Source organism: Lysinibacillus sp. RU7, assembly GCF_057837305.1.
In genome coordinates this window covers 1-57,671 of the sequence record NZ_JBYQFK010000012.1, presented here as the reverse complement: position 1 = coordinate 57,671, position 57,671 = coordinate 1, and the positions used below count along the sequence as shown (strand labels likewise).

The window sequence follows — 57,671 nt, the reverse complement described above, 5'->3', positions numbered from 1 at the left end:
GAAGGGGTTATGAGTTTAGCAGAGGTAGAGTATTTGCATGCGAGGTTGTATGTAACAAAGCTGTATGATGACAACATGGCACGAACAACAATTTCTAGAAAGATTTCATCCGTTAGGTCGTTTTTCCGTTACTTGAACCGAGAAGTTGATTTAGATGATGCACCCCTGCGCTCACTTTATCATCCGAAAAAAGAGGAAAGACTTCCGAGCTTTTTTTATGAGGAAGAATTGCAACAGCTATTTCTCGCCTCGAGTGGAGATGATGAAAAATCCATTCGTAATATGGCCATTTTAGAGTTGTTATATGCAACGGGTATTCGTGTTAGTGAGTGTGTATCCATTGAGTTAAATCAACTGGATTTTTACTATTCTATATTACGGGTAATGGGAAAAGGGCGTAAAGAGCGTATCGTACCGTTTGGTCAATATGCACATAATGCTTTACTCCGTTATATCAATGAAGTTCGACCGAAGCTTATGAAAACGAAAGAACATCAACGCTTATTTGTCAATATGCGCGGAGGCGAACTTACTGCGCGGGGCGTACGTCATATTTTAAGTGAGATGATGGAAGAAGCATCCTTGCATTCGAAAATTTATCCACATATGCTACGTCATACATTTGCAACACATTTATTAAATAATGGTGCAGACTTACGTACAGTTCAAGAATTACTTGGGCATGCGCACTTATCTTCTACGCAAGTGTATACGCATGTCACGAAGGAGCATCTTCGCAATACGTATATGAATGCTCATCCGAGAGCATAGTTTAGGAGGAACGTGTATGGGACAAATTCATGCAACTACAATTTTTGCTATTCACCATAATGGCGAGTGTGCTATGGCTGGTGATGGTCAAGTGACACTAGGCAATGCAGTCGTGATGAAGCATACAGCAAGGAAGGTCAGACGTCTGTTTAATGGAAATGTGCTTGCTGGCTTTGCTGGTTCAGTAGCAGATGCATTTACACTATTTGAAATGTTTGAATCAAAACTAAATGAATACAATGGCAATCTTATGCGCGCATCTGTTGAAGTAGCAAAACAATGGCGCGGTGATAAGATGCTTCGTCAACTAGAAGCGATGTTGCTCGTGATGGATAAAAACACGCTCTTATTAGTTTCGGGAACTGGCGAAGTTATTGAACCTGAAGATGGGATTTTAGCGATTGGTTCTGGTGGCAATTATGCATTAGCGGCAGGGCGCGCGCTGAAAATGCATGCAGGTGAGCATTTAAAGGCGAAAGAAATTGCCGAAGCTGCATTGAAAACAGCTGCTGACATTTGTGTATTTACGAACCATAATATTATCGTGGAGGCGCTTTAATGAAAAACTTAAATTTAACGCCAAGACAAATTACGGAAAGTTTAAATCGTCATATTGTAGGACAAAATGAAGCAAAGCGTGCTGTAGCAGTTGCACTTCGTAATCGTTATCGTCGTTCTTTATTATCGGACGAAATGAAAACGGAAATTATTCCTAAAAACATTTTAATGATTGGTCCTACAGGTGTTGGTAAAACGGAAATTGCACGTCGTATTGCGAAATTGACGAATGCACCGTTTATTAAGGTGGAAGCGACGAAATTTACAGAGGTAGGTTATGTTGGTCGAGATGTAGAGTCGATGGTGCGTGATTTAGTAGAAGCATCAAGACGATTAGTAAAAGAAGAAATGATGGAAGGGGTACAAGAACAAGCGGAAAAGCTGGCAAATGAAGCGCTCGTAAAGCTTCTTGTACCTTCGAAATTAAAGTCTAAAATGCCACAAAACCCTTTTGCAATGTTTTTTGGTGGGCAACAGGAAGAACAGACAAAAGAAACACCGACCGAGGAAGCGGAAATTCGTTCTCGTCGTACACAAGTTGCGGAAGATTTAAAAGCTGGTAAATTAGAAGAACAATGGGTCACGATTGAAGTAACGGAACAAGCGCCATCCATGTTCGATATGATGCCGGGGATGGACGTCAATATGGGCATGCAAGATATGTTATCTAACTTAATGCCGAAGAAAACGAAAAAGCGTAAAGTAAAGGTGAAGGATGCGCGCCGCTTGTTGACAATGGAAGAGGCAAATAAGTTAATCGATTCCGATGAACTTGCACAAGAAGCCATTACACGTGCGGAACAAGCAGGCATCATTTTCATTGATGAAATTGATAAAATCGCAAGTAAAGGGACATCTTCTGCGGAAGTTTCGCGTGAAGGTGTACAACGTGATATTTTACCGATTGTAGAAGGGTCGACGGTCACGACGAAATACGGTCCGGTAAAAACAGATTATATGCTGTTTGTTGCTGCCGGGGCATTTCACGTATCAAAACCAAGTGACTTAATTCCTGAGCTACAAGGGCGCTTCCCTATTCGTGTAGAACTTGAAAAATTAACGAAAGAAGATTTTGTGCGCATTTTAAAAGAGCCAGATCAATCGCTTGTTTTACAATATAAAGCACTGTTAGAAACAGAAGGTGTGACGATAGAATTTACGGAGGATGCAATTGAACGTATTGCGGAGATTGCGACAGAAGTAAATCAAGAAACAGATAATATTGGTGCGCGTCGTTTGCATACCATTTTAGAACGTCTACTAGAAGAAGTATCATTCGAAGCTTCGGAAATTGCGCCGGCACATATCGACATTACACCGGCATATGTCGATCAAAAGCTTGGTAATATCGTAAAAAACAAAGATTTGTCACAATTTATCTTGTAAAAAGTCGAATTAGTTTCTTTGAATTGTGAAAACCTTTAGAATATTTAGTGAATTAATCGTTACAGATAATTTAGGAGGAAATATAAAATGAACTTATTAGCTAAAACTCGTAAAATTAATGCAATGCTCCAAGCGTCTGCGGGTAAACCGGTAAACTTCAAGGAAATGGCGGATACTTTAGGGGATATTATTGATTCAAATGTATTTATCGTGAGCCGAAAAGGGAAGCTTTTAGGTTTATCTATTCATCAACAAATTGAAAATGATCGTATTAAAAAAATGTTTGAAGAGCGACAATTCCCAGAAGAATACACACAAAAACTGTTTAACATTACAGAAACGTCACCAAACATTGATATTAACAGTGATTACACGGCATTCCCTATTGAAAATAAAGATTTGTTTGCATCGGGCTTAACGACTATTGTACCAATTATCGGTGGTGGTGAACGCTTAGGAACATTAATCTTAGCTCGCATTAACGCTCCATTTGAAGATGATGACTTAATTCTAGCTGAATACGGTGCGACGGTAGTAGGAATGGAAATCTTACGTGAAAAATCGGAAGAAATCGAAGAAGAAGCACGTTCAAAAGCAGTTGTACAAATGGCGATTAACTCATTATCGTATTCTGAATTAGAAGCAATTGAGCATATTTTTGAGGAATTAGATGGTAATGAAGGTCTATTGGTAGCTTCTAAAATTGCAGATCGTGTAGGGATTACACGTTCTGTTATCGTAAACGCATTACGTAAATTAGAATCTGCGGGTGTGATTGAATCTCGTTCTTTAGGTATGAAAGGAACGTATATTAAAGTGTTAAATGATAAGTTCCTAGTAGCTTTAGCGGAAATTAAAATGAAGTAATAATTTCATTTGAGATATTTCGTTTTGAATGATAAAAGTGTAGGTGAGTTCAATCTGAACTTCATCTACACTTTTTTGGGTTAAAAATAAAGGTGTGTGAATCGTTAAGTGCATATGAAATTTATAGGTTAGTTTTTAAAAGTGAAACGTATCTAATAGGGGGATTCGTTTTGTGTGTATCTTTTGTGACAATTTTCCTTCGTTTTTAGTATAGATTTAAATGTAGGAAAGGTAAATAGTGTAACTAGAATGTGCCTTTTTTAATGCTCTCTTTGGTGGATGTTTAAAATTCAGTGTAAATATACAGCGGAAATGTGCAAAAAAAAAGCGAAAAATATCGTATATTATATTACTTAGTCGAAAAATATCGCGAAAAAAATGGTCTTAATTTCCCAACGAAAAGCGACAAAAGGCAATAGACACTAAGGATTATATTCTTTACAATTATAGTATTGATTGGTTAAGTGTATATAATTGAAATGATTCTATATAAATGAGGTGATTTTTTTGGAATTATTTGGCGGAACTATTAGTAGTTTAGAAAAAGGACTTTCTTATGCAACATTAAAAAATAAAACAATCGCTCAAAATATCGCCAATGTTGACACACCTAATTACAAAGCGCAGGATGTTAGTTTTAAACAAATGCTCACACAAGCGAAACAATTAGGGGTTAATGCTTATCGTACGGATACGAGACACTATGAATTTAAGATGGAGCAATCAACACCAGGTGTATATACCTATGAGAATTTTAGAGCACGTCATAATGGGAATGGTGTTAATATGGATGCAGAGCAAGCAAGTCTGGCGGAAAATCAAATTTACTATAATGCGCTAATTGATCGTGTAAGTGGTAAATTAAGCTCACTAACTAATGTGATTAAAGGTGGGAGATAACCATGACAATTTTTCATAGTATGAATACGACGGCTTCTGCTTTAACTGCTCAGCGACTTCGTATGGACGTTATTTCTTCCAATATTGCAAATGTCGATACGACACGTGCTCGTCAAGTAAATGGAGAATGGGAGCCTTATCGTAAAAAGCAGGTTGTATTAACAGAGCAAGAAGGGAATCGTTTTAGTAATTTCCTAAACGTTGCCATGGGTAAAACGTCCAAGCAAGCGGTTGGAAATGGCGTACGCATAAAAGAGATTAAAGAAGATACAGAAACACAATTTAAACTTACATACGATCCAACACATCCGGATGCGGACGAAGCGGGGTACGTTCGAACATCAAATGTAGATTTATTATCTGAAATGGTAGATTTAATATCGGCTTCTCGTTCATATGAGGCTAATGTTACAATGTTTAATGCGAATAAAGCCATGTTAACGAAAGCTTTAGAAATTGGAAAAGGGTGACACTAAGAGTAGGAGGTAATTAAAAATGGCAATTAATCCGGTATCACTGACAGTACCAACAGTGTCAAACGAATCAACAAAAATCAATGCGGTGGTAACTTCAGCCGAAGCGCAAAAAACGTTTGCCAATACGCTAAAAGAAGCTATTACTAATGTCAATGAAAAGCAAATTCAATCGGATATGATGACAGAAAAATTGATTAATGGTGGAGATGTAGAATTACATGAGGTAATGATTGCTTCCCAAAAAGCGAGCATTACACTTAATGCAACAATGGAAGTTCGCAATAAGGTAATTGAAGCCTACCAAGAAATTATGCGAATGAGTGTATAATAGGGCGGTTAAAGCGAATTGTAAATTGTTAAAGCATTCACTATAACCGGAGGATTCATAATGAATGAACGTTTAACGAGAATAAAAACGGATTCGACTAATTTTTGGACGAGTCGAACACGAAATCAAAAAGGTGCGATAATTGGCACGTTAGTAGCGATTGTTGCATTAGCAGGGATACTTACATATTTTTCAACTAGAACAACGATGGCCCCGTTATTTACTGGATTATCGCCTAGTGAAGCAGGTCAAATTACGGAAGTATTAGGTTCACAAGGAGTAGTGTACGAATTAGCAAATGGAGGCACCACGATTTTAGTACCAGAAGAGCAAGTGGATCCTCTGGCAGTATCACTAGCGTCACAAGGATATCCAGAAACGGGCGCTATTAGTACATCTTTCTTCACAGAAAATGCTGGTTTTGGTATGACAGATAACGAATTCAATGTCATTAAACAAGCAGCAACAGAAACAGAAATCGCGAATTTAATAAAGCGAGTACAAGGTGTAAAAGATGCTAAAGTGCTAATTACTGTACCAGATGAAGGAATCTTTTTTAAAGAATCTACACAGGAAGCAACGGCTTCTGTTATGCTAACAACAGAACCGGGCGTGAAATTTACAGATGATCAAATTAAAACACTGTATAGTTTAGTAGCTAAAAGTGTTCCAAACTTAAGTACTGAAAATATTGAAATTTCCAATCAATATGCGGAATACTTCGATTTGAATTCAGCGCAAATAGGTAGTAATTCAACAACAACACCTGAAGGGCAAATGGGCATTAAGAAGCAAATTGAGCGCGATATTCAACGTCAAGTCCAAAATATGCTTGGGACGATGATGGGACAAGATAAAGTAGTTGTCTCCGTTACAACAGATGTGGATTTTAAGCAAGAAAATCGAGAAGAAAATTTAGTTCAGCCGGTAGACGAAGAAAACAATGAAGGCATTGCCATTAGCGCACAACGTATTACAGAAACCTATTCAGGAACAGGCACAACAGCGTCTGGCGTACCAGAAGCTGAAAATGTAACGGATAACTTTACAGATTACCAAGAAGGCACTACAGGAGATGGAGAATATGAGCGCGTTGAAGAAACAATTAACAATGACGTCAATCGTATTCGTCGTGAAATTGAAGAAAGTCCGTACAAAATTCGTGATTTAGGTATTCAAGTAATGGTAGAGCCGCCAGTTGCGGACGATCCAGCGTCTTTAGATGCGGCAGTGCAAGAAGACATTGAACAAATTTTAGCCACAATCGTACGTACTTCTATTGATAAAGAAGCAGCAGGTGATTTAACAGATGAAGCGATAAGTAATAAAATTGTTGTTTCTGTTCAACCGTTTTACGGAAAAGAAGGAACAGATGCTACGCCAGAATCTGCTATTCCATGGTGGGTTTGGGTAGTAGGCGGCATTTTACTTGCAGCCATTGGACTTCTAGTATTCTTCATTTTACGTTCCCGTAAACGTAAAAAAGAAGAAGAAGAGTTAAATATTATCGAACAACAACAAGAATTAATTGAAGTAGATGATATTTCAGAGGAAAAAGAGACTGAAGCAACCGTACGCCGTAAACAGCTTGAAAAAATGGCAAAGGACAAGCCAGAAGATTTTGCGAAGCTATTACGTAGTTGGATTGCAGAAGATTAATAGGGGGTTCGCCTGTGTCCAAGAAAGATAAAGAGTTATCAGGAAAGCAAAAAGCAGCTTTGCTGTTAATTTCTCTAGGACCGGAAGTTTCGGCTTCTGTGTATAAACACTTAAGCGAAGAAGAAATTGAACGCTTAACACTTGAAATTTCAAGTGTGAAAAAAGTCGAATCTACCGTCAAGGAGAACATTATTGAAGAATTTCATAATATTGCCTTAGCGCAAGATTATATTACACAGGGCGGTATCGGCTATGCGAAAACCGTTTTAGAAAAAGCGCTTGGTACAGATCAAGCACAAGCAATTTTAAATCGTTTAACATCTTCTTTACAAGTGCGTCCATTTGATTTTGCACGTAAAGCAGATCCAGCACAAATTTTTAACTTTATTCAAAATGAACACCCACAAACGATTGCGCTTATTTTATCGTATTTAGATCCAACGCAAGCGGGGATTATTTTATCCTCGCTTCCGCAAGAGGTGCAAGCAGATATTGCGAAGCGTATTGCGGTAATGGATTCGACATCCCCAGAAGTGATTAGTGAAATCGAATCTGTATTAGAACGAAAACTCTCTTCTACTGTAACGCAAGACTACACAGAAACAGGTGGTATCGATGCAGTCGTGGAAGTGTTAAATGGTGTAGATCGTCAAACGGAAAAAACGATTCTCGATGCACTCGAAATTCAAGATCCAGAGCTAGCAGAAGAAATCAAAAAGCGTATGTTTGTATTCGAAGATATTGTTACATTGGATAATCGTTCGATTCAACGTGTTATTCGCGATTGTGAAAATGAAGACTTATTATTATCCATGAAAGTTTCTAGTGATGAAGTAAAAGAAATTATTTTCCGTAATATGTCACAACGAATGGCAGAAACATTCCGTGAAGAAATGGAAATTATGGGACCGGTTCGACTGCGCGATGTGGAAGAAGCACAATCTCGTATTGTAGCGGTTATTCGACGTCTAGAGGATGCAGGAGAGATTATTATCGCGCGTGGTGGAGGAGATGACGTCATTGTCTAGAATCATCCGCAGCATGCAAGCAAAGCAGGTTGAAGAAAAGGAAATACAAATTCAATCATTTCACTTTTTTCAACCTGAACGTGTAGAGGAATTTGAGCATATAGAAGAAGAGCTTGAAGTGACACGTGAACAAATTTTAGCTGAACGCGATCAGTTATTAGCTGATGCGCGTCAGCAACTTGAATTAGAGCAGCAGCAGTTTGAACAGTTTCGTCAAGAGCAGTTGCAGACAATTGAAGAATTAAAGCAAGTGTGGGAAGAGGAAAAACTGATACTGCAACAACAAACATATGAGGAGAGCTTCGCACAAGGATATGAGGAAGGCATTCAAAAAGCAAATGCGGATATGCAACAAGCGTTACAAACGGCAAATGAAACGGTAGCAAACGCACAGGTAAATGCGGATAAATATATTAAATCGCAAGAGGCAGTTATTTTAGAGTTAGGGTTAACGACAGCGGAGCACATTTTAAATACGGTGCTTGAGCGCGATGATGAAGCATTTGTCTCTATTGTAAAGCGTGGTTTAAAAGAAGCGCGTGAAATGAAAGAAATTAAAATTTATGTAGCGCCACACTATCACAGCATTGTCTCGAAAAATCGCGATGAACTTGCTGAAATGTTCCCAACAGATGTGCCGTTTATGATTTTTGTCAATGAGGATTTATCAAGTACAGAGAGCTATATTGAAACAAATCATGGACGTATCGTTGTATCGATTGATACGCAATTAAACGAACTTCGACTAAAGCTTCGAGAAATTTTAGATAGTAAGGAATGATCGCATGCGAGCGGCCCAATTAATCGAACATATTCCCAATATATCGACCTTTAAAAAATTTGGTAAAGTTACCCGCGTTGTTGGCTTGATGATTGAATCACAAGGTCCTGATAGCTCTATTGGCGATGTGTGTAAAATACACGTCAATTCATCAACAAATGGTCATCAAATTATTTTAGCTGAAGTTGTTGGCTTTAAAGATGAGATTGTTGTGCTAATGCCGTATTCGTCTTTGCGAGAAATTTCAATCGGTTGTTTAGTGGAAGGAACAGGGAAGCCTTTAGAAATAAAAGTCGGACCTGAACTAATTGGGAAAGTGTTAGACTCAATGGGCGAGCCATTTGATGGGTATGCATTACCTCGCGGGCTTGTTTCAGTCCCGACTGAAAAAGACCCACCTAATCCAATGACACGCCCGCCTATTACAGCGCAACTAGAGGTCGGCGTCAAAGCGATTGATGGGATGCTGACAGTAGGGAGCGGTCAACGTGTCGGCATATTTGCCGGTTCAGGTGTCGGGAAAAGTACACTTTTAGGTATGATTGCTCGCAATACAAAAGCGGATATTAATGTGATTGCACTTGTTGGAGAGCGTGGACGTGAGGTACGTGAGTTTATCGAGCGCGACCTTGGCCCTGAAGGCTTAAGTCGGTCGATTGTTGTAGCGGCTACGAGTGATCAGCCGGCTTTAATGCGGATTAAAGCAGCCTTTACTGCCACTGCTATTGCTGAATATTTTCGAGATCGAGGCATGAATGTCATGCTAATGATGGACTCTGTAACACGTGTTGCAATGGCCCAACGAGAAATTGGCCTAGCGGTAGGGGAACCACCTGCTACTAGAGGATATACGCCATCTGTATTTGCTATTTTACCAACGCTACTTGAACGCACGGGGACAAACTTAAAAGGAGCTATTACCGCTTTTTATACCGTTCTTGTCGATGGAGACGATATGAATGAACCAATTGCTGACGCTGTACGTGGGATTTTAGATGGGCATATTGTACTCGACCGTACACTCGCAAATAAGGGGCAATACCCAGCGATTAATATCCTCAAGAGCGTTAGTCGACTCATGAATCATATTGCAACGCCTGATCATACAACGGCAGCCGCTCGTTTACGTGAAATGTACTATACATATTCAAAGTCTGAGGACTTAATTAATATTGGTGCATACAAACGTGGAACGTCTAGAGAAATTGATGAAGCAATACAGTATGAACCACTCATTACAAACTTTTTAAAGCAAGGGTTTAAAGATAAAGTTTCATTTGAACAAACAGTCAATGAAATGATTGCATTATCGAATGGTGGTGCGAAATAATGCTACGATATAGTTATCGATTTGAACAAATTTTAACTGTTCGCGAACAAGAAAAAAATGAAACAGAAATTGCTTACAAAGAATCTGTTCGCTCTTTTGAAGAAATTGCAACAAAGCTTTATGAACTATTGAAGAAAAGAGAAGATTTAGTAGCGTTTCAACAAGAGCGCTTGCAAGTCGGCTCTTCCATCGATGAAATTAGTCATTATACACGGTTTATCGATAGCATGGAGAAAACGATTGACGATGTGCAACAAAAGGTCGTGCAAGCACGAGCAAAAATGAATTGGCATGAACAAAAATTATTAGAAAAAAACTTGGAAGTACGTAAATATGAAAAAATGCGTGAAAAAGATTTCGAAGCATTTAGGGAAGAACAAAATCGTTTAGAAACGATCCAATTAGATGAGATGGCCACCCTTACGTACAACAAGAGAGAAATTAGGTGATGGCATGGCGAAGAACGATGTCGAAAAAATAGACGAAGTCGAGGTACAAGAGAAGAACCCGGGTTTTTTTCAAAAGTTATTTTACTTGTTTCTAATTCCGTTAGTGTTTACACTAGCAATTTTCTTAATTATCGCGCATTTTACGAATACAAATGTGTTTCAAATAGTCGATAGCATGAAAGATAAAATTCCGTTTATTTCTTCAAAAGAAGAAATTGTCGAAAATCCGTCATTAAATGAAGAAAAAATTGTGACATTACAAGCAGAAATTCAAGAAAAAGAGGCGGAGATTGTACAGTTGCAATCAGAAATCGAGTCAGCTACAGCAACGAATGAGGAGTTGTTAATTGAACAAGAACGTCTTCTTGCTGAAATTGAACAATTAAAACGTGTGCAAGAAGAAGCAACATTAGAATTTAAAGAAATTTTAAAGACGTATGAGAATATGTCAGCGAAGAAAGCTGCCCCTATTTTAACGCAGATGAGTGAATCTGAAGCATTACGTATTATGTCCAATATGAAGTCGGATACGTTAAGGGCTATTTTTGAAAAAATGGACCCAGCAGACGCTGCTCGTTTTACGGAATTATTATCACAAGAGTAAAAGGAGGTGAAACAAAATAATGGATATCGTACTATTACAAATGGCACAAACGCGTATGAACAATACGAAGCAAGCAGGAACGACATCAACTACGAGCAATCAACAAAAATCGAACTCTTTTGACAAGGTGTTTAATGACACAATGTCAGCAACACAAGCCCCATCACAGCAAAAGCAAGCTGAACCAATTGAAGAAGCAACGAAAGAGGTAACAGAAGTTGTGGAAGCAGAGACACTGGAAGAAGTGTTTGCAGCACTTGGTATTGTACACGATGAAGGGGGGATGTTTGCAGAAATTGATGGTCAGCTAATGCCAATTGAAGAAATGATGAATGTAGAAGATTTAACCGCTGCATTAGGAATAACGACAGAGGAGTTAGGAGTAATCATTCAACAACTTCTTGGTGAAGAAATGCCGATGGATGATGTATGGGCAATACTCGAACAATCACCAGCATTACTAGCACAAGTATCGTCGATTTTACAAGGTGAAAATCACATTGTAACGCCGAAAGAAGCTACAAAAATAGTGGAGTTTTTAAAGCTGGCACAAATGGTTGGTATGAAGTTAGATACAGTGTATCAGCAGGAATTCCAATTAAGCCAAGCGAAGGATGTATTACAATCATTAGTAGCGCAGTTACAACCTACAACACAGCAAGAAACCATAACGTTCCAACAAATTGCACAACAAGAGACCATCAAAACGACAACGTTCCAACAAGTCGAACAACAATTGTCTCAAACAGTCGTCAAGCAGGAAACAGATACAGCACAAGTAAATGGTAATCAACAAACGACAACGGTCACAACAAAAACCGTACCGGTGACACTACCAGCAGAGCGTTCAGCACAGTCCGAAGCATTAGCTAAGGAAATTCAAAACTTACTTAACCGTAGCCAAATGTCAAATAATCAAGGAACGATGCGTCTTGTCTTAAAATTATTCCCTGAGAATTTAGGACAAATTCGTATTGAGTTAGTACAAAAAGACGGATTAATGCACGCGCGTTTACTTGCAACGACTGCTGTAGGCAAAGAGCTACTTGACTCCAATTTAAATCAATTAAAATCCGCTTTTGTCGCTCAAAACATCCAAATGGAGCGAATTGATGTAGCGCAATCTCTTCAAGATGCAGAGCGTAATGCACGCGATCAAAACTTCTTTAATAATTTCTTCCGCCAGCAACAGGAAGAGCAAGAAGAACGAAAAGATGACGATGAAGAGAAGCAATCGTTTAGTGAATTTTTAACAGAAGAGTTTTTCACTGAGGAGGTGTAGCGATGACTTCAAGTTTGAGTACAAATGTAACTACGGAGAAAAAGAGTATTACAACAGATTATTATTTAAATACATCAAAGTACGAATATACAACAAAAAAAGATAATAGCACTTTGGGAAAAGATGCATTTTTGCACATTCTAATTACCCAGTTACAAAATCAAGATCCAACAAATCCAATGGATGACCGTGAGTTTATTGCCCAAATGGCTCAGTTCTCTTCTTTAGAGCAAATGCAAAATATGAGTAAAGCAATAGAAGCGCTATTGATGTCGCAAAGAGAAACCCAATTAATGTCCTATACATCTTTTATTGGAAAAGAAGTAAAATGGCATGAGTTATCAGAAAAAGAAGTAGATAAAGAAGGAAAGCCATTAGTAATAGAAGGAACAGGTGTTGTAACGGAAGTTAAATTTAAAGACGGACAACCAATTTTCGTCTTAGATAGTGGAAAAGAAATTTCTGCTGGAAATATTTCTGGTATTTTAGGTGGGAAAGAAACAGGTTCCTCTACAGGGGAAAATCCTTTCGCACAAGCAAGTCAATTAATTGGGAAGACAGCTCAGTATAATGTGAACGGTGAGTCAGTCCAAGCTGTGATTGAAGCGATTACAACGAAGAATGGCGTAATTGAGTATATTTTAAACAATGGTACTCGATTAACAAAAGAGCAATTTGAAGTCGTATCTGAAACAGAAAATACGGAAACAGAGCAAGATGAAGATGTAGAGGATACAACAGATTCAACTGAGCAAACACAGGGATAAGGTAGGGACGCTTATGATGAATAAAATTACTATTCAACATGTTCCATTTCGTCCAGCGTTAACGCCGAAGCACAATGCTCAGGAAACGCCAATTAAGTCATTTCATGAACATTTTAGGCAGGCACAGCAAGAGCTGAAAATTAGCAAGCATGCTTCTGAACGGATGCAGGAGCGGAATATTGAGATTTCGGAAGCGGAGTGGCAAGAAGTAACGGATAGAGTGTTTGAAGCGCGAGATAAAGGTGTCAAGCAACCATTAGTATTAATGGAGCAAGCAGCACTGATTGTGAGTGCAAAAAATGCAACCGTTATTACGGCTATGGATCGCTACGAAGCGAAATCGCAATTATTTACAAATATTGATGGAACAATCGTACTCTAAGGCAGGACCGTATAGGATGCCTCATATCGCTGACTGATTGATGCGATATTTTCAAATTAGAAGGGAGAACGACATTTATGTTACGTTCAATGTACTCAAGTATTACAGGTTTAAGAAATTTACAAACAAAGCTAGATGTAATTGGTAACAATATCGCAAACGTTAATACGTATGGATTTAAAAAAAGCCGTGTTATATTTAAAGATTTAATCTCTCAAACACAATCTGGTGCTTCTGGTCCGACATTGGGTGCGGGAGGCGTAAACGCCAAACAAGTTGGTTTAGGTTCCCAGTCGGCGGCAATCGATACGATTCATGGTGCAGGTGCCCTACAAACGACAGCACGTACACTTGATGTTGGAATGGAAGGTGAAGGGTATTTCGTTGTTGGTAAAGTAGGTGAACCAGCAGGGGGAGCAGACGCAGTAGTCACGAATTATAAATCCGTTTCATATACTCGTGCAGGGAATTTTTATATGGATGAACAAGGTTTTTTAGTCAACTCGAATGGTGATTATTTAGTTGGGTGGAATGTTGCCGGTGATGGGGATTTACCGGATAATGCACCTGAGGGTGATGGAATAATTGGACATTTACCAATAGATGAAGCGTTTGATGAAGTAGCAACTAAATGGCCTTTTGAGGAAATTGGAGCAGATTCACAATTATGGGCAAGTGGTCCAAATGCTGACAATGAAATTATTGGAGGGAAAATTTGGATTCCTGCAAATGCTCAGTCCATGTCGATTGGGTTAGATGGTACAGTGTCCTATGTGGATTCAGCGGGTGGTTTGCAGTTTGCAGGTCAATTGATGATTGCTAAATTCCCAAATGCGGAAGGTTTAACAAAAGAGGGGAATAGCTATTACCAAGTTTCTGCGAACTCTGGGGTAGCGCAATTCGGTTCAGGTGGTGTATTAGGGATCGGTAAAACCGTTTCCGGATCATTAGAAATGTCCAACGTAGACCTTTCTGAAGAATTCACAGAAATGATTGTTGCACAGCGCGGTTTCCAAGCAAACTCTCGTATCATCACAACTTCTGATGAAATTTTACAAGAACTTACTAACTTAAAACGTTAATTTTATAGATTTATAAATTCATTGCAAAGGAGGGTCGGGCCGGCTCTCGTGGCAGGTCCGGCCCCTTACAATGATTGAAGTTACTCGCCTTAATGGCAAAGCGTTCTCATTAAATGCTTTATACATAGAAACAGTCGAAGCTTTTCCGGACACAACGATAACGCTAACGACTGGGCGTAAGTTTATCGTATTAGAATCTGAAACAGAGGTGCGTGAGCGGATAAAGGCATTTTATAGACAAATACAAATTCTATCAAATCCGCATCTACGAGGTGAAGAAGATGAAGAAGAATAAACTGTTGACAATTATGCTCATCATTATAGCGGCGCTTGCTTTAGTTGGTGTGATTGCCTTTGTTCTGTTAACACAGCTCAACAAGGAACCAGAAGTGAAAGAGCTATCGATTGAAGAGATTACATTAGCTTCTGTTGCCATTCCTGAGATTAAAACAAATTTAGCAGATGGTCAATATGTGGTTCTACAATTGACAATTCAAACAGAAAGTGAAGACGCAGCAAAAGAATTAACACAACGTATCTTCCAAGTAAATAATATTGCAATTCAAGAATTATCTGAAATGACAGAAGAAGATTTACAAGGTAAGCAAGGGAAAGTATTATTTGAAAAGGCCATTAAGGCAAAAATGAATGAATTGATGCAAGAAGGGGAAGTACAACAAGTTTACATTACCTCCTTCATCATTTCATAACTAGAAATAGGTTGAAATAGGAGGTGGGCAAATGGCAGGAGATGTGCTTTCCCAATCCGAAATTGATGCGCTACTGTCAGCGATATCGACTGGGGAAATGTCAGCTGATGAAATGAAAAAAGAAGATGAAGCGAAAAAGGTCAAAGTATATGATTTTAAACGCGCGCTTCGTTTTTCAAAAGATCAAATTCGAAGCTTAACTCGTATTCACGAAAACTTCGCACGGTTACTTACGACATTTTTCTCGGCGCAGCTTAGAACATATGTCCAAATTACAGTTGCTTCGGTTGACCAAATTCCATTTGAAGAATTTGTTCGATCCATTCCGAATATGACATTAATAAATGTATTTGAAGTACCACCGTTAGATGGTAATATTTTAATGGAGATTAACCCGAATATTGCCTATTCGATGTTAGATCGATTGATGGGGGGAACAGGTGCAAGTCATAGTAACGTTGACAACTTAACTGAAATCGAAACGAAAATTATGACAAATTTATTTGAGCGCTCATTTGATAACTTACGAGAAGCATGGGAAAATATAGTAGAAATTGATCCGATGTTAATTGAGCTTGAAGTAAATCCGCAATTCTTACAAATGATTTCACCGAATGAAACGGTTGTTGTAATTTCACTCAATACAATTATTGGTGAGACGACCGGGATGATTAATATTTGTTTACCACACGTAGTACTAGAGCCGATTGTACCAAACTTATCGGTACGCTACTGGATGCAAACGAATACGAAAGAAATGTCACCTGAGCAAGTCAAGATGCTTGAAAATAGAGTGAAACAGTCTACATTACCGGTAGTGGCAGAGTTAGGAACTACTTCCATTTCAGTTGAGGATTTTCTTACAATGAATATAGGAGATGTTATTGAATTAGATCAAAAAATAACAGATCCACTGATTCTTAAAGTAGGAACTTTACCCAAATTTACTGTGCAGCCAGGTAAGTTAAATAAAAAAATGGCCATTCAAGTAATTGACCCGGTAAAAGGAGGAGACGACGATGATGAGTGATGAAATGCTCTCCCAAGAAGAAATCGAAGCCTTATTAAGAGGCGAAACATTAGAAGATAGATTAACAGATACAGTGACAAATGAAACGGCTGAAGGTAGTATAATTATCATGGAGGATTATTTAAGTCCACTGGAACAGGATGCACTTGGAGAAGTGGGCAATATTTCTTTTGGTAGCTCAGCAACGGCACTATCAGCTCTACTAGGGCAAAAAGTAGATATTACAACACCTAGCCTCAGCATGATCAATCGTAATACACTAGAAGAGGAGTTCCCTCATCCGTACGTAGCGATACAGGTGGAATATACAGTCGGATTAACGGGTATGAATCTGCTAGTAATCAAGCAATCCGATGCAGCGATTATCGCGGATTTAATGTTAGGTGGGGACGGTTTAAATCCAAAACCGGAACTAGGAGAAATTCAACTGAGTGCGGTACAAGAGGCAATGAACCAAATGATGGGCTCTGCGGCAACATCAATGTCTACTGTATTTAATCAAAAGGTCGATATTTCTCCACCAACGATTGATTTAATGAATATTTCTAAAAATGAAGGGCGAGACAATATCCCTGATGACGATTTACTCGTGAAGATTTCATTTAGATTACGTATCGGTGATTTAATCGATTCAAATTTAATGCAATTATTACCTTTAAACTTTAGTAAAAAAATAGTAAAGTCATTATTGGGGGAGAGTGAGGAAGAGTTAGCGCCGACTGCTATTGCTGAACCGGCACCTCAACCGGTTGCTACTAGCCAGCCACAGCCAACACCTCAAGCATCTCCTGTACAGCAGCCAATGTATGAGCAACCAATGATGCAGCAAGTACCGCCGCAACCAATGTACGAGCAGCCAATGATGCAGCAAGTGCCGACGCAACAAATGTATGCTCAGCCATCACCTGTACCTGTATATCAACAACCGATGTATGCGCCACCACAGCAACCAGTGAATGTTCAACCAGCACAGTTTGCGAGCTTCCAACCACCAAATATTTCGCAAGCTGAAGCCCGTAATTTAAATATGCTGCTAGATATTCCATTGCAAGTATCGGTAGAACTAGGACGTACAAAGCGTTCCGTGAAAGAAATTTTAGAGTTATCCAGTGGCTCAATTATCGAATTAGATAAGCTTGCTGGTGAGCCTGTTGACATTCTAGTTAATAACCGTTTAATTGCAAAAGGTGAAGTAGTGGTAATTGATGAAAACTTCGGTGTTCGTATTACGGATATTTTAAGTCAAACGGAGCGCTTAAATAATTTAAGATAGTACTAATTGGAGGAATCTTACTATGTCTAAAAAGATTTTAATTGTTGACGACGCAGCGTTCATGCGTATGATGATCAAAGATATTTTAACGAAAAATGGCTTTGATGTAGTCGGTGAAGCCGCAGATGGTGCACAAGCAGTAGAGAAGTATAATGAGTTACGTCCAGATTTAGTAACAATGGATATTACAATGCCTGAAATGGATGGTATTGCAGCGTTAAAAGGGATTAAAGCCTCTGATCCAAATGCAGTAGTCATTATGTGTTCAGCAATGGGACAACAAGCAATGGTTATTGATGCAATTCAAGCGGGTGCTAAAGACTTTATTGTAAAACCATTCCAGGCAGACCGCGTTATTGAAGCAATTCAAAAAGCTTTAGGTTAACAACATGCAAGTAAAGAAATCATTTTATGTAAGGATGGTTTTTGTAGTATTACTTATGTTTGTAGCATTAACCCATGTAAGCTCTACTTCCTACGCAATGGTGAGTGATGAATGTTTAAAAAATCCAAGCCTTTGCGTAAATAGTGGTGAAACAGATGCCGACACACAGAACAGTGATTCGGCGTCTGTTCGTATGGGCGCATGGGAATACATAAGAATTTTGCTATCACTAGTATTTGTACTAGGTTTATTAATTTATGTTTTACGTTTTTTAAATAAACGTAATCAAAATTATCAGCAAAACAGCATCGTGCGTAATCTTGGCGGGCATTCTGTCGGACCACAAAAATCTGTCCAACTGCTGCAAATTGGCAATCAAATTTATGTTGTGGGTGTTGGCGAAGATGTACGATTACTTCAAACGATTTCTGACCCGCAGGAGATTGAGCAAATTGTAGCATTATACAATGAAAAGTATACGAACACATCCAATGCTCCGTACATTGCTGAGCTTTTTACAAAATTCAAACCACACCGTTCTGCCAAAGTTCAGTCAGAGGAATTCAATAGTATTTTAGATAAGCGTTTATCTGAAATCAAAAAAGAACGTAGTGATGGATTGGAAAGATGGAAGGAAAAGGGGAACGATAAGCAATGACAGATTTCATATCGATCTTTTCTGACACCGATCCAACCAATGTCTCTACATCTGTAAAGCTGTTAATTCTGTTAACAGTTCTTTCTTTAGCACCGAGTATATTAATTTTGATGACTTCATTTGCGCGGATTGTCATTGTGTTGTCTTTTACACGAACAGCACTTGCTACACAGCAAATGCCACCCAACCAAGTGATTATTGGTCTTGCGTTGTTTTTAACGTTTTTTATTATGGCACCAACTTTTCAACAAGTGAATGAACAAGCGTTACAGCCGTTATTTGATGAGGAGATTGGTCTAGAAGAAGCATATGATCGAGCTTCTTTACCATTTAAGGAATTTATGGCAAAGCATACGAGACAAAAAGATTTAGAGTTGTTTTTGGAATACAATCAAGCAGAACGACCAGAATCCGTTGAGGCTATTCCACTAACAACGTTAATTCCAGCTTTTGCGCTAAGTGAAATAAAAACCGCTTTTCAAATGGGCTTTATGATTTTCATTCCGTTTTTAGTAATCGATATGATTGTAGCGTCTACATTAATGGCAATGGGGATGATGATGTTACCACCTGTTATGATTTCATTGCCGTTTAAAATTTTATTATTCGTTCTTGTGGATGGATGGTATTTAGTAATGAAATCGCTATTACAGAGTTTTTATTAGGGGATGATACAGTATGACACAAGAAATGGTCATTTCAATTGCAGAACGCGCGATCTTTATCGTCCTTGCTGCTTCAGGACCGCTCCTGTTGGTAGCATTAGTATCTGGTTTAGCAGTGAGTATTTTTCAAGCGACAACGTCAATCCAAGAACAGACATTAGCGTTTGTACCTAAAATTGTTGCCGTACTCGTAGCGATTGTCTTTTTCGGTCCGTGGATGTTATCACAAATCACAAGTTATGTGCATGACATTTTAAATAATTTAGTACGTTACATAGGGTGATATAGATGGTAGAACTAGTACCAAAAATATCTGTTTTATTATTGATTTTTGTGAGAGTATCTGCATTTTTTGTATCCATTCCGCTATTTTCTTATAAAACAATTCCCCCTCAATTGAAAATCGTACTTGCATTTGTATTATCTTGGATGATGTATTATACGTTTTCAATTGAGGCTTTTACGATTAATGGGGAGTACATATTACTTGTTATTAAAGAGGCAATTGTAGGTTTAACACTTGGTTTAGTCGTATATATTGTTTTTTCAGCTGTACAAATAGCTGGTGGGTTTATTGATTTCCAAATGGGCTTTGCGATGGCGAATATTGTAGACCCGCAAACAGGGGCCCAAAGTCCGCTCATGGGGCAGTTTTTTAATTTCTTATTGTTACTCGTATTTTTAGCAATTAACGGCCATCACTTAGTGCTAGATGGCATTTTTTATAGTTATCAATTTTTACCACTAGATCAGTTTTTTCCGAGTTTTGGAGATGCAGAATCAGTTGAATACATTATGAAGTTATTTGTTGCGGTGTTTGCAGTTGCTTTTCAAATGTCGGCTCCAATAATTGCAACCTTATTTTTAGTTACATTAGCTTTAGGTATTACAGGAAAAACAGTGCCACAGTTAAATATTTTCGTTGTCGGCTTCCCGATTAAAATTGCGGTAGGTTTTATCCTGCTCATTATTATGATGGGGGTAATGGTAGAGGTAATGGAACGTGTGATTGAAATGGCGATAATCGGCATGCGCAATTTAATGATTGTTTTAGGTGGTTCGTAAATATGAAGCTTATTATACATTTAGACTTACAGTTTTTCGCTGGTGAAAAAACAGAAAAAGCGACACCTAAAAAACGTCAGGATTCGCGGAAAAAAGGGCAAGTATTAAAAAGTCAAGATGTTTCAGCGGCTATTTTGTTATTGATTATATTTTTGTTTTTATTTTTTATAGCGCCTAGTATGTATCAAGGCATGCGTTCCTTTTTAACGCAAGCATTATATCGAAATATGCTAATTGAAACGGTTTCAATCGAAACAGTCATGGAAATGTATACAGATGCGATACAGGAAATGGCATGGATTGTGCTGCCGATTATGGTTATTGCGATGGTTGCAGGTATTGGAGCAAACTATTTGCAGTTTGGGTTCCTTTTTACAACAGAGACTTTAAAGTTTGATTTAAAAAAAATGGATCCTATTAAAGGGATAAAAAAAATTATTTCAGTACGGGCGATTATTAATTTAATCAAATCTTTATTAAAAGTAACTTTATTAGGGGTAGTCACATTTGCGGTTATTTGGATTTATCTTGAAGAAGTGCTTGCGCTATCTTTTAAAAGTCCGTGGGAATCGCTTACGACCGTGGCTTACTTATCGGGATTAATGGGCGTAGCTGCAGCAATTATGCTGTTATTAATCTCGATTTTGGATTATATGTATGAGCGCTATGATTATGAGAAAAATTTAAAGATGTCGAAGCAAGATATTAAGGATGAGCATAAAAATTCGGAGGGTGACCCATTAATTAAATCTAAAATTAAACAACGTCAGCGTGAGATGGCAATGCGTCGTATGATGCAAGAAGTACCTCATGCAGATGTGGTTATTACGAACCCAACTCACTATGCGATTGCGCTGAAATATGATGAAAATAGTATGGATGCACCACGTGTAGTAGCAAAGGGAACAGATTTTGTAGCACAAAAAATCAAATTAATTGCTAAGGAGCATGACGTCGTTATGGTGGAAAACCGACCACTAGCACGGGCAATGTATGACCAAGTGGAGATTGGCGAGCAAGTTCCTGAAGAGTTTTTCAAAGCGGTAGCAGAAATTTTAGCGTACGTTTATCGCATTAAACGTAAAATTTAAAACACGAAACATTAGGAGGGAAAACCATGCAAGTTCGCGATTTAGGGGTTTTAGGTGCGGTTATTTTAATCGTAGCGATGCTCATCATCCCTCTACCAACGTGGTTACTAAGTTTCTTAATTATTATTAATATTACATTAGCATTATTAGTGCTATTAACATCGATGAATATGAAAGAAGCATTAGACTTCTCGATTTTCCCAACCGTGATCTTACTGTTGACATTATTTCGACTTGCTTTATCCGTTTCAACGACACGTGCGATTTTAGCACAAGGAGATGCGGGAGATGTTGTACATACATTTGGTAGTTTCGTAACGGGTGGTAATATTTTAGTCGGTCTTGTAATCTTCTTATTATTAGTTATTATCCAGTTTATCGTTATTACAAAAGGTTCTGAGCGTGTCGCTGAAGTTGCAGCACGTTTCACATTAGATGCGATGCCTGGTAAGCAAATGAGTATTGATGCCGATTTAAATGCGGGGATGATTTCCGAAAAAGAAGCGCGTGAACGTCGTGAAAAAGTTGCGGGTGAGGCGGACTTTTATGGTGCCATGGACGGGGCGACAAAATTCGTAAAAGGGGATGCCATTGCATCTATTATTATGGTATTTATCAATTTACTTGTTGGTATGATTATTGGTATTGTGCAAATGCAGATGAGTTTTGGCGATGCAGCAAACCACTTTTCGATATTAACAGTTGGTGACGGTCTCGTATCACAAATTCCGGCACTATTAATTTCCACTGCTACAGGTATTGTTGTAACGCGTGCAGCTTCTGATGGAAATTTAGGTGTCGATATTACAAAGCAATTATTTGCACAGTCAAAGCTACTTTATGTAGCAGGTGCCACAATTTTATTATTAGGGATGTTCACCCCTATTCCGGCTTGGATTACATTGCCAATTGCTGCAGCACTTGCAATCGGTGCGTTCTTAATGGACCGTGAGAAAGAAGAAGATCCGGAAGAAATATTGGAAATGGAACAAGAGGTTGCAGCAGATACGATGAAAAGCCCTGAAAATGTTGTAAATTTATTAAGTGTTGACCCGATTGAATTTGAATTTGGTTACGGTCTGATTCCGTTAGTAGATGCAGCGCAGGGCGGTGACTTACTTGACCGCGTTGTCATGATTCGTCGACAACTTGCGCTAGAATTAGGGATTGTTATTCCTGTTGTACGTATTCGCGACAATATTCAACTACAGCCAAATGAATATCGTATTAAAATTAAAGGAAATGAAATGGCAAGAGGCGAATTATTACTTGACCACTATTTAGCAATGAGTCCTGGCGACGATAATTCTATTGATGGGATTGATACGATTGAGCCTTCATTTGGGTTGCCGGCAAAGTGGATTACAGAGCAAGTAAAAGAAGATGCTGAAATGTTTGGATATACGGTCGTAGATCCACCAAGTGTTGTTTCGACACATTTAACCGAGATGATTCGTGGAAACGCGCATGAATTGCTAGGTCGACAAGAAACGAAACAGCTCATCGATCATTTACGAGAAACACATGCTATTTTAGTAGATGAATTAACACCTACACCGCTGTCAATTGGTGAAATTCAAAAAGTGCTAGCAAAATTACTGCGTGAAAATGTATCGATTCGAAATTTACCCATTATTTTTGAAACGCTTTCAGACTATGCAAAGCTAACAAGTGATACAGATATTTTGACAGAATATGTGCGTCAAGCATTAGCTCGTCAAATTACGTCGCAATTTGTCGGTGCGCAACCTGCGTTAAAAGTCATTACAGTGTCTGGCAAGGTCGAGAAAATGGTTGCAGATAGCATTCAACAAACGGATCATGGAAATTATTTGGCGATGGATCCGCAAGAATCTCAATTCGTGTTAGAAGCCATTGCAAAAGAAGTAGAGCGTGTGTCCTTTATGGAGCAATCGCCATTAATTTTATGCTCACCAGGTGTACGAATGTATTTGAGACAACTGACAGAACGTTATTTCCCGCAAGTTCCAATTTTATCGTACAATGAGTTAGATGCAGCCGTTGAAATTCAAAGTGTCGGGGTGGTAAACGTAGAATGAAAATGAAAAAATACAATGCGCCTTCTATTGCTGAGGCAATGAAACTTATTCGTGCTGATTTAGGAGAAGACGCCGTCATTTTAAATTCAAAAGTAGTTGTCACAAAGAAGTTTTTAGGCTTAGTGAAGAAAAGAAGTTTTGAAGTAGTAGCAGGTGTAGATCGAGTGGAGAAAAAATCACTCGTTCCCCCGCTACCTGAGCTTCATCCAATTCCAGCTACAGTTCAACAAGAAGAGGTTATACGAGTAGCTCCTAATGAACAACGAAAAGATGAGTCATTCGTTAATGAGGAGTTAAAGAAAGAAATTGCAGATTTAAAGTCCATTATGCAATCTGTACAACGACAATCGATTCAATCTCAATACCCAGATGAACTCTTACCTTTCATTGATTATTTGAAAAGTCAAGAGCTAAGCATAGAGCTCATCACAGCTATAGGTGATGAGCTCTTTAAGCATTTTAAAAATAGAGATCATGCAATTCCTTTTCATGAGATGCGAGAGTTTGCAGAGAATTACTTACGTCAACAGCTGTTACATGTTGAAATTGGTGGATTAACATATGACAAAAAATATATTAATGTGCTAGGACCGACTGGTGTAGGGAAAACAACAACCATTGCAAAAATGGCTGCTCGGTCCGTATTAGAAAAAAAGAAAAAGATTGGTTTTATTACAACGGATACATATCGTATCGCTGCTATTGAGCAATTAAAAATATATGCGGGTTTATTACAGGCACCAGTGGAAATTGTATATAGCCGTGAAGATTATAAAAATGCAATCAAAAAATTGGATTATCTTGATTTAATCTTTATTGATACAGCTGGGCGAAATTATAAAGAAGTAAAGTATGTGAACGATTTACAAACATTAATTGATTTTAGCGATCAATCAGAGTCCTTTTTAGTTGTGTCCTTAACGGCTAAAGAGCGTGATGTTGAAGCCATTGTGGAGCAGTTTGAACAAATACCAATTAATAAATTTATTTTTACAAAGTTGGATGAAACAAATTCTATTGGCACTATGTTCAATTTAATGATTAAATATAAAAAGGGACTTGCTTACTATACGAATGGTCAAGAAGTACCGGAAGATATTGAGCAACCAGACCTAGAAAAATTATTTGAACTGTTCTTTCAAGGAGAATTTGAATGAGGGATCAAGCCGAGAAATTAAGATTGAAAATGCTTGAGAGTGAAGGTGCTTTAGGGCGATCTATCGCCGTTGTAAGTGGTAAAGGGGGCGTAGGAAAAAGTAATTTTTCCATGAACTTCGCCACATTACTTGCAAAAGAAGGAAAAAAAGTAGTCATTGTAGATATGGATATCGGTATGGGGAATATTCACATTTTAATTGGAAAAAGTGTACAATTGAATTTGAAGGACTACCTTGAAGGTGATGTATCGATTGAAAAAGTGCTATTTGAAGGACCAAATAATCTACAGTATATTTCAGGCGGTTCAGGAATGTCCTCTATATTAGAATGGTCAGAAGATATGTTTAACCGATTAGTTGAAGCCTTTGAGTACCTTCAAAAATCTTTTGATTATATTTTATTTGATATGGGTGCAGGCGCTACGAGTTGGTCACTAGATTTATTAACATCAATTGATGAAGTCATTGTCATTTCAACTGCTGAACCAACAGCGATTATGGATGCCTATTCCATGATGAAATATATTCATATAAAAGATAGTCAAAAGCAATTTTATATTTTATGTAACCGATCTTTTACACGAGAAGAAGGGCGAGATACGCTAAATCGCTTGTCTGGTGCAATGCAAAAGTTTCTTTCAAAAGAAGTAACGGCTCTCGGATCTTTACCAGAGGATCCGGTCGTTCGAAAAGCAGTAAGAGAGCAAATTCCTTTTACGCTGGCGTATCCAGATGCACCGATTTCAAAAACAATGAAATTGATTGTTAGTAAATTTATGCATCATCGTGTGGAAGAGGTACATGGACAACCAGAATCGAACAAATTTTTATCCAAGCTAAAAAGCATATTTTCGAAAGGACGTGATTAATTGGACTTCTCAAACAAAAGCAAGCTATTAGTTGTTGATGACTCTGCTTTTATGAGAAAGCTAATTAGCGACTTTTTTGTCGGAAATCCGAAAGTGGAAGTTGTCGGGACAGCTCGTAACGGGAAAGATGCTATAAAAAAAATTCAACAATTACAGCCAAATGTCGTAACAATGGATGTTGAAATGCCTGAGATGAATGGTCTAGATGCATTAAAAGAAATTATGACAATTTGTCCCGTTCCAGTTGTTATGCTTTCTAGTACAACAGACCGCGGAACAGAAAACACATTAATTGCTATGGAAAATGGTGCTGTTGATTTTGTTGCCAAACCAAGTGGTACAATATCTCTTGATTTACATAAAATCCAAGTCGATTTGGTGCGCAAAGTAGAGCAAGCAGCACAAGTATCAGTTGCTAATTTAAAAAAACCAATTGGTGAAAAGCGCATAGAAAAAGTGAAAACACAAGAAGCGATGCAAACTCCCGTATCAATGGGAACAAAGAAGCCGCTATTTAGTAAGCAACCGCAATTAAATAAAATGGTTACTTGGCCGGTGAAGCCAGAATGGAGTAAAACATCAAAAAAAGTAGTGCTGATTGGTACATCAACGGGTGGTCCACGTGCGCTACAAGAAGTTATTACAAAAATTCCAGCTAATATTCAAGCACCTATTTTGATTGTTCAGCATATGCCTGCGGGCTTTACAAAGTCGTTAGCGAATCGACTAAATCAACTAAGCCAAATTCAAGTAAAAGAGGCTGAACAAGGAGATATTCTGCAAAATGGGGTAGCCTATATTGCACCTGGAGGCTATCACCTAAAAATACGTAAAGTAGGGATGGCATTTGGTATCGTTCTCGATCAAACCGAACCGCCACGCTCTGGTCATCGCCCATCCGTAGACGTAATGTTTGAAGATGTAAGTAAATATAGCGATTTTGATAAGATTGCTGTCATTATGACTGGTATGGGGCATGATGGTTCAAAAGGCTTAGTCGCATTGAAGCAAACTGGTAACGTCATTGCTATTGCAGAGTCAGCTGATACATGTATCGTATATGGCATGCCAAAAGCTGCGGTGGAAACGCAGCTCGTAGATGAAATAGTCGATGTTGATGATATTGCACAAAGTATTATGAAATATATGCTTTAAAGGGGTGTCCTCTGATGGAAGTAAACCAATATTTAGAGATGTTTATAGATGAAAGTAAAGAGCATTTACAAGCTTGTAGTGAACATTTACTAGAGCTTGAAAAAAATCCAGAAGATTTGGCTATTGTAGGTGAAATTTTCCGTTCTGCTCACACATTAAAAGGTATGTCAGCAACAATGGGCTTTGAAGATTTAGCAGATTTAACACATAAGATGGAAAATGTCCTAGACGCCATTCGGAATGAAAAAATTAAAGTCACGCCAGAAATTTTAGACGTTGTATTTGAATCGGTCGATCACTTGGAAGAAATGGTACAAGACATTGCTAGCGGTGGGGACGGAAAGCGTGATGTTCAAGCAACGGTAGAAATGTTAAAACGGATTGAATTAGGTGAACAGCCAAATGAAGTAGCCATGATTTCTACAGCTTTAAATGAACAAGCGGCAACAACAAGTACAACGCAGTTAAATTTAACATACGATGATTTTGAAAAAACTATTTTACAACAATCAGTAGAGCAAGGGTTTAATACGTATGAAATTGTCGTGTCATTACGTGAAGATTGTTTATTAAAAGCAGCACGTGTGTTTATGGTGTTTGAGATTTTAGAGAAAAACGGTGATGTCATTAAATCTTCGCCAACCGTAGACAAATTAGAAGAAGAGCAGTTTGATAGTATGTTCTATGTTGCTTATATTACAAAAGAAGGTGCCGAAGATTTACAAAAGAAACTCCTTAAAGTATCAGAGGTAGAAACGGTAGCGGTAACCCCAATTGACCGTTCTATCTTTAAAGAAGTAAAGGGTGAGGAAATTCCTCAAGAACTAGTGCAGGAAGTTGCTGCTACACAAGTAGTAACGCAGCCCGTAGAAGAAAAAGCTACTGAGAAAAAGTCAACTTCCACGAATAATAAATCACATACACCAGCGACAAGTAAAACGATTCGTGTCAACATTGAACGTTTAGACGTATTAATGAATCTATTTGAAGAGTTAGTCATTGATCGCGGACGTTTATTATCGATTGCTTCAGAAGTCAATCACGGTGAATTAAGCGAAACGGTAGAACGTATGAGTCGTACGATGGGTGATTTACAAAACATCATTCTTACGATGCGGATGGTTCCAGTAGAAACGGTATTCAATCGTTTCCCGAAAATGGTGCGTCAATTATCACGTGATTTAAACAAGAAGATCAATCTTGAAATTATTGGTGCTGAAACAGAACTGGACCGTACTGTAATTGACGAGATTGGTGATCCACTTGTTCATTTAATTCGTAACTCGCTTGATCATGGCATTGAAAGTCCAGAAGTACGTCGCCAAAAAGGAAAACCAGAAGAGGGAACTGTACAGCTTCGAGCATACCATAGTGGAAACTATGTGTTTATTGAAATTGAAGACGATGGCGCAGGAATTAACCGTGAAAAAGTATTGTCAAAAGCAATTTCAAAGGGCGTTGTGTCACCGGAAGTAGCAAGCTCTTTATCGGACAAGCAAATTAATGAGTTAATTTTAGCATCAGGCTTCTCAACAGCAGATGTCATTTCCGATGTATCGGGTCGAGGTGTAGGACTAGATGTTGTAAAAACAACAATTGAATCTTTAGGTGGGAATATTTCAATCGAATCTACACCGAATGTAGGGTCTGTATTCTCGGTGCAGCTACCGTTAACATTATCGATTATTTCAGTTATGTTAGTTGAAATTGAAAAAGAAATTTATGCAATTCCACTATCGTCTATTATTGAAACGTCGATTATCCGTAACTCGGACATTTTAAATGCCCACAATCAAAAGGTTATAGATTTCCGCGGGAAAGTAGTGCCTTTAGTGTTCTTAGAAGAAGTATTCGAAGTACCGCGTAAAGAGTCACAAGAAGATGAGTTCCATTCGGTAGTCATCGTTCGTAAAGGTGAGAAATTAGCTGGTTTAGTCGTAGATTCATTCATCGGTCAACAAGAAATTGTACTGAAATCATTAGGAAACTACTTAACAAATATCTTTGCGATTTCAGGTGCAACAATTTTAGGTAATGGTAAAGTAGCGTTAATCGTAGACTGTAATGCACTAATGTAAATAGGATGAATAAAGAGGTGTAAAATATGACAAATGCTGTTGAGCAAGCTTACATTAAAGTAATTGTCTTTCAATTAGCAGATAAAGAATACGCAATTCCTGTATCGTATGTGCGTGGTATTGAAAAATTAATGCATATTACACGCGTCCCAAAAACACAACGTTATGTTAAAGGCGTCATTAATCTTCGAGGGGTTGTTACACCGATTATTGATTTGCGTGAACGTTTTGGGTTACTAGCTTCTGAAAATGAAGAAAACGTACGTATCATTATTATTCAACTAGAAGATATGGAAGTTGGTTTTGTAGTAGATTCTGCTAATGATGTGTTAGATATTCAATCTTCTACAATTGAGCAACAACCAGAAGTAGTCGGTTCTTCAGAAGAAGAATTTATTTCAGGTGTTGCAAAGTTAGATAAACGATTATTAATTTTACTGCATTTAGATAAAGTACTAAACCCATTATCATAAATAATCAACATTCTAAAGATGCTCATGTCTAGCTGGCATGGGCATGGATAGAATGGACTAAAGTAGGGATGTATATGAACTTTGATCAAAAAATTACTTCATTACATTTAGATGTGTTAAAAGAAATAGGTAATATCGGTGCAGCGCATGCGGCAACGGCTTTATCAGATTTATTAAATAAAAAGATTGATATGCATGTACCAAAAGTTGAAATGGTGTCGTTTAGCGATATGATGGAGCTCGTAGGTGGGTCTGAAAATGTCATCGTGGGCATTTTTCTTCGTATTGAAGGTGATGTGGAAGGCAGTATGTTTTTTGTCTTACCCATCGAACAAGCCAATCGTTTTATTCGTGGACTAATTCACGATGAGACATTTGATTTTGCTAATCCGCCTGTACCAGAGCTAGGATTATCGGCAATGCAAGAGATGGGAAATATTTTATCAGGGTCGTATTTATCTGCCTTATCAGATTTTACAGGATTGAAAATATATCCAACTGTACCAGGTTTAAGTGTTGATATGTTTGGTGCGATTATTAGTATCGGGTTAATTGAGCTATCCCATGTAAGTGACCACGTCATTGTGATTAATACGTCTATTATTGATGACGAATTGCAAGACAACGAATCTGTGCGAGGGCATTTCTTCCTGTTACCAAATCCCGATTCATTTCAGGCTATTTTTAAAGCACTTGGAGTGGCGTAACGATGTTAAATACAGGCCAGGTTATTAAAGTAGGAATTGCTCAAATGGATGTAGTAAAAACGCCTGATACTATTCGCACATCAGGATTAGGCTCGTGTGTAGGGGTTGTTTTGTATGATGAATCCAAAAAAATTGCAGGTTTAATTCATATCATGTTGCCGGATTCGAGTTTAGGTCGTTCAGATGCAATCAATATAGCGAAATTTGCCGATACAGGAATCGTTGCGCTCATTGATTTATTAAAAGCTGAAGGTGTGCAGCCGTTTAGGTTAAAAGCCAAAATTGCAGGTGGTGCACAGATGTTTCAATTCACATCGCATAAAGACTCAATGCGAATTGGACCACGTAATGTGGAAGCAGTGAAAGAACAGCTACGGAAAAATAGCATTCCGTTAGTAGCAGAAGACACAGGTGGTAATAGTGGACGGACAATTGAGTTTAACCCGATAACATGTAAGTTGAATATTCGCACAGTCAATCAAGGAGTGAGTGAAATATGATGTACGGCTCCATTTTATACAATTGCTGGGCGGCATTATTAGGCTTTACTGTGTATTTTTTCATTGCACTACAGGAGCTATATGCACTACCAGTAAGTATACTCATTAGTTCCTTCATTGCTGCATTGATTGTGTTTGTTTGTACTTTTCTCGTGCGACTGTTTTTAGGGTATGTGTTATTTACACCGCAAGAGGTGGCGCTACAGGAAGCGATGGAAGTGGATGCACAACAAAACATGACGGAAGACGTCCAAGTACCTTTAAGGGAACAATCGTCAACGGCTGAATTTGAAGAAGACAATACAGAAGAAATTGCAAAAGTTGTACGTACAATGATGCACAAAGATGAACAATCAATGCTTGGGCGTTTATAAACCATGAATACATTAGTAAAAGAGTCGAGAAATCGGCTCTTTTTTAGTTACTAGAGGATAGTAATCCGTCAATATACACATAGTTTTTACATGAAATTGTGTCTTTATATTGTCAAAAAAAGATTTTTTTGAGCTAATGGGACTAGATTTAGTGCTTAGGAAGCGTGTGTAAAATAACGCCAAATTTGATATAATGCTTAGTAGAAGCTTTGTTTTTGTAGAGAGGTGGATACGAATGACGCAACCAAGTAATGATGAACAAAAACTTTGGAATAGCTGGATTAACAATCGAGATCCACAAGCAGGAGACTTACTCATAAAAAAGTACAAGCCTCTTGTTTCCTACCATGTACAGCGTATCGGTGCAGGATTGCCGAAAAATGTATCACGGGATGATTTAGTGAGCCTCGGCATGATGGGGTTATTTGATGCATTAAATAAATTTGATATAAAACGAGATTTAAAGTTTGATACATATGCCTCTTTCCGTGTGCGTGGCGCCATTATTGACGGGCTACGAAAAGAAGATTGGCTGCCACGGTCTGCACGAGAAAAGGCAAAAAAGTTAGAGGCGCAGACAGAATATTTAGAGCAAACGCTTATGCGCCACGCCACACCTGAAGAATTGGCGGAACATATGAATTTGTCTGTACAAGAAGTATATCAAATCGTCCAGGAACATTTCTTCTCCAATGTATTATCGATTCATGAGCAACAGCAAGATAATGAGGAACTAGAAGGAAAAGCGTTTGTCATTCGGGATGATCATACGAGAACGCCGGAACAAGAAGTGATTCGTACAGAGTTGTTAGCAGATTTAGCGGCAAATATTCAACACTTAAATGAAAAAGAAAAGCTTGTATTAAGCCTTTTTTATACGGAGGAAATGACATTAACAGAAATCGGTGAAATGCTCAATTTGTCGACCTCGCGTATTTCTCAAATCCATTCGAAAGCACTATTTAAATTGCGTAAGCTTTTATCTTCTGAAATGATGAATGTATAGGAGGGATAGGCATGAGTTTAAAAGGTGTAGAATTACAAATTGCGATTCCGAAAACATTTGATGCAGGGAAAATGGCAGAGCAACATCAACAAAACATCATTAACCAACAAATAAACGCAAATGAGGCACTAAAAAAAGAGCTTGAACGTAAGCAAACGACGGTTAATGATACAGAGAATACAGATGCGATTACAGATGAGGACGAGCGTCAAGGAGACATGGAAAATCCATCTATGTTAGCAAAAAAGAAAAAGAAAATGCCAGAAGCACCTAAAGTGCAACACCCATTTAAGGGGAACTTTATAGATTTTAGTGGATAGGAGACATCATGGTTTCAATCATCTTAATTGTATTATTTATTGGTCAGCTTCTTAGCTTTTTCTTCATTGTTCTATTAAATAGCAAGTTGGCGAAATTTAAAGATTTAGAAGCACGACAAGAAAAAATCATTCGTGAAATGGATGATGCAATCGGTGTGTACTTAATGGAAATGAAAGAAGAAAATGATCGTCTCATTCAGGAATTGAAGGCGGTAAAACAGGGACATACTGTAAAAGGAGACATCGAGCATATCGCGCAACAGCCTCAAGAAAAAATGGAGCCCATACAGGAAGCCGTAGAGGTAGCATCCCCTTTATTGACACCAGATGAGACAAGTGAACAAGTAAGCGAGCAAAAAGTACAGACGACACAACTAAAACAGGTGATTCCTCTTCCTTTTGCTACAAATGCTTATAATAAACAAAAACAACAACTACATAGTGAAGCCTTATCAGTTATGGCAGAGACCATTCGACAGCAGGAAGTACCACCAACAGTCAATCAAGCCCCATTTGCCCATGTAACTTCCCTTGAGCAACAAATCGTCGAGATGTACGTAGCAGGGAAATCGATTGAAGAAATTGCAAAAGAAACACAAAAAGGAAAAACGGAAATTGAGCTATTAATTAAATTTCATGCATAGCGCCTGCTAAAAACTATATGTAAAATAGTTGCACTTGACAGGGGTATATGATATATTATCTAACGGTGTTAACATTACACACGCATTTCGATGTAGTAAGTGGTGCTCATGTGCGCATGGGTTGCTTGTTATAGATGAAAAATGCGGAGGAAAAAAACCAAACATACTAGGAGGAAACACTCATGTCAGTAATTTCAATGAAACAATTACTTGAAGCTGGTGTACATTTCGGTCACCAAACTCGCCGTTGGAACCCAAAAATGAAGAAATATATCTTCGTTGAGCGTAACGGTATCTACATTATCGATTTACAAAAAACAGTTAAGAAATTAGAAGAAGCTTACGACTTCATGCGCCAAGTTGGCCAAGATGGTGGTAAAGTTCTTTTCGTTGGTACGAAAAAACAAGCTCAAGAAGCTATTAAAGAAGAAGCAGAACGTTCAGGTAACTACTACATCAACCAACGTTGGTTAGGTGGTACTTTAACAAACTTCGGTACAATTCAAAAACGTGTTGCACGTATGAAGCAAATCGAAAAAATGGAAGAAGACGGCACTTTTGCAGTTCTTCCTAAAAAAGAAGTTATTCAACTTAAAAAAGAGCACGAGCGTTTAGTGAAATTCTTAGGTGGTATTCGTGACATGGCTGGTATTCCAGACGTAATGTTCGTAGTTGACCCACGTAAAGAGCGTATCGCTGTTGCTGAAGCTCGTAAATTAAACATCCCGATCGTTGGTATTGTTGATACAAACTGTGATCCAGATGAAATCGATTACGTAATCCCAGCAAACGATGATGCTATCCGCGCTGTTAAATTATTAACTGCGAAAATGGCTGATGCATTATTAGAAGCTAAACAAGGTGAATCAGACGCTCCAGCTGTAGAAGAAGTAGTAGCAGCTGAGTAATTTTACCCGTACACAAATGGTGATAAGTGGATGATCCCTCTTATCACCTTTTTTTAAGGTGTGAGATTTAGAGCACAATGCTCCTAAATATATGATTTTCAAAACTCAAGGAGGAAACTCAAATGGCAATTACTGCACAATTAGTAAAAGAACTACGCGAAAAAACTGGCGCAGGTATGATGGACTGTAAGAAAGCGTTAGTACAAACTGAGGGTAACTTAGAAGCTGCTATCGATTTCTTACGTGAAAAAGGCTTAGCTGCTGCTGGCAAAAAAGCGGATCGTATCGCTGCTGAAGGTACAACTTACATTTTAGAACAAGGTAACGAAGCGATCATTTTAGAAGTAAATGCTGAAACGGATTTCGTTGCGAAAAACGATAAATTCCAAGTTTTAGTTGCTTCTTTAGCTGAGCAATTATTAGCTGCTAAACCAGCATCTGTAGAAGCTGCTTTAGAATTAGAAAAAGACGGCGTAAAAATCGCTGACCAAATTTCTACAGCTATCGCGACAATCGGTGAAAAAATCACGCTTCGTCGTTTTGAAATCAAAACAAAAACAGATGCGGATGCTTTCGGTGCTTACTTACACATGGGCGGTAGAATCGGCGTATTAGTTCAATTAAACGGTACTACTGATGCAGATGCTGCGAAAGACGTTGCAATGCACATCGCTGCAATCAACCCAACTTACGTATCTCGTGACGAAGTGTCTGCTGAAGAAGTAGAGCGCGAGCGTAAAGTATTAACTGAGCAAGCTTTAAATGAAGGTAAGCCAGAAAACATCGTGGCGAAAATGGTTGAAGGTCGTCTTGGTAAATATTTCGAAGATGTTTGCTTACTTGACCAAACTTTCGTTAAAAACTCAGACCAAAAAGTACGTGACTTCGTAAAATCTACTGGTGGTACAGTAGATGGTTTCACTCGTTATGCAGTAGGTGAAGGTATCGAGAAACGTGAAGATAACTTCGCAGAAGAAGTAATGAGCCAAGTTAAAGGCAACTAATTTAAATACTGTACACACATCTGTGTGTTTACGAGTAGGGAACACATCTTTCGTGTTCCCTATTTTTCAAGCAAATAAAAGAAAAATATAATGAAATAGTCAGCTATTTCCTTTTAAATTAATGAGTAACGGAGGTTTACTATGAGTGTGGCACAATACAAACGAGTAGTAATTAAACTAAGTGGCGAAGCATTAGCTGGGGATGCAGGTTTTGGTTTATCGCCTGACATTATTAAATCTGTTGCTGAAGAAGTAAAAGAAGTTGTAGAGCTAGGCGTGGAAGTTGCTGTTGTTGTAGGCGGCGGTAATATTTGGCGCGGTAAAGTTGGTAGCGAAATGGGGATGGAACGTGCCTCAGCTGACTATATGGGAATGCTTGCAACTGTTATGAACTCTTTAGCACTACAAGATGCGCTAGAAAAATTAGACATCGAAACACGTGTACAATCATCAATCGTGATGACGCAAGTGGCCGAGCCTTATATTCGTCGCAAAGCGGTACGTCACCTTGAGAAAAAGCGTGTTGTTATTTTTGCCGCAGGAACAGGTAACCCATTCTTCTCAACAGATACAACGGCTGCATTACGTGCTGCAGAAATTAACGCAGACGCAATTTTAATGGCGAAAAATAATGTAGACGGTGTATACTCAGCAGATCCAAAAGTAGATACTTCTGCAGTGAAGTACGACACACTCACTTATTTAGACGTTATTCAACAAGGGTTGCAAGTAATGGATTCAACTGCTTCCACTTTATGTATGGACAATGATATTCCGTTAGTTGTATTCTCAATTATGGAAAAAGGTAATATTAAACGCGCAGTGATGGGCGAAAAAATTGGAACTGTTGTTAGGAGGAATTCGTAATGGCGAAACAAGTTTTAGATCAAGCAAAAGAAAGAATGACGAAATCGCTTGCTGCTTTCAGTCGTGAATTAGCATCTATTCGTGCTGGTCGTGCAAATGCTGCCCTTTTAGACCGTATTACAGTTGATTATTACGGGGCACCAACACCTATTAACCAACTTGCAGGGGTATCTATACCTGAAGCACGTCTATTAGTGATTACACCTTATGATAAATCTATTTTAGGCGAAATCGAAAAAGCGATTATGAAATCAGATATCGGTATTACACCAACAAATGATGGTAATGTGATTCGTTTAATGATTCCAGCTTTAACAGAAGAACGTCGTAAAGAACTTGTTAAAGTAGTGAAAAAAGAAGCTGAGGAAGCGAAAGTGGCTGTTCGTAACGTACGTCGTGACGCCAATGATGATTTAAAGAAATTAGAGAAAACTAGTGAAATCACAGAGGACGAGTTACGTAGCTACGGTGAAGATGTACAAAAGCTAACAGACGAGTTCATTGCAAAAGTGGACGACGCAGCAAAAGAAAAAGAACAAGAAATTTTATCAATTTAAAATATTGAATTGAAAGTGAACTAAATGTGGATTAAGACGTCCTAAACTCAGGACGTCTTTTCTATCTTTTACGCAAAAAAGATGAAGTTGAAACATATACATAAAAAGAGACGGTTTTATTTTTAAGAAAAAAAGACATGTATAGCCGTTTTTGATATGATAGACATGCAGTCCTAATGTAAAGCAGTTGGAGGAATTACGATGTTTAACAAGCTATTTGGCAAAAGAGTAAATAAAGAAGATAGGATGAATCAGCAAAAGGGCTTAGTTAAGGATGAATGTATCCCTTCACATATTGCGATTATTATGGACGGGAACGGTCGTTGGGCAAAGAAGCGTGCTATGCCCCGTATTAAAGGTCACCATGAAGGTATGAATACGGTGAAAAAAATTGCACGCTATGCGAGTAAATGTGGTGTAAAGGTGCTAACGCTATATGCATTTTCTACTGAAAATTGGCGGAGACCTAAAACAGAAGTTGAATTTTTAATGAGCTTACCAGGACAGTTTTTACAATCATTTTTACCAGAACTTATGGAACTAAATATTAAAGTACAAATGATGGGGGATAAAAGTGAATTACCGCTTCATACCCAAAAAGCGTTAGATGCTGCGATGCAAGCGACGAAGGAAAACACTGGTCTTATTTTAAACTTTGCGATGAATTATGGTAGCCGTGATGAAATCGTACGCGCGATGAAAGCCATGATGACAGAAGTACAAGAGGGGAAACTCGTAATTGAGGATATTACGGAAGAACGTGTCACAAACTATTTAATGACAGCACACTTACCAGAACCAGATCTACTCATTCGTACGAGCGGAGAAGTTCGCCTCAGTAATTTTATGCTTTGGCAGCTAGCCTATACTGAATTTTGGTTTACCGATACACTTTGGCCTGATTTTGACGAGGCGTGCTTTCAAGAAGCCATTGAAGCGTATCAGAGCCGAAATCGACGGTATGGGGGGCTGAAAGGAGAAGAAACAAAGTGAAGACAAGAATTATAACTGGAATCGTAGCGGCGGCGCTTTTTATCCCGTTCGTTATTTATGGGAAATTGCCGTTTACGATTTTAGTTTATGCAATAGCAGCTGTAGGTTTATATGAAATACTACGCATGAAAAAAATGACGCTATTCTCAGTGCCAGGCATGTTAGGTTTACTAGCCACATTTGCTATGTTAATGCCCACTTACTGGGAACAACAAGTACAAGTATGGACAAGCTATTCAAAATTAGAATTATTATTTATCGCAGCAATTTTACTATTAATTTATTCTGTTTTAATGAAAAATCGTTTTACATTTGATGATGTCGCATTTGTTGTGTTAAGTACGCTATATGTTGGGATTGGCTTCTATTATTTAATTGCCACACGTGAAGCTGGACTAGCGTATATTATTTTTGCGTTGCTCATTGTTTGGACGACCGATTCAGGTGCGTATTTTACGGGGCGTAGCTTTGGAAAAAATAAGCTATGGCCGGAAATTTCGCCAAATAAAACGATTGAAGGATTTGTTGGTGGGATTATCATTGCCGTCATGGCGGTCATTATTATGCAACTTATTGCGCCGTTTGATGTATCGTGGGTTGCTGTAATACTTGTAGCTATTGTGAGTTCTATCTTTGGGCAAATGGGTGATCTTGTAGAGTCAGCGATTAAACGTCACTATGATGTAAAGGATTCAGGTGCGATTTTGCCTGGTCATGGCGGTATTTTAGACCGTTTTGATAGTTTATTATTCGTTTTGCCATTGTTACACTTACTGCATTTTGTTAGTTAATAAAGGAGCACATCATGAAGAAAATTAGTTTGCTTGGTGCAACAGGTTCCATTGGTTTGCAAACGATTGATATTATTTTAGCAAATCAGCAAGAGTTTCAACTTGTTGCGTTTTCATCAGGAAGAAATATTGAAAAAACGAGAGAAATTATACGACAACTAAAGCCAGAAATTGTTTCCGTACAAGAAGAGACAGATGCACTAGCACTTGGAAAAGAGTTTCCGAATATAGCATTTACATACGGTACGAAAGGGTTAATCGATGTAGCAACACATCCTGAAACAACCGTATTAGTAAATGCTGTGCTGGGCAGTGTAGGGTTAGAATCTACACTCGCGGCGATTCGTATGGGCAAAACGATTGCCATTGCCAACAAAGAGACGCTTGTTACAGCAGGGCACTTAGTGATGGCAGAAGCGAAAAAATATAATGCCCCGATTTTGCCAGTAGATAGTGAGCATTCTGCGCTGTATCAATCGATGAACGGCGAGAATCCAAAAGCGATTGAACGCCTAATTTTAACGGCTTCAGGTGGTTCGTTCCGCGATAAAACACGCGCGGAGTTAGAAGGTGTGACGGTTAAAGATGCGCTGAATCATCCAAACTGGTCTATGGGGGCGAAAATTACAATTGACTCCGCTACGATGATGAATAAAGGGTTAGAGGTTATCGAGGCACATGTGTTATTCGATATGCCATACGACCACATCGACGTATTATTGCACCGAGAAAGTATTATCCACTCCATGGTGGAGTACCATGATACGAGTGTGATGGCACAACTCGGTACACCGGACATGCGTGTACCGATTCAATATGCGCTTACGTATCCAGACCGTATTCCATTAGTAGGTGGGAAGCGTTTAAACTTGGCAGAAATCGGGAAGTTGCATTTCCAAGAAGTTGACTTTGATCGTTATCGTGCTCTAAAGCTAGCATATGAAGCCGGGCGTGCTGGTGGGACGATGCTAACAGCAATGAACGCGGCTAATGAAGCAGCTGTTGCATTATTTTTACAAGAAAAAATTACATTCCTACAAATTGAGGAATGTATTGAGCGTGTAATGGATGCGCATGACAATATATTGCTGCCAGATTTACAGACGATTTTACACGTGGATAGTGAGACGAGAAAAGCGGTACAAAACATGATAAAATAAAGTGCAACTTCAATCGATTGCAGTTCTTCTCTACGCTGTTGATTGTGAGTTGAACGAATGGGGCTTTTCCTGGCAGTTAATCTTTCTATCTCCAGATATGTTTTTATGGAGTGTTGTACCTGTTGCTTTACTTTTGGTACAGCTAAATTACTGCCTGTTAGTGCGGGATAAAAGATGTATGTAAATTTGCTCGTGAAGGTGGGATAGTATGCAAACAGTAATTGCATTTATAATCATTTTTGGCGCGCTCGTATTCTTCCATGAGCTCGGTCACTTTATTTTTGCAAAGCGTGCTGGTATTATGGTGCGAGAGTTTGCCATTGGGATGGGGCCGAAAATTTTCGGCATGACAAAAGGCGAGACACTGTACACAATTCGTCTATTACCAATCGGCGGCTATGTACGTATGGCGGGTGACGATTTAGATAGTATTGAATTACAACCGGGTTATCGTGTTGCTTTAGTGACAAACGAAGACAATGTCGTGCAGAAAATTATTTTAAATCAGAAAAACAATCATCCAAATGTTGTCTTTTTGGAAGTAGAGCGCGCTGATTTAAATAAAGGCTTATGGATTGAAGGATACGATGAGGATGATGACAGCGAGTACCCGCGCATTGTCCGTTATAAAGTAGCTCGAAATGCAGTCATTGCAGAAAATGGCAATGAAACGATGATTGCTCCGTATGATCGTCAGTTTAATTCCAAAACAGTTGGGCAACGGGCAATGGCGATTTTTGCAGGGCCACTTTTTAACTTTATTTTAGCGTTCTTTATTTTTCTAGCGATTGGTTTACTGCAAGGAAAGCCAACATATGAGCCCGTTATTACAGAAGTGACTGATAATGGACCCGCGATGGAAGCGGGCATGCAGGATGGGGATTTAGTCACAGCTATTAACGGTGTTCAAATTACACAGTGGCAGGAATTATCAGTTGCCATTCAAGAAAATCCAGGCAAACCATTAGCGTTTGTTGTAGAGCGGGACGGGGCACCCATGCATTTAACGGTAACGCCCGATGCTGTAACGGAACAAGGGCAGACATTTGGACGCATTGGTGTATTGTATCAAACACCATTTGAATCCGCGCCATTAGAAGCTATTCCAAACGCAGCTGTCAATACGTATGACTTTACCGTGCAGATTTTTAAAATGCTAGGTATGCTTGTCACAGGGCAGTTTTCTATTGATGATTTATCGGGTCCAGTAGGGATTTATAAATATACAGAATCTGTAGCTGAACACGGTGTATATCAGTTAATGCGCTGGGCTGCGATGCTAAGTATTAACTTAGGGATTATGAATTTATTGCCATTACCAGCTCTTGACGGTGGACGTTTATTATTCTTTGCTTTTGAAGCAGTACGTGGCAAACCGATTAATCGTGAAAAAGAAGGGCTTATACATTTCGTTGGTATTGTACTATTAATGGTATTAATGGTCGTAGTTACTTGGAACGATATTCAAAAATTCTTCTTCTAAAATAAAAGCTTTGGGCGCATTCTATCATATTTAGTGGCGTTCAAAGCTAAATTTGATTATGCTTATGTTATATTTTTAATTTAAAAGGTGGAGCAACTTTATGAAACAAAGTTTAACTTTCATTCCAACACTTCGTGAAGTACCTTCTGATGCGGAAGTAAAATCGCATCAAGTCCTTCTACGTGCTGGATTCATTCGTCAAAATGCATCAGGTATTTATTCGTACTTACCACTTGCACGCAAAGTATTATCGAAAATTGAGCAAGTCATTCGCGAAGAACTAGAAGCGATTAACGCGCAAGAGCTTTTAATGCCAGCGATGCAATCAGCAGAGCTTTGGCAAGAATCAGGGCGCTGGGAAAAATACGGTCCAGAATTAATGCGTTTTAAAGACCGTCATAACCGTGACTTTGCGTTAGGACCAACACACGAAGAAGTGATTACAACACTTGTACGTGATGAGATTAAATCGTATAAAAAATTACCATTAACGCTGTATCAAATTCAAACAAAATTCCGTGATGAGAAGCGTCCGCGTTTTGGACTGCTACGTGGTCGCGAGTTTATTATGAAAGATGCCTATTCATTCCATGCGTCTCGTGAAAGTTTAGATGCTACATATGAAGATATGTACCGTGCATACTCTAACATTTTCACGCGCCTTGGCTTAAACTTCCGTGCCGTTATTGCAGACGCAGGTTCCATCGGTGGGAAAGGTACACATGAGTTTATGGTACTTTCTGAAATCGGGGAAGATACAATTGCTTACTCTGATTCTTCAGATTACGCAGCAAATATCGAAATGGCAGAAGTGTTAGTAGATTATAAGCTATCTGACGAAGCAATGGCAGAGCTTGAAAAAGTAGCGACACCAGATGCGAAAACAATTGAAGAAGTTTCAAACTTCTTAAACGTACCTGCCTCAAATTGTATTAAATCTTTAGTATTTAAAATTGATGATGAGTTAGTCGTTGTGCTCGCACGTGGTGATCACGAAATTAATGATATTAAATTAAAAAATGCTTTAGAAGCAGGCTCTGTTGAACTAGCAGAAGAAGCAGAGATTCAAGCGCTTTTAGGTTGCACAGTTGGTTCAATTGGCCCTGTCAAATTACCGGTAAATGTAAAAGTAATTGCGGATAATGCGATTAAATCGATTCGCAATGGTGTCGCAGGGGCAAACGAAGATGGCTTCCATTATGTAAATGTTAACCCAGAGCGTGACTTTGCTATTAATGCTTATGCGGATATTCGCTTTATCCAAGAGGGCGACCCATCTCCAGATGGACAAGGTGTTATCAAATTTGCTGAAGGTATCGAAGTAGGACATATTTTCAAGCTTGGCACGACGTACTCTGCCAAAATGAATGCAGTATATTTGGATGAACAAGGCAAAACACAACCATTTATTATGGGATGCTATGGTATTGGCGTTTCTCGTATCTTAGCAGCAGTTGCTGAGCAATGCCAAGATGAAAAAGGCTTTGTATGGCCAAAACAATTAGCGCCTTATGATGTACACTTAGTACCGGTCAATACGAAAGATGAGGCACAAGTACAGCTTGCTGATGAATTATATGGTTTACTAAAATCATATCGTTATGATGTACTATATGATGATCGTGCAGAGCGTGCTGGTGTGAAATTTGCTGACGCTGACTTAATTGGTTTACCAGTACGTGTCACTGTTGGTAAAAAGGCAGCAGAAGGTTTAGTGGAAGTGAAATTCCGTGAATCAGGTGAAACATTTGAGTGGGCAAAGGAAGAAGTAATTGATCGTCTTAATGAATTCTTCCGTACAAATATATAATTAAAAGAAGGGGGGAAGCGTCTAAATTTGTCGCTTTCCTTTCTTTTTCAGGAACAAGGAGGGAAAAAGGTGACACAACAAGCTACAGAGCGCTTTCGACTGTTACTTCAGCAGCTTGAATTAACGGATGATGTGTATATGTCATTTTTTGAGCGCGGAGAATTATCACGCATGACGGTTCATAAAAAAAAGCGCGTTTGGCAATTTGACATTACGTTAGAGCAAATTTTACCTTACCAAGTGTATCAGGTAATGCGGATGCGCATGGTAGAGAAATTTGCACATATTGCCCAAGTGTCATTGGCTATTGAAACACGTGCACCACAAATAACGGAACAACTGGTTCACGAATACTGGCTGACAGTAATTGAAGCGATTGATGATATGTCGCCCCCATTACGTCAACAGTTAGCGAAGCAAATTCCTGTTTGGACAGGCAATAAAATCGTTGCGAATGTAGAGCAAGATATTCAGCTCATGCAATTAAAGGCGAAATATGCAGAGCGCATATCAACGGAATATAAATCGTTAGGCTTTCCACATATGCCAATAGACTTTCAGTTAGTGGATCCGAGTGAAGAAATGCTTGCAATGCAAGAAGCATTTTATGAACAACGTAGACAAGAAGAAGAACGACTTTCACAACAGGCACTGGAAGATTTCCAACGCCGTGAAAAAGAAAAAGCGGCTAATCCAGCAGCTGTTGCCCAAGACCGTCCGTTCCAACTGGGCGGTATGATTAAAAATCCAGAAGTAGCAGAAATTCGTTCTGTTGTTGAAGAAGAAAGTTCAATCATTTTAGAAGGTTTTGTTTTCGCAACTGAAATAAAAATTTTAAAGAGCGGTCGTGCATTGCTTGAATTTAAAATGACCGACTATACAGACTCCATGCTCATCAAAATGTTTTCGCGCGGTGATGACGACGTCGGGATGATGGAACAATTGAAAAAAGGAATGTGGGTACGTGTACGTGGCTCGGTGCAATGGGATAATTTTGCGCGTGATATGGTGATGATGGCGCGTGATATTAATGAAATTCATCGAGCGTCACGTAAAGATTTAGCACCTGATGGTGAAAAGCGTGTAGAGCTTCATATGCATACGCCGATGAGTCAAATGGATGCTGTCACACCAGTAGATCGTTTAATTGCACAAGCAGCAAAATGGGGGCATTCGGCTGTTGCTGTAACGGATCACGCGGTTGTACAGGCATTTCCCGATGCTTATGCCGCAGGGAAAAAGAACGGCATTAAAGTTATTTACGGGTTAGAGGCTAATCTTGTGGATGATGGCGCGCCAATTGCTTACGCTGAACAGCATATTCAACTAGAAGAAGCGACATTTGTCGTATTTGACGTCGAAACAACGGGATTCTCCAATGTATACGATACCATTATTGAGCTTGCTGCAGTGAAAATAAAAAATGGTCAAGTCATTGAACGATTTGAACGATTTGCCAATCCTCATCGTCCGTTGACGGCTAAAATTATTGAACTCACGCATATTACAGATGATATGCTTGTTGGTCAACCAGAGATTGAACAAGTCGTGCAAGAGTTTTATGAATTTATTGGTGATGCCATCGTTGTTGCCCATAACGCATCGTTTGACCTTGGCTTCTTATATGTCGCCTATAAAAAAGCTGGAATTGAAGGGGTAGAGCATCCCGCAATTGATACAGTGGAACTTTCACGTCTCGTGAATCCGGGGCAAAAAGCGCATAATTTAAAAGCGTTAACAAGAAAATACAATATCGAGTTATCACAGCATCACCGTGCCATTTACGATACAGAAGCAACAGGAGAATTATTACTGCATCTATTAAAACAAGCGTTTGATATGGGCATTGCTTATCACGATGAATTTAATCAGCATGTAGGCGGGACGGATGGATATAAGCAAGCGCGTCCAAGCCATTGTACGATTTTAGCTGTTGATAATGATGGACTTAAAAATTTATTTAAGCTTGTGTCGATTGCTCATACACAAACATTTTACCGTGTACCACGCATTCGTCGTTCAGATTTAACGAAGCTGCGACAAGGTTTAATTGTTGGATCAGGCTGCTCTAATGGTGAGTTATTTGAAACAATTATGAATAAAACACCAGAAGAGGCTGAAAAAGTAGCGAAGTTTTATGATTATATTGAAGTACAACCTAAGCCAGTCTATTTGCCACTAATTGATCGTGGCGTCGTGCATGATGAGTGGAATTTAGAAGATATTATCCGCCGACTTGTCAAGCTGGGGAAGAAGTTAGAAATCCCTGTTTGTGCAACAGGCAATGTGCATTATTTAGATGAAACGGATTATAAATTCCGTCAAATTTTAATTGGTTCTATGGGTGGGGCGAATCCACTAAACCGTAGTCCATTGCCAAAGGTACATTTCCGCACAACAGATGAAATGCTCCAAGAATTTGATTTTTTAGGACCAGACTTAGCAAAAGAAGTTGTTGTCACAAATACGCAAAAAGTAGCGGCCATGGTTGGTGATGTTAAACCAATTAAAGATGATTTATATACACCGAAAATTGAAGGTTCCGATGAAGAAGTAACCAATTTAACGTATGAAATGGCGCATCGTATTTATGGTGAGGAGCTACCGGAAATTGTACAAGCTCGTATAGAAAAGGAATTAAAGTCGATTTTAGGGCACGGATTCGGGGTTATTTATTTAATCTCCGCCAAGCTCGTAAAAAAATCACTAGCGGATGGGTACTTAGTTGGTTCACGTGGTTCGGTAGGGTCATCGCTTGTTGCGACATTTATGGAAATTACCGAAGTTAATCCATTACCACCGCATTATGTGTGTCCGAACTGTAAGCATTCCGAGTTTATCGCGGATGGTTCCGTTGCGTCAGGCTATGATTTACCGAACAAAGATTGTGTGAACTGTGGCAGTGCCTACAAAAAAGATGGACAAGATATTCCGTTTGAAACATTCCTTGGATTTAAAGGGGATAAGGTACCCGACATCGATTTAAGTGTGACACGTTGCTAATTGAAAAGATTAGCCACCATGATTGGTAGAACTGCTATTTCGAAGTGTGGAATGAAAGGGTAACGCCTTGAAACGCACTCACTGAAGCTACGACAAGCGGTTAGATTACTGCAAAAATGAAAGCCGTTTGAAGCTCGTTAAAGTAGGCTGAAGCTCACCCTAACAGTTTGGCTGAGGAAAGAGAGAAATCTTGTGAATGATAGGTCTGGTGTCTATAAAATTCCTATGGTTAGCATCAGTAGATTAACTGGGACGAACCCTCGATTGACTTTTCGTGAATGTCACGTAGTAGAAATGCTGCGGGGTCCAATGAGGACTTCTAGGTGTGGATGAGTAAGCGTTAGGTTATGAAAATCCATCTTGTGTTATAGGCACATGCCAGCCTAGCGGAATTTAGGGGGAACCTAAGGGAATATGTACAGATAGAAATAGTGGAACGTGTGAAGCTCCTAACGTAAGAGAAGATTGCACTTTGATGACAACGGTGTATGGAAAGGCTTTAAAGCTATAACATACTTTGAGGGAGTGGCAGTAGTGCCGTAGTACCATTGAAGAAATGCCAATGATGACTGAATAACCAATAGGTCAGAGGATAAAACATTTCAGAGGGAAGGGCACAAGTCGTTAATGTTGAAAACAAACCTACAACAAGTCAGATTCTAGTATGACCAAAGAGAACGAAAACTTCTAAAAGGGAGTGATTAGTTGACTGACTTAATGATTCAAAAGTTAAGAAACAACGAATATTTCGGTTTACAACCAATTTTCGATAAGCTTTATGAAGAAAGTAAAAGTGGTCGATACTTTACAAATATTTATGAGCAAATTATTTCTGAAGAAAATATTTTACTCGCTTTCCGTAACTTAAAAAGCAATACAGGAAGTAAAACGAAAGGCGCGAACGGACATACGATTAAACATTTAAATAAAATGGACGCTACACAACTTGTTAAATTGATGCGAACAAGACTCCAAAATTATTCACCACATGCAGTGAGGAGATTATGGATTCCTAAACCTAATGGGAGTAGACGACCTCTTGGTATTCCTACGATTGAAGACAGGTTAATACAACAAATGTTTTTACAAATATTAGAGCCAATTGTAGAAGGGAAGTTTCATCCACAAAGTTATGGATTCAGACCAAAGCGTAGCACACATGATGCCTTAGCAAGATGTTATCATATTGTCAATCATAGTCATCAACATTTCGTAGTGGATATTGATATTAAAGGGTTTTTCGATAACGTCAATCATAAAAAGCTCATGCGCCAATTATGGACAATTGGAATACGGGATAAAAAAGTTTTAACGATACTAAAGAAGATGTTGAAAGCGGAAATTACAGGTGAAGGCATACCGACAAAAGGTACTCCGCAGGGCGGTATTTTATCACCGTTACTTGCTAACATTGTACTGAATGAATTGGATTGGTGGATTTCTAACCAATGGGAGACGAAGCCGACCAAAACACCGTACAAGCTAAAGCGAAATAAAACAGATGCGCTAAAGAAAACAAGTCTAAAGCCCATGTACTTAGTGCGCTACGCAGATAATTTTAAAATTTTTACAAATTCTTATGACAATGCTCGAAAGATTAAACTAGCTGTAGAACAATGGCTAAAGGAACGACTAGGGTTAGAAATAAGTGAAGAAAAGAGTAAAATCACAAACTTGCGTAAAAATGGAACAGATTTTTTAGGCGTACGATTTAGAGCGGTACAAAAAGGTAATGCTAAAACAGGCTATGTAGTAAATTCTAAAATGGAACCGAAAGCAAAAGAAAAAGTGCGTGAGGTTATTCGACATCAATTAATAAAGTTAAGAAAAAGTCCCACTCCGCAAAAAGTGATGCGTTTGAATGCCAATATATTAGGTCTGCACAATTACTATAAAATTGCGACTAGAATTGCTCAGGATTTTAACGAGATAAGGCATGAAATTCATCCGAATATCAAATCGTTAATGATTCGAAATATTTTTGTGAAAACAAAAGAATCAAACGATGTCATTGATAAGTTTTATGGAGATTACAATTACCCAAGATTTAAAAGCAATGGATTATTGGTATATCCTATCGAAGCAATTCGACATGATATACGAGGACAGCGAAATCCTGAATTCACGATTTTTAATGAGAATGACAGGAAGGCAATTCATAAAGATTTAAAACAAGTATCCGTTCGAGAAATTGAAATGTTTCGTAAAGGAATTTACAAAGCGAAAAGTGTTTTATATGAAAATAATCGTCTAAGTAAATATGTAGCTCAAAAAGGCTGTTGTGGTATTACAGGTGAAAGGCTAACTCCTCACCAAGCGATATGCCATCATATCAAATCAACAGCACAAGGTGGAACAGATGAATATAATAATTTAATCATTATTAATAAAAGGTATCACATGCTAATTCATCATAGCGACCCACTTTCCAATAAAGAATATGTGAAAATGATTTATAAATTGGAAGCGAAGGCAATTAAAAAATTAAATAGGCTAAGAACGGAAGTAGGAAATCCAAAGCTTAGCCTTTAAACTTCAACAAAGTTAACGATGGAACGCCGTGTGAGTGTGAAAGCCTCATGCACGGTGTGGGACGGGGGAAAAGCTAGAGATAACATCAAAGGCTTACCTATCGTCATACTTCTCTGGTGAATATCAGCCACAGGCCCATAATTATACGAAAGTATTGTTCGGTGAGGATTATGTTTATCGTGCCGGTACGATTGGTACGGTTGCAGAAAAAACCGCATATGGGTATGTAAAAGGGTACGCTAACGATCACAATATGACCTTTAGAAATGCAGAAGTAGACCGACTTGTACAAGGGTGTACAGGGGTTAAACGTACAACAGGTCAGCACCCGGGTGGGATTATTGTAATTCCTGATTATATGGAGGTATATGATTTTACACCAGTACAATATCCCGCGGATGCACAAGACGCAGAATGGAAAACGACGCATTTTGATTTCCATTCTATCCATGATAACGTATTAAAATTGGATATTCTTGGACACGATGATCCGACAGTGATTCGTATGCTACAGGATTTATCAGGGATTGATCCGAAAACGATTCCGACAGATGATCCGGAAGTCATGAAAATATTTAGCTCTCCTGAGTCACTAGGTGTAACGGCAGAACAAATCGGTACAAAAACAGGGACACTTGGTATCCCTGAGTTTGGTACAAAATTTGTGCGTCAAATGCTTGAAGATACGAAGCCATCTACATTTAGTGAACTTGTCCAAATTTCAGGACTATCCCACGGTACAGACGTATGGCTAGGGAATGCTCAAGAGCTGATTCATAACGGTATATGCGTCTTATCCGAAGTAATCGGCTGTCGTGATGACATTATGGTGTATTTAATTTACCAAGGGCTTGAACCATCCTTTGCGTTCAAAATTATGGAGTCGGTACGTAAAGGGAAAGGCTTAACTGAGGAAATGGAAGCCGAAATGAAGGATAAAAAAGTGCCGGATTGGTATATTGATTCTTGTAAAAAAATTAAGTATATGTTCCCTAAGGCGCACGCTGCTGCTTATGTATTAATGGCAGTGCGTATTGCGTGGTTTAAAGTACATTATCCGATTCTTTATTACGCGGCCTACTTTACAGTGCGTGCGGATGATTTTGATTTGATCGCGATGACACAAGGTTCAGCAATGATCCGCCAAAAAATTGATGAAATTGCGATTAAAGGGTTGGATGCATCGACAAAAGAGAAAAACTTAATGACGGTCCTTGAGATTGCGCTAGAAATGAGTGAGCGCGGGATAAGTATGCAAAAGCCAGATTTATATCGTTCGGAAGCGAGTGAATTTATTATCGAGGGGAATACGCTTATTCCACCATTTGATGCGATTCCGGGTCTAGGAACAAACGTAGCGAAGCAAATTGTTGGAGCACGTGCAGAAGGTGAGTTTTTATCAAAAGAAGACTTGCAGCGCCGTGGACGAGTATCCAAAACATTAATTGAGTATATGGATCAACTGGGTTGTTTGGAAGGGATGCCAGACGCCAACCAATTATCGCTATTCTAAGCAGAGAAATCCTGTTTAAAGCATGTTCGTTTGCATTACGTTATGAGGTATGTTATTCTAATGGTAATAATTTGTTGATAGCATTGCAGCAAAAGAGTGGGTTTCTCCCGCTCTTTTCTATTGTTTATGCCTACATACAAGTTTTTTACTCATAAACAACAGCTGTTGAGACCTCAAATTTCACCACTTGCTGGTGGAATTTGTGTTTTATTAGCGGATACTCCTGTATAAAAGTAGACAAATATCCGCATAAAAAGAATATTATCGCGTCCTAAATGGACCAACTGTGTTTTACGGATGAAAAAATGTGACGTAAGGAGGATACGATGAGCAAAGTTACGTCAATTATTGAAGAACTAGTAACACCGATTACAACAGAGTTAAACTTAGAGCTTGTAGATGTCGAGTTCGTGAAGGAAGGTCGCAACTGGTTTTTACGTGTCTATGTTGATACACCAGAAGGTGGAATCGATATTGATCAATGTGCATTAGTAAGTGAACGTTTAAGCTCAATATTAGATGAAAAAGACCCAATTGAGCAAAACTATTACTTAGAAGTGTCTTCGCCTGGTGCTGAACGTCCACTGAAAAAAGAATCCGATTTTGAAAAAGCGGTCGGCAAATATATTTATGTGAAAACGTATGAGCCAATCAAGGACATGAAAGAATTCCAAGGATACTTAACGGCATATAATGGTGAAGATTTATCAATGACCGTTCGTATTAAAACACGTAAAGTAAATGTAGAAATTCCAAAAGAAAAAGTCGCACAAGCTCGTTATGCGATTGATTTTTCAGATAAGCAAATTTAGGAGTGAAAATAAAAATGAATAGTGAGTTACTAGATGCTTTAACGGCACTGGAGGAGCAGAAGGGCATTTCAAGAGAGGTACTAATTGAGGCAATTGAGGCAGCATTAGTAACTGCTTATAAGCGTAACTTTAACCAAGCACAAAATGTACGCGTTGACCTGAACTTAAATACAGGTTCGATGGTTGTTTACTCTCGCAAAGACGTTGTAGAAGAGGTAGAGGATGATCGTCTGCAAATTTCATTGGAAGATGCGAAGGCAATTAATCCTGTATATGAAGTAGGCGATGTGTTAGAGCAAGAAGTGACACCACGTAACTTTGGGCGTATTGCAGCACAAACAGCGAAGCAAGTTGTCACACAACGTGTACGCGAAGCAGAGCGTGGTCGCATCTACGAAGAATACGTAGATTCAGTAGATGACATTGTCGTTGGTACAATTGAACGTCAAGATCAGCGTAATATTTATGTGTCACTTGGTAAAGTAGAGGCAGCTTTACCGACGAATGAACAAATTCAAGGTGAAGTATATAAGCCACAAAGTCGCCTTCGTATGTATATCACAAAAGTAGAACGCACGACAAAAGGTCCTCAGATTATCGTTTCTCGTACACACCCAGGCTTATTACGTCGCTTATTCGAAATGGAAGTTCCTGAAATTTACGATGGTACAGTAGAAATTAAGTCAATCGCTCGTGAAGCCGGTGATCGCTCAAAGATTTCTGTTTACGCTCATAATGAGGAAGTAGACCCAGTCGGCTCATGTGTAGGAGCAAAGGGAGCGCGCGTACAAACAATTGTAAACGAATTAAACGGAGAGAAAATTGACATCGTAGAATGGTCAGAAGATCCAGTCGTATTCGTTGCAAATGCGTTAAGTCCATCAAAGGTACTTGATGTTCAAGTGAACGAAGAAGAAAAATCGACAACGGTTGTTGTGCCAGATTATCAACTGTCACTTGCTATTGGTAAACGTGGTCAAAATGCACGTCTTGCAGCAAAATTAACAGGGTGGAAAATTGATATTAAGAGTGAAACAGAAGCGCGCGAATTAGGGATTTATCCTAACGAAGCAAGCACATTTGTTCCGCAATTAGATGATGAAGAACTTGAGTACGATTTATATGCGGATGACGAAGAATAGTGAGTAAATAACAAGAGCGCTGTGCTAGTGTAGACATTGGATCTGGAACATACACAACTAGCATAAAAATTCGACAGCATATTATAAGTTGTTACTTTAGTGAGGTGAATTCTGATGACGACGAATAGGAAGATTCCTTTACGCAAATGTATCGCAACAGGCGAAATGCTTCCCAAAAAAGCGATGATTCGTGTTGTTCGTTCCAAAGAGGGGGAAGTATCCGTCGATGTAACAGGTAAAAAATCTGGTCGGGGTGCTTACGTATCAAAATCAGAGGAAGCAGTAAATTTAGCGCGTAAAAAAAATATTTTAGAACGTCAATTAGAAGCGAAAATTCCTGATGAAATTTATGAGCAACTCATCACGCTAATTCGCAGGGAGTCGATTTTATGACAAACCAAGCGATTCTGCAACTGTTAGGGTTAGCAGCAAGAGCGCGTAAAGTAATTTCTGGTGAAGAATTAGTCATTAAAGAAATTCGTAGTGGCAATGCCAAAATCGTACTCTTAGCATCTGATGCATCAGCGAATACTAGTAAAAAATTGACAGATAAATGTACGTATTACAATGTTGAGTTACATGTGTTTGGGGATCGTTATGATCTTGGACATGCTACAGGAAAAGAAGCTCGTGTCGCGTTAGCGATTACAGATAGCGGGTTTGCAAAGAAAATGTCTAGTCTACTCAACGAAAAATAATCGGGGGTGAGCAGATGAGCAAAGTAAGAGTTCATGAATATGCGAAAAAGGTAAATAAAACGAGTAAAGAAGTAATTGAACAGCTAGGAAAGCTTGACATGCCTGTGAAAAATCATATGGCTGTACTAGAAGCTGATACTGTTTCAAAACTTGATGCAGTCTTTAAGCAAACAGTAGAACGAATAAAAGCAACTCCTTCTAAACAACCTGTAAAAGAGCAGGGGAATAAACAAGACACGCGTTCACAAGCGTCACAACAACCAAAAGTAGTAAAGCAACAATCTTCTCAAGCAAGTCAATCATCGTCTACGGGCGAAAAACAAAAGAATAAAGGTAGCCAAAATAGAAATATGACACAAAATAATAATCAAAATCATAACAATCGTAATAAAGGTGGCAATCAACAACGCCGTAAGCCAGGAATTCATGGTGGGAAGCGTCGTACACACAAGCCACAACAGCCGGTGCAAGTAGTACAAAAAGAATTACCAGAAAAAATTACATTCTATGAAAGTCTAACAGTAGCAGAGTTAGCGAAAAAATTACACCGTGAACCATCTGAATTAATCAAAAAGTTATTCATGCTAGGTGTAATGGCCACAATTAACCAAGAGCTAGATAAAGATGCCATTGAGTTAATTTGTGCAGACTATGGTGTAGAAGTAGAAGAAGAAGTACGTATAGATATTACCGATTTAGAAACGCACTTCGAACAAGTAAACGAAATGGATGAGGCATTATTAGAAGAGCGTCCACCAGTTGTAACGATTATGGGTCACGTAGACCATGGTAAAACAACATTACTTGATTCGATTCGTAATACAAAAGTAACTGCTGGAGAAGCAGGTGGGATTACACAACATATCGGTGCTTATCAAGTAGAAGTACAAGATAAGAAAATTTCATTCTTAGATACACCTGGTCACGCTGCGTTTACAACGATGCGTGCACGTGGTGCCAAAGTAACGGATTTAGCGATTATTGTAGTAGCAGCAGATGATGGTGTGATGCCTCAAACTGTGGAAGCGATTAACCACGCAAAAGCAGCAGAAGTACCAATTATCGTTGCGGTAAACAAAATGGATAAACCTTCAGCAAATCCAGACCGTGTCATGCAAGAGTTAACAGAGCATGGCTTAGTACCTGAAGACTGGGGTGGCGACACAATTTTCGTACCAATCTCTGCATTAAAAGGAGAAGGTATTGAGCAGTTGTTAGAAATGATTTTATTAGTTTCTGAAGTAGCAGAACTAAAAGCAAATCCAAACCGTTCAGCACTCGGTACAGTTATTGAAGCGCAATTGGATAAAGGGCGCGGTTCTGTGGCAACATTATTAGTACAAGACGGGACATTACGTGTTGGTGATCCAATCGTAGTAGGTCATGCTTACGGTCGTGTTCGTGCGATGGTCAATGACATGGGTCGCCGCGTAAAAGAAGCGGGTCCATCTACACCAGTGGAAATTACAGGTCTAAATGATGTACCACAAGCAGGTGACCGTTTTGTAGTGTTCGAAGATGAGAAAACAGCTCGTCAAGTAGGTGAATCTCGTGCGATGACAGCAATCCAAGCACAGCGTTCTGAAAAACAACGCGTAACGCTTGATAACTTATTCGAACAAATGAGCCAAGGTGACGTAAAAGAATTAAACTTAATCGTTAAAGCAGATGTACAAGGTACAGTAGAAGCGATGGCTGCATCATTAATGAAAATTGATGTAGAAGGCGTAAACGTGAAAATTATTCACACTGGTGCAGGTGCGATTACAGAATCCGATATTACACTTGCCGCAGCTTCAAACGCTATCGTGATTGGTTTCAATGTTCGTCCTGATGTAAATGCAAAACGTGCAGCAGAAGCTGAAGGAGTAGACATTCGTTTACACCGCATTATTTACAAAGTAATCGAAGAAATCGAAGCAGCGATGAAAGGGATGTTAGACCCTGAATATGAAGAAAAAATTGTGGGTCAAGCAGAAGTTCGTCAAACAATCAAAGTATCAAAAGTAGGTACAATTGCTGGTTCTTATGTAATAGAAGGCAAAATTGTGCGTGATGCAGGCGTACGTATTATCCGCGAAGGCATCGTTGTATTTGAAGGCGAGTTAGACTCATTAAAACGCTTCAAAGACGATGTAAAAGAAGTAGCAAGAGGTTACGAATGTGGTATCACAATTAAAAACTACAACGACATTAAAGAGGGCGACATTATTGAAGCCTTCATTATGGAAGAAATTAAACGCGTCTAATGATTGTCTACGCAGAAGTTGAATTCATTATTCACACTGCCCATTCGTTAAAGGAAAAGCGTGCCGTTTTGCAACGTATGACGATGCGTACGAAGCAAAAATTTAATGTATCTGTTGCAGAAATTGATCATCAAGATGTTTGGCAACGTACACGCCTTGCGATTGTGACTGTTGCTTCTTCTAAAGAGGCGGCTGATCGTGAGATGGACCATGCATTGCGTTATTTGGAGTCAAATCCACAATGGGAAATGCTTGATCGTTGGCGTGAATACTTATAAAGCAATAGGTTCATACCATGTGTAAGATGTGGTGTGAATCCTCATGAGATATAGATAAAGGTGGTGACACGTATGTCTCTACGTTCTAACCGCGTAGCTGAGCAAATGAAAAAAGAGCTTGGTGAGATTATTGGTCGTAAAATTAAAGACCCTCGCGTAGGTTTTGTAACAGTAACAGACGTTGATGTAACAGGAGACTTACAACAAGCAACGGTGTATATTACTTCATTAGGAAATGAACGTGAGCGTGCAGAAACGTTAAAAGCATTAGAAAAAGCATCAGGCTTTATTCGTTCAGAAATCGGTTCTCGTATTCGTTTACGTCGTACACCAGAGATTTCCTTCACATTCGATGCTTCAATCGAGTACGGTAACAAAATCGATGAATTGTTACGTTCCCTACATGAAGAGAAGTAAGATTGTACTTGCTTTAGCGTAAAGCATCAACTATTAAAAGCCTGTCGCAATATTGCGCAGGCTTTTTTATTCATTGCAAAAGGAGCCGAAAGATGAACGGGATTTTACCTTTATGGAAAGAGCGCGGCATGACAAGTCATGATTGCGTATTTAAGCTACGAAAAATTTTAAAAACTAAAAAAGTCGGACATACAGGGACACTTGACCCAGGTGTGGAAGGCGTTTTACCCATTTGTATCGGTCAAGCTACGCGTATCGCAGAATATTTAACGGATGCTGGGAAAACATATGAAGCTATCATATCGATTGGTCGCACCACAACAACGGAAGATGCAGAAGGAGAAACAGTCGAACAACATACGGCCTATAAATCTTTCACACGTGCGCAAATTTTGCAAGCACTACAAACACTAACGGGTGACATTCAGCAAACACCGCCCATGTTTTCAGCTGTCAAAGTAAACGGTAAAAAGTTATATGAATATGCACGCGCTGGTCAAACCGTTGAACGCCCAACACGCCAAGTAACAATTTACACATTAGAATTGTTAAGTGAAGGGGAAAGTTTTGAAGGAGAAGAAGTCCGGTTTGCGATTCGAATTCAATGTAGTAAAGGCACATACATCCGTACACTGGCTGTTCAAATTGGTGAGGCACTAGGGTATCCGGCACATATGCATGAACTCGTTCGTACTTCATCCGGAACATTTACGAAAGAACATTGCCTAACGCTTGCTGAAGTAGCAGCAAAGATGGAACTAGACGATCAAAGCTTCATTTTACCTGTTGAATATGCACTGAGTGATTACCCATATGTTGAAATTGACAATGCCAATCGCAAACAAATTTTTAATGGACAAGTCCTACCGATTCATCCATTATTAAAAGTAAATGAAAAAATTGTGTTTGGGGTTGAAGGGAAGGCATTCGCGGTGTATATCAAGCATCCGACAAAGGATGGTCAAATGAAGCCGGACAAAATGTTCCCTGAAATCGAGTAGGAGGAAATTATGGACGTTATTCATTTAAAATATCCACATCAACTGAAAGCAACAGAAGGGCCGTACTCGTTAGCCGTTGGTTTTTTTGATGGTGTACATCGTGGACATCAAGTAGTCATTCAGTCTGCTATTGATACGGCGAAAGAAAAAGGGTTAAAAAGCGCAGTCATGACGTTTGATCCACATCCATCAATCGTACTAGGTGGACGCAATGAAAAAGTATTTTATATTACGCCGCTTCAGCAAAAGCTGGATACATTAAGTAAACTGGCCATTGATACGGTATTTGTTGTCAACTTTACATCTGATTTTGCAAAGCTTTCACCAGAGGATTTCATCCAATATTTTATTCGTGATTTAAATGTCAAACATGTAACAGCTGGGTTTGATTTTTCATTTGGTGCATTTGGGAAAGGGAATATGCAGCTGATGCGCGAACTAGGCGGCCATGATTTCGACGTAACGATTGTTGAAAAGTGTGCGGATACAACGGAAAAAATTAGTTCCACGCGTATTCGGAGAGCGTTACAAGAAGGCAATATGGAAGAAGCCCGTATGTTACTTGGACGTGCCTTTGAAGTACCGGGCATTGTTGTACATGGGGATAAGCGCGGGCGTACACTTGGGTTTCCAACGGCCAATGTGCAGCATATGGAAGGCTGCTTCATTCCAGCGACAGGGGTATATGCAGTCAAAATTTTAGTGCAAAATGAATGGCTAGATGGGGTGTGTAATGTTGGCTATAAACCAACATTTAAAGATCCAAATAATAAACAATTAACAATCGAAGTACATATTTTCAACTTCGACAAAAACATTTACGGTGAAGAGGTAATCGTTGGTTGGTATCATCGCATTCGTAGCGAACAAAAATTTAATGGTATTGAAGCGCTGGTTGCTCAAATTGAAAAAGATAAACAAGCTGCCGTGGATTATTTAAATAAGCAAGCATAATAGTTGCTTGGCTATACAAAATATGTTAAGATGCATTAGTACGAAAAGCGTACGAACCTTAGCTCGGCTTTCCGATTCTCCGACGATTGCTGTGCTAGTGGGGATATTTTACTATTTAGGAGGTCCATTCACATGGCAATTACAAAAGAACGTAAAAACGAAATCATCGCTGAGTACCGCACTCATGAGAGCGACACTGGTTCTCCAGAAGTACAAATCGCTGTATTAACTGCAGAAATCAACGCATTAAACACTCACTTACGTACTCACAAAAAAGACTTCCACTCTGAGCGTGGTCTTTTAAAAATGGTAGGTCGTCGTCGTCACTTATTAAAATATTTACGTGAAACTGACGTACAACGTTACCGTGAACTAATCAACAAACTTGGATTACGTCGCTAATCTATTCGAAAGGCTTCAGCGTGCTTATTTAGCTCTGAAATGAGTAAATTGTGAGCACGTGACAGCTAGACATGACAAAAAGCGGGAATTTTCCCGCTTTTTCTTTATGTTTTAGTGATATAATCGTCTCCTAAATTGTCAACATTAAAATTCGGTTCTATAATAAATGTTGGGGTTTTCATACAATTTATGAAAAATAAAATGCACAACATCACCTGTTTTACTAT

At 38.8% G+C, this 57,671-nt stretch carries 59 protein-coding genes and 2 pseudogenes (1 of these 61 running past the window's edge); all 61 read left to right on the top strand.

The genetic code is table 11. The features are described from left to right. A protein-coding gene (gene xerC / locus AC3II9_RS10515) for a tyrosine recombinase XerC (protein WP_489155289.1) crosses the window boundary here: on the top strand, nt 1-771 show its 3' portion. The gene continues 129 nt to the left of window position 1, outside the view; the window shows 771 of its 900 coding nt (coding positions 130-900); its start codon lies off the left edge, out of view; it ends in the stop codon at nt 769-771. Between the two features lie 16 nt (nt 772-787). Next, on the top strand, nt 788-1,330 hold the full coding sequence (hslV, locus tag AC3II9_RS10510) for an ATP-dependent protease subunit HslV (protein ID WP_391366409.1): 543 nt from the start codon (nt 788-790) through the stop codon (nt 1,328-1,330). After that, nucleotides 1,330-2,715, top strand: coding sequence for an ATP-dependent protease ATPase subunit HslU (gene hslU, locus AC3II9_RS10505; RefSeq protein ID WP_489155287.1), 1,386 nt, complete (start codon nt 1,330-1,332; stop codon nt 2,713-2,715). The genes hslV and hslU overlap by 1 nt, the downstream gene beginning before the upstream one ends. A gap of 87 nt (nt 2,716-2,802) precedes the next feature. Next, the gene (codY, locus tag AC3II9_RS10500) at nt 2,803-3,582 is read left to right on the top strand and encodes a GTP-sensing pleiotropic transcriptional regulator CodY (protein WP_391366411.1); all 780 of its coding nucleotides are present in this window, start codon (nt 2,803-2,805) and stop codon (nt 3,580-3,582) included. 507 nt (nt 3,583-4,089) lie between these two features. Beyond that, the gene (flgB, locus tag AC3II9_RS10495) at nt 4,090-4,482 is read left to right on the top strand and encodes a flagellar basal body rod protein FlgB (RefSeq protein WP_489155285.1); all 393 of its coding nucleotides are present in this window, start codon (nt 4,090-4,092) and stop codon (nt 4,480-4,482) included. A gap of 2 nt (nt 4,483-4,484) precedes the next feature. Further along, nucleotides 4,485-4,952, top strand: coding sequence for a flagellar basal body rod protein FlgC (gene flgC / locus AC3II9_RS10490; RefSeq protein WP_489155283.1), 468 nt, complete (start codon nt 4,485-4,487; stop codon nt 4,950-4,952). A 25-nt stretch (nt 4,953-4,977) separates the two neighbouring features. Further along, on the top strand, nt 4,978-5,286 hold the full coding sequence (fliE, locus tag AC3II9_RS10485) for a flagellar hook-basal body complex protein FliE (protein WP_431029468.1): 309 nt from the start codon (nt 4,978-4,980) through the stop codon (nt 5,284-5,286). A 60-nt stretch (nt 5,287-5,346) separates the two neighbouring features. Next, nucleotides 5,347-6,945 carry a flagellar basal-body MS-ring/collar protein FliF gene (fliF, locus tag AC3II9_RS10480; protein ID WP_489155281.1) on the top strand — a complete coding sequence of 533 codons (1,599 nt, stop codon included), beginning with the start codon at nt 5,347-5,349 and terminating at the stop codon, nt 6,943-6,945. A gap of 14 nt (nt 6,946-6,959) precedes the next feature. Beyond that, nucleotides 6,960-7,973, top strand: a complete 1,014-nt coding sequence (gene fliG / locus AC3II9_RS10475; RefSeq protein WP_489155279.1) for a flagellar motor switch protein FliG — start codon at nt 6,960-6,962, stop codon at nt 7,971-7,973. Then, on the top strand, nt 7,957-8,754 hold the full coding sequence (locus AC3II9_RS10470) for a FliH/SctL family protein (RefSeq protein WP_489155277.1): 798 nt from the start codon (nt 7,957-7,959) through the stop codon (nt 8,752-8,754). Before fliG ends, AC3II9_RS10470 begins: the two co-directional genes overlap by 17 nt. Nucleotides 8,755-8,758: 4 nt before the next feature. Beyond that, nucleotides 8,759-10,084 carry a flagellar protein export ATPase FliI gene (gene fliI / locus AC3II9_RS10465; protein WP_489155275.1) on the top strand — a complete coding sequence of 442 codons (1,326 nt, stop codon included), beginning with the start codon at nt 8,759-8,761 and terminating at the stop codon, nt 10,082-10,084. Continuing rightward, nucleotides 10,084-10,533, top strand: coding sequence for a flagellar export protein FliJ (gene fliJ, locus AC3II9_RS10460; RefSeq protein ID WP_489155273.1), 450 nt, complete (start codon nt 10,084-10,086; stop codon nt 10,531-10,533). Before fliI ends, fliJ begins: the two co-directional genes overlap by 1 nt. A 4-nt stretch (nt 10,534-10,537) precedes the next feature. Next, the gene (locus AC3II9_RS10455) at nt 10,538-11,137 is read left to right on the top strand and encodes a MotE family protein (RefSeq protein ID WP_489155271.1); all 600 of its coding nucleotides are present in this window, start codon (nt 10,538-10,540) and stop codon (nt 11,135-11,137) included. Between the two features lie 19 nt (nt 11,138-11,156). Next, nucleotides 11,157-12,419 carry a flagellar hook-length control protein FliK gene (locus tag AC3II9_RS10450; protein ID WP_489155269.1) on the top strand — a complete coding sequence of 421 codons (1,263 nt, stop codon included), beginning with the start codon at nt 11,157-11,159 and terminating at the stop codon, nt 12,417-12,419. A 2-nt stretch (nt 12,420-12,421) separates the two neighbouring features. Further along, on the top strand, nt 12,422-13,186 hold the full coding sequence (gene flgD / locus AC3II9_RS10445; RefSeq protein ID WP_489155267.1) for a flagellar hook assembly protein FlgD: 765 nt from the start codon (nt 12,422-12,424) through the stop codon (nt 13,184-13,186). 16 nt (nt 13,187-13,202) lie between these two features. Then, a complete protein-coding gene (locus AC3II9_RS10440) occupies nt 13,203-13,568 on the top strand; it encodes a TIGR02530 family flagellar biosynthesis protein (RefSeq protein WP_489155265.1) in 366 nt (121 codons plus the stop codon). A gap of 77 nt (nt 13,569-13,645) precedes the next feature. Next, nucleotides 13,646-14,650, top strand: a complete 1,005-nt coding sequence (locus tag AC3II9_RS10435) for a flagellar hook-basal body complex protein (RefSeq protein ID WP_489155263.1) — start codon at nt 13,646-13,648, stop codon at nt 14,648-14,650. 70 nt (nt 14,651-14,720) lie between these two features. Then, entirely contained in the window at nt 14,721-14,945 is a 225-nt protein-coding gene (locus AC3II9_RS10430) for a flagellar FlbD family protein (RefSeq protein WP_489155261.1), read from the top strand. Further along, nucleotides 14,932-15,360: a flagellar basal body-associated protein FliL gene (fliL, locus tag AC3II9_RS10425; RefSeq protein WP_489155259.1), complete on the top strand. Its 429-nt coding sequence runs from the start codon at nt 14,932-14,934 to the stop codon at nt 15,358-15,360. The genes AC3II9_RS10430 and fliL overlap by 14 nt, the downstream gene beginning before the upstream one ends. Before the next feature lie 31 nt (nt 15,361-15,391). Beyond that, nucleotides 15,392-16,390, top strand: a complete 999-nt coding sequence (gene fliM, locus AC3II9_RS10420; RefSeq protein ID WP_431029481.1) for a flagellar motor switch protein FliM — start codon at nt 15,392-15,394, stop codon at nt 16,388-16,390. Then, nucleotides 16,383-17,663 (top strand): flagellar motor switch phosphatase FliY, encoded by a 1,281-nt coding sequence (gene fliY, locus AC3II9_RS10415; RefSeq protein ID WP_489155367.1) that lies wholly within the window; start codon nt 16,383-16,385, stop codon nt 17,661-17,663. Before fliM ends, fliY begins: the two co-directional genes overlap by 8 nt. Before the next feature lie 22 nt (nt 17,664-17,685). After that, nucleotides 17,686-18,048, top strand: coding sequence for a response regulator (locus tag AC3II9_RS10410; RefSeq protein WP_489155257.1), 363 nt, complete (start codon nt 17,686-17,688; stop codon nt 18,046-18,048). 55 nt (nt 18,049-18,103) lie between these two features. After that, nucleotides 18,104-18,706, top strand: coding sequence for a flagellar biosynthetic protein FliO (locus tag AC3II9_RS10405; protein WP_489155255.1), 603 nt, complete (start codon nt 18,104-18,106; stop codon nt 18,704-18,706). Beyond that, nucleotides 18,703-19,371, top strand: a complete 669-nt coding sequence (gene fliP / locus AC3II9_RS10400) for a flagellar type III secretion system pore protein FliP (RefSeq protein ID WP_391366430.1) — start codon at nt 18,703-18,705, stop codon at nt 19,369-19,371. Before AC3II9_RS10405 ends, fliP begins: the two co-directional genes overlap by 4 nt. Nucleotides 19,372-19,384: 13 nt before the next feature. Further along, nucleotides 19,385-19,654 (top strand): flagellar biosynthesis protein FliQ, encoded by a 270-nt coding sequence (fliQ, locus tag AC3II9_RS10395; RefSeq protein ID WP_391366431.1) that lies wholly within the window; start codon nt 19,385-19,387, stop codon nt 19,652-19,654. A 5-nt stretch (nt 19,655-19,659) separates the two neighbouring features. Beyond that, entirely contained in the window at nt 19,660-20,436 is a 777-nt protein-coding gene (gene fliR, locus AC3II9_RS10390) for a flagellar biosynthetic protein FliR (protein ID WP_489155253.1), read from the top strand. Nucleotides 20,437-20,438: 2 nt separating this feature from the next. Next, nucleotides 20,439-21,527 (top strand): flagellar biosynthesis protein FlhB, encoded by a 1,089-nt coding sequence (flhB, locus tag AC3II9_RS10385; protein ID WP_489155251.1) that lies wholly within the window; start codon nt 20,439-20,441, stop codon nt 21,525-21,527. Between the two features lie 26 nt (nt 21,528-21,553). Beyond that, nucleotides 21,554-23,587 (top strand): flagellar biosynthesis protein FlhA, encoded by a 2,034-nt coding sequence (flhA, locus tag AC3II9_RS10380; protein WP_489155249.1) that lies wholly within the window; start codon nt 21,554-21,556, stop codon nt 23,585-23,587. Beyond that, nucleotides 23,584-24,744 carry a flagellar biosynthesis GTPase FlhF gene (flhF, locus tag AC3II9_RS10375; protein ID WP_489155247.1) on the top strand — a complete coding sequence of 387 codons (1,161 nt, stop codon included), beginning with the start codon at nt 23,584-23,586 and terminating at the stop codon, nt 24,742-24,744. The genes flhA and flhF overlap by 4 nt, the downstream gene beginning before the upstream one ends. Next, a complete protein-coding gene (locus AC3II9_RS10370; protein ID WP_391366436.1) occupies nt 24,741-25,613 on the top strand; it encodes a MinD/ParA family protein in 873 nt (290 codons plus the stop codon). Before flhF ends, AC3II9_RS10370 begins: the two co-directional genes overlap by 4 nt. Continuing rightward, nucleotides 25,614-26,768, top strand: coding sequence for a protein-glutamate methylesterase/protein-glutamine glutaminase (locus AC3II9_RS10365; RefSeq protein ID WP_489155245.1), 1,155 nt, complete (start codon nt 25,614-25,616; stop codon nt 26,766-26,768). A gap of 14 nt (nt 26,769-26,782) precedes the next feature. After that, nucleotides 26,783-28,846 (top strand): chemotaxis protein CheW, encoded by a 2,064-nt coding sequence (locus AC3II9_RS10360; protein WP_489155243.1) that lies wholly within the window; start codon nt 26,783-26,785, stop codon nt 28,844-28,846. A 26-nt stretch (nt 28,847-28,872) separates the two neighbouring features. Continuing rightward, nucleotides 28,873-29,319 carry a chemotaxis protein CheW gene (locus AC3II9_RS10355; protein ID WP_489155241.1) on the top strand — a complete coding sequence of 149 codons (447 nt, stop codon included), beginning with the start codon at nt 28,873-28,875 and terminating at the stop codon, nt 29,317-29,319. A 74-nt stretch (nt 29,320-29,393) separates the two neighbouring features. After that, entirely contained in the window at nt 29,394-30,026 is a 633-nt protein-coding gene (locus tag AC3II9_RS10350) for a chemotaxis protein CheC (RefSeq protein WP_391366444.1), read from the top strand. A gap of 2 nt (nt 30,027-30,028) precedes the next feature. After that, nucleotides 30,029-30,526: a chemotaxis protein CheD gene (locus tag AC3II9_RS10345; protein WP_391366445.1), complete on the top strand. Its 498-nt coding sequence runs from the start codon at nt 30,029-30,031 to the stop codon at nt 30,524-30,526. Then, nucleotides 30,523-30,900 (top strand): hypothetical protein, encoded by a 378-nt coding sequence (locus tag AC3II9_RS10340; RefSeq protein WP_489155239.1) that lies wholly within the window; start codon nt 30,523-30,525, stop codon nt 30,898-30,900. The genes AC3II9_RS10345 and AC3II9_RS10340 overlap by 4 nt, the downstream gene beginning before the upstream one ends. A 235-nt stretch (nt 30,901-31,135) precedes the next feature. Further along, nucleotides 31,136-31,906 (top strand): FliA/WhiG family RNA polymerase sigma factor, encoded by a 771-nt coding sequence (locus AC3II9_RS10335; protein WP_489155237.1) that lies wholly within the window; start codon nt 31,136-31,138, stop codon nt 31,904-31,906. 11 nt (nt 31,907-31,917) lie between these two features. Next, the gene (locus AC3II9_RS10330; RefSeq protein WP_489155235.1) at nt 31,918-32,226 is read left to right on the top strand and encodes an RNA polymerase subunit sigma; all 309 of its coding nucleotides are present in this window, start codon (nt 31,918-31,920) and stop codon (nt 32,224-32,226) included. Between the two features lie 8 nt (nt 32,227-32,234). Further along, nucleotides 32,235-32,870: a hypothetical protein gene (locus AC3II9_RS10325; RefSeq protein WP_489155233.1), complete on the top strand. Its 636-nt coding sequence runs from the start codon at nt 32,235-32,237 to the stop codon at nt 32,868-32,870. 182 nt (nt 32,871-33,052) lie between these two features. Further along, nucleotides 33,053-33,778 (top strand): 30S ribosomal protein S2, encoded by a 726-nt coding sequence (rpsB, locus tag AC3II9_RS10320; RefSeq protein ID WP_391366453.1) that lies wholly within the window; start codon nt 33,053-33,055, stop codon nt 33,776-33,778. A gap of 122 nt (nt 33,779-33,900) precedes the next feature. Further along, complete coding sequence (gene tsf, locus AC3II9_RS10315; protein WP_489155231.1) at nt 33,901-34,782, top strand: translation elongation factor Ts; 882 nt, start codon at nt 33,901-33,903, stop codon at nt 34,780-34,782. Between the two features lie 141 nt (nt 34,783-34,923). Continuing rightward, nucleotides 34,924-35,649 carry a UMP kinase gene (gene pyrH, locus AC3II9_RS10310; protein WP_391366457.1) on the top strand — a complete coding sequence of 242 codons (726 nt, stop codon included), beginning with the start codon at nt 34,924-34,926 and terminating at the stop codon, nt 35,647-35,649. Then, nucleotides 35,649-36,206, top strand: a complete 558-nt coding sequence (frr, locus tag AC3II9_RS10305) for a ribosome recycling factor (protein WP_391366459.1) — start codon at nt 35,649-35,651, stop codon at nt 36,204-36,206. The genes pyrH and frr overlap by 1 nt, the downstream gene beginning before the upstream one ends. Before the next feature lie 201 nt (nt 36,207-36,407). Further along, entirely contained in the window at nt 36,408-37,199 is a 792-nt protein-coding gene (gene uppS / locus AC3II9_RS10300; RefSeq protein ID WP_489155229.1) for an undecaprenyl pyrophosphate synthase, read from the top strand. Beyond that, the gene (locus AC3II9_RS10295; RefSeq protein ID WP_489155227.1) at nt 37,196-37,990 is read left to right on the top strand and encodes a phosphatidate cytidylyltransferase; all 795 of its coding nucleotides are present in this window, start codon (nt 37,196-37,198) and stop codon (nt 37,988-37,990) included. Before uppS ends, AC3II9_RS10295 begins: the two co-directional genes overlap by 4 nt. A 14-nt stretch (nt 37,991-38,004) precedes the next feature. Beyond that, nucleotides 38,005-39,150, top strand: a complete 1,146-nt coding sequence (gene dxr, locus AC3II9_RS10290) for a 1-deoxy-D-xylulose-5-phosphate reductoisomerase (protein ID WP_489155225.1) — start codon at nt 38,005-38,007, stop codon at nt 39,148-39,150. A 208-nt stretch (nt 39,151-39,358) separates the two neighbouring features. Further along, the gene (gene rseP, locus AC3II9_RS10285; protein ID WP_489155223.1) at nt 39,359-40,633 is read left to right on the top strand and encodes an RIP metalloprotease RseP; all 1,275 of its coding nucleotides are present in this window, start codon (nt 39,359-39,361) and stop codon (nt 40,631-40,633) included. A gap of 100 nt (nt 40,634-40,733) precedes the next feature. Beyond that, complete coding sequence (locus AC3II9_RS10280) at nt 40,734-42,443, top strand: proline--tRNA ligase (RefSeq protein WP_489155221.1); 1,710 nt, start codon at nt 40,734-40,736, stop codon at nt 42,441-42,443. 69 nt (nt 42,444-42,512) lie between these two features. Then, nucleotides 42,513-45,431 (top strand): annotated as a pseudogene (locus AC3II9_RS10275) (PolC-type DNA polymerase III); the annotation flags it as partial. A gap of 720 nt (nt 45,432-46,151) precedes the next feature. Then, a complete protein-coding gene (gene ltrA / locus AC3II9_RS10270; protein WP_489155220.1) occupies nt 46,152-47,978 on the top strand; it encodes a group II intron reverse transcriptase/maturase in 1,827 nt (608 codons plus the stop codon). A gap of 109 nt (nt 47,979-48,087) precedes the next feature. Further along, nucleotides 48,088-49,491, top strand: a pseudogene (locus tag AC3II9_RS10265) (PolC-type DNA polymerase III); the annotation flags it as partial. A 326-nt stretch (nt 49,492-49,817) separates the two neighbouring features. Then, nucleotides 49,818-50,303 carry a ribosome maturation factor RimP gene (gene rimP, locus AC3II9_RS10260; protein WP_489155219.1) on the top strand — a complete coding sequence of 162 codons (486 nt, stop codon included), beginning with the start codon at nt 49,818-49,820 and terminating at the stop codon, nt 50,301-50,303. Between the two features lie 14 nt (nt 50,304-50,317). After that, the gene (nusA, locus tag AC3II9_RS10255; RefSeq protein WP_431029505.1) at nt 50,318-51,445 is read left to right on the top strand and encodes a transcription termination factor NusA; all 1,128 of its coding nucleotides are present in this window, start codon (nt 50,318-50,320) and stop codon (nt 51,443-51,445) included. A 114-nt stretch (nt 51,446-51,559) separates the two neighbouring features. Next, a complete protein-coding gene (gene rnpM / locus AC3II9_RS10250) occupies nt 51,560-51,838 on the top strand; it encodes an RNase P modulator RnpM (protein ID WP_431029506.1) in 279 nt (92 codons plus the stop codon). Continuing rightward, complete coding sequence (locus tag AC3II9_RS10245; protein ID WP_391366479.1) at nt 51,835-52,143, top strand: YlxQ family RNA-binding protein; 309 nt, start codon at nt 51,835-51,837, stop codon at nt 52,141-52,143. Before rnpM ends, AC3II9_RS10245 begins: the two co-directional genes overlap by 4 nt. A gap of 14 nt (nt 52,144-52,157) precedes the next feature. Further along, the gene (infB, locus tag AC3II9_RS10240) at nt 52,158-54,392 is read left to right on the top strand and encodes a translation initiation factor IF-2 (RefSeq protein ID WP_489155217.1); all 2,235 of its coding nucleotides are present in this window, start codon (nt 52,158-52,160) and stop codon (nt 54,390-54,392) included. Further along, nucleotides 54,392-54,670, top strand: a complete 279-nt coding sequence (locus tag AC3II9_RS10235; RefSeq protein WP_489155215.1) for a DUF503 domain-containing protein — start codon at nt 54,392-54,394, stop codon at nt 54,668-54,670. Before infB ends, AC3II9_RS10235 begins: the two co-directional genes overlap by 1 nt. A gap of 72 nt (nt 54,671-54,742) precedes the next feature. Next, on the top strand, nt 54,743-55,087 hold the full coding sequence (gene rbfA / locus AC3II9_RS10230; RefSeq protein ID WP_391366484.1) for a 30S ribosome-binding factor RbfA: 345 nt from the start codon (nt 54,743-54,745) through the stop codon (nt 55,085-55,087). A gap of 92 nt (nt 55,088-55,179) precedes the next feature. Next, entirely contained in the window at nt 55,180-56,088 is a 909-nt protein-coding gene (truB, locus tag AC3II9_RS10225) for a tRNA pseudouridine(55) synthase TruB (RefSeq protein ID WP_489155213.1), read from the top strand. A 9-nt stretch (nt 56,089-56,097) separates the two neighbouring features. Next, a complete protein-coding gene (locus tag AC3II9_RS10220) occupies nt 56,098-57,042 on the top strand; it encodes a bifunctional riboflavin kinase/FAD synthetase (protein WP_489155212.1) in 945 nt (314 codons plus the stop codon). Nucleotides 57,043-57,174: 132 nt separating this feature from the next. Next, nucleotides 57,175-57,444, top strand: a complete 270-nt coding sequence (gene rpsO, locus AC3II9_RS10215) for a 30S ribosomal protein S15 (RefSeq protein ID WP_489155210.1) — start codon at nt 57,175-57,177, stop codon at nt 57,442-57,444. The last annotated feature ends 227 nt before the right edge of the window (nt 57,445-57,671 follow it).

Excerpts from the sequence above, each read along its gene's own strand:
- hslV (WP_391366409.1), top strand. The coding sequence starts at position 788 with ATGGGACAAATTCATGCAACTACAATTTTTGCTATTCACCATAATGGC.
- hslU (WP_489155287.1), top strand. The coding sequence starts at position 1,330 with ATGAAAAACTTAAATTTAACGCCAAGACAAATTACGGAAAGTTTAAAT.
- codY (WP_391366411.1), top strand. The coding sequence starts at position 2,803 with ATGAACTTATTAGCTAAAACTCGTAAAATTAATGCAATGCTCCAAGCG.
- flgC (WP_489155283.1), top strand. The coding sequence starts at position 4,485 with ATGACAATTTTTCATAGTATGAATACGACGGCTTCTGCTTTAACTGCT.
- fliE (WP_431029468.1), top strand. The coding sequence starts at position 4,978 with ATGGCAATTAATCCGGTATCACTGACAGTACCAACAGTGTCAAACGAA.
- fliF (WP_489155281.1), top strand. The coding sequence starts at position 5,347 with ATGAATGAACGTTTAACGAGAATAAAAACGGATTCGACTAATTTTTGG.
- AC3II9_RS10470 (WP_489155277.1), top strand. The coding sequence starts at position 7,957 with ATGACGTCATTGTCTAGAATCATCCGCAGCATGCAAGCAAAGCAGGTT.
- fliI (WP_489155275.1), top strand. The coding sequence starts at position 8,759 with ATGCGAGCGGCCCAATTAATCGAACATATTCCCAATATATCGACCTTT.
- fliJ (WP_489155273.1), top strand. The coding sequence starts at position 10,084 with ATGCTACGATATAGTTATCGATTTGAACAAATTTTAACTGTTCGCGAA.
- AC3II9_RS10455 (WP_489155271.1), top strand. The coding sequence starts at position 10,538 with ATGGCGAAGAACGATGTCGAAAAAATAGACGAAGTCGAGGTACAAGAG.
- AC3II9_RS10450 (WP_489155269.1), top strand. The coding sequence starts at position 11,157 with ATGGATATCGTACTATTACAAATGGCACAAACGCGTATGAACAATACG.
- flgD (WP_489155267.1), top strand. The coding sequence starts at position 12,422 with ATGACTTCAAGTTTGAGTACAAATGTAACTACGGAGAAAAAGAGTATT.
- AC3II9_RS10440 (WP_489155265.1), top strand. The coding sequence starts at position 13,203 with ATGAATAAAATTACTATTCAACATGTTCCATTTCGTCCAGCGTTAACG.
- AC3II9_RS10435 (WP_489155263.1), top strand. The coding sequence starts at position 13,646 with ATGTTACGTTCAATGTACTCAAGTATTACAGGTTTAAGAAATTTACAA.
- AC3II9_RS10430 (WP_489155261.1), top strand. The coding sequence starts at position 14,721 with ATGATTGAAGTTACTCGCCTTAATGGCAAAGCGTTCTCATTAAATGCT.
- fliL (WP_489155259.1), top strand. The coding sequence starts at position 14,932 with ATGAAGAAGAATAAACTGTTGACAATTATGCTCATCATTATAGCGGCG.
- fliM (WP_431029481.1), top strand. The coding sequence starts at position 15,392 with ATGGCAGGAGATGTGCTTTCCCAATCCGAAATTGATGCGCTACTGTCA.
- fliY (WP_489155367.1), top strand. The coding sequence starts at position 16,383 with ATGAGTGATGAAATGCTCTCCCAAGAAGAAATCGAAGCCTTATTAAGA.
- AC3II9_RS10410 (WP_489155257.1), top strand. The coding sequence starts at position 17,686 with ATGTCTAAAAAGATTTTAATTGTTGACGACGCAGCGTTCATGCGTATG.
- AC3II9_RS10405 (WP_489155255.1), top strand. The coding sequence starts at position 18,104 with ATGTTTGTAGCATTAACCCATGTAAGCTCTACTTCCTACGCAATGGTG.
- fliP (WP_391366430.1), top strand. The coding sequence starts at position 18,703 with ATGACAGATTTCATATCGATCTTTTCTGACACCGATCCAACCAATGTC.
- fliQ (WP_391366431.1), top strand. The coding sequence starts at position 19,385 with ATGACACAAGAAATGGTCATTTCAATTGCAGAACGCGCGATCTTTATC.
- fliR (WP_489155253.1), top strand. The coding sequence starts at position 19,660 with ATGGTAGAACTAGTACCAAAAATATCTGTTTTATTATTGATTTTTGTG.
- flhB (WP_489155251.1), top strand. The coding sequence starts at position 20,439 with ATGAAGCTTATTATACATTTAGACTTACAGTTTTTCGCTGGTGAAAAA.
- flhA (WP_489155249.1), top strand. The coding sequence starts at position 21,554 with ATGCAAGTTCGCGATTTAGGGGTTTTAGGTGCGGTTATTTTAATCGTA.
- flhF (WP_489155247.1), top strand. The coding sequence starts at position 23,584 with ATGAAAATGAAAAAATACAATGCGCCTTCTATTGCTGAGGCAATGAAA.
- AC3II9_RS10370 (WP_391366436.1), top strand. The coding sequence starts at position 24,741 with ATGAGGGATCAAGCCGAGAAATTAAGATTGAAAATGCTTGAGAGTGAA.
- AC3II9_RS10360 (WP_489155243.1), top strand. The coding sequence starts at position 26,783 with ATGGAAGTAAACCAATATTTAGAGATGTTTATAGATGAAAGTAAAGAG.
- AC3II9_RS10355 (WP_489155241.1), top strand. The coding sequence starts at position 28,873 with ATGACAAATGCTGTTGAGCAAGCTTACATTAAAGTAATTGTCTTTCAA.
- AC3II9_RS10350 (WP_391366444.1), top strand. The coding sequence starts at position 29,394 with ATGAACTTTGATCAAAAAATTACTTCATTACATTTAGATGTGTTAAAA.
- AC3II9_RS10345 (WP_391366445.1), top strand. The coding sequence starts at position 30,029 with ATGTTAAATACAGGCCAGGTTATTAAAGTAGGAATTGCTCAAATGGAT.
- AC3II9_RS10340 (WP_489155239.1), top strand. The coding sequence starts at position 30,523 with ATGATGTACGGCTCCATTTTATACAATTGCTGGGCGGCATTATTAGGC.
- AC3II9_RS10335 (WP_489155237.1), top strand. The coding sequence starts at position 31,136 with ATGACGCAACCAAGTAATGATGAACAAAAACTTTGGAATAGCTGGATT.
- AC3II9_RS10330 (WP_489155235.1), top strand. The coding sequence starts at position 31,918 with ATGAGTTTAAAAGGTGTAGAATTACAAATTGCGATTCCGAAAACATTT.
- AC3II9_RS10325 (WP_489155233.1), top strand. The coding sequence starts at position 32,235 with ATGGTTTCAATCATCTTAATTGTATTATTTATTGGTCAGCTTCTTAGC.
- rpsB (WP_391366453.1), top strand. The coding sequence starts at position 33,053 with ATGTCAGTAATTTCAATGAAACAATTACTTGAAGCTGGTGTACATTTC.
- tsf (WP_489155231.1), top strand. The coding sequence starts at position 33,901 with ATGGCAATTACTGCACAATTAGTAAAAGAACTACGCGAAAAAACTGGC.
- pyrH (WP_391366457.1), top strand. The coding sequence starts at position 34,924 with ATGAGTGTGGCACAATACAAACGAGTAGTAATTAAACTAAGTGGCGAA.
- frr (WP_391366459.1), top strand. The coding sequence starts at position 35,649 with ATGGCGAAACAAGTTTTAGATCAAGCAAAAGAAAGAATGACGAAATCG.
- uppS (WP_489155229.1), top strand. The coding sequence starts at position 36,408 with ATGTTTAACAAGCTATTTGGCAAAAGAGTAAATAAAGAAGATAGGATG.
- dxr (WP_489155225.1), top strand. The coding sequence starts at position 38,005 with ATGAAGAAAATTAGTTTGCTTGGTGCAACAGGTTCCATTGGTTTGCAA.
- rseP (WP_489155223.1), top strand. The coding sequence starts at position 39,359 with ATGCAAACAGTAATTGCATTTATAATCATTTTTGGCGCGCTCGTATTC.
- AC3II9_RS10280 (WP_489155221.1), top strand. The coding sequence starts at position 40,734 with ATGAAACAAAGTTTAACTTTCATTCCAACACTTCGTGAAGTACCTTCT.
- rimP (WP_489155219.1), top strand. The coding sequence starts at position 49,818 with ATGAGCAAAGTTACGTCAATTATTGAAGAACTAGTAACACCGATTACA.
- nusA (WP_431029505.1), top strand. The coding sequence starts at position 50,318 with ATGAATAGTGAGTTACTAGATGCTTTAACGGCACTGGAGGAGCAGAAG.
- rnpM (WP_431029506.1), top strand. The coding sequence starts at position 51,560 with ATGACGACGAATAGGAAGATTCCTTTACGCAAATGTATCGCAACAGGC.
- AC3II9_RS10245 (WP_391366479.1), top strand. The coding sequence starts at position 51,835 with ATGACAAACCAAGCGATTCTGCAACTGTTAGGGTTAGCAGCAAGAGCG.
- infB (WP_489155217.1), top strand. The coding sequence starts at position 52,158 with ATGAGCAAAGTAAGAGTTCATGAATATGCGAAAAAGGTAAATAAAACG.
- AC3II9_RS10235 (WP_489155215.1), top strand. The coding sequence starts at position 54,392 with ATGATTGTCTACGCAGAAGTTGAATTCATTATTCACACTGCCCATTCG.
- rbfA (WP_391366484.1), top strand. The coding sequence starts at position 54,743 with ATGTCTCTACGTTCTAACCGCGTAGCTGAGCAAATGAAAAAAGAGCTT.
- truB (WP_489155213.1), top strand. The coding sequence starts at position 55,180 with ATGAACGGGATTTTACCTTTATGGAAAGAGCGCGGCATGACAAGTCAT.
- AC3II9_RS10220 (WP_489155212.1), top strand. The coding sequence starts at position 56,098 with ATGGACGTTATTCATTTAAAATATCCACATCAACTGAAAGCAACAGAA.
- rpsO (WP_489155210.1), top strand. The coding sequence starts at position 57,175 with ATGGCAATTACAAAAGAACGTAAAAACGAAATCATCGCTGAGTACCGC.